At 45.6% G+C, this 57,671-nt stretch carries 53 protein-coding genes, 1 tRNA gene and 1 pseudogene (2 of these 55 only partly in view); 29 read left to right on the top strand and 26 right to left on the bottom strand.

Translation table 11 applies throughout. The features are described from left to right. From FR741_RS10930 to FR741_RS10920, 3 genes are all read left to right on the top strand, one after another. Nucleotides 1–18, top strand: the 3' end of a protein-coding gene (locus tag FR741_RS10930) for a lytic murein transglycosylase (RefSeq protein WP_167426795.1). 954 nt of this gene lie to the left of the window's left edge; 18 of the gene's 972 nt are visible here — the last part of the coding sequence; the start codon falls outside the window, past its left edge; it ends in the stop codon at nucleotides 16–18. A 91-nt stretch (nucleotides 19–109) separates the two neighbouring features. Beyond that, the gene (locus tag FR741_RS10925; RefSeq protein ID WP_005396032.1) at nucleotides 110–1,054 is read left to right on the top strand and encodes a LysR family transcriptional regulator; all 945 of its coding nucleotides are present in this window, start codon (nucleotides 110–112) and stop codon (nucleotides 1,052–1,054) included. Between the two features lie 257 nt (nucleotides 1,055–1,311). Continuing rightward, on the top strand, nucleotides 1,312–2,511 hold the full coding sequence (locus FR741_RS10920) for a NupC/NupG family nucleoside CNT transporter (RefSeq protein ID WP_031780514.1): 1,200 nt from the start codon (nucleotides 1,312–1,314) through the stop codon (nucleotides 2,509–2,511). A 67-nt stretch (nucleotides 2,512–2,578) separates the two neighbouring features. Here FR741_RS10920 and folD read toward each other — a convergent pair whose 3' ends face one another. Then, a complete protein-coding gene (gene folD, locus FR741_RS10915; protein WP_005396027.1) occupies nucleotides 2,579–3,439 on the bottom strand; it encodes a bifunctional methylenetetrahydrofolate dehydrogenase/methenyltetrahydrofolate cyclohydrolase FolD in 861 nt (286 codons plus the stop codon). A gap of 203 nt (nucleotides 3,440–3,642) precedes the next feature. Between folD and FR741_RS10910 the strand changes: the two genes are divergently transcribed. After that, nucleotides 3,643–3,719: transfer RNA gene (locus tag FR741_RS10910), tRNA-Arg, on the top strand. Between the two features lie 109 nt (nucleotides 3,720–3,828). Next, nucleotides 3,829–4,419, top strand: a complete 591-nt coding sequence (locus FR741_RS10905) for a membrane lipoprotein lipid attachment site-containing protein (protein ID WP_048626525.1) — start codon at nucleotides 3,829–3,831, stop codon at nucleotides 4,417–4,419. 45 nt (nucleotides 4,420–4,464) lie between these two features. On the opposite strand, the gene FR741_RS10900 is transcribed toward FR741_RS10905, so the two are convergent. From FR741_RS10900 to FR741_RS10820, 17 genes are read right to left on the bottom strand one after another with little or no spacing between them, the layout of a single operon-like run. Beyond that, on the bottom strand, nucleotides 4,465–5,688 hold the full coding sequence (locus FR741_RS10900) for a beta-ketoacyl-ACP synthase (RefSeq protein WP_167426794.1): 1,224 nt from the start codon (nucleotides 5,686–5,688) through the stop codon (nucleotides 4,465–4,467). Next, the gene (gene fabG / locus FR741_RS10895; RefSeq protein ID WP_167426793.1) at nucleotides 5,685–6,410 is read right to left on the bottom strand and encodes a 3-oxoacyl-ACP reductase FabG; all 726 of its coding nucleotides are present in this window, start codon (nucleotides 6,408–6,410) and stop codon (nucleotides 5,685–5,687) included. The genes FR741_RS10900 and fabG overlap by 4 nt, the downstream gene beginning before the upstream one ends. Next, nucleotides 6,407–6,871: a hotdog family protein gene (locus tag FR741_RS10890; RefSeq protein WP_047009504.1), complete on the bottom strand. Its 465-nt coding sequence runs from the start codon at nucleotides 6,869–6,871 to the stop codon at nucleotides 6,407–6,409. The genes fabG and FR741_RS10890 overlap by 4 nt, the downstream gene beginning before the upstream one ends. After that, a complete protein-coding gene (locus FR741_RS10885) occupies nucleotides 6,864–8,051 on the bottom strand; it encodes a beta-ketoacyl-[acyl-carrier-protein] synthase family protein (protein ID WP_167426792.1) in 1,188 nt (395 codons plus the stop codon). Before FR741_RS10885 ends, FR741_RS10890 begins: the two co-directional genes overlap by 8 nt. 20 nt (nucleotides 8,052–8,071) lie before the next feature. Further along, nucleotides 8,072–8,683 (bottom strand): DUF3261 domain-containing protein, encoded by a 612-nt coding sequence (locus FR741_RS10880; RefSeq protein ID WP_104974349.1) that lies wholly within the window; start codon nucleotides 8,681–8,683, stop codon nucleotides 8,072–8,074. Continuing rightward, nucleotides 8,680–11,022 (bottom strand): MMPL family transporter, encoded by a 2,343-nt coding sequence (locus tag FR741_RS10875; protein ID WP_167426791.1) that lies wholly within the window; start codon nucleotides 11,020–11,022, stop codon nucleotides 8,680–8,682. The genes FR741_RS10880 and FR741_RS10875 overlap by 4 nt, the downstream gene beginning before the upstream one ends. After that, nucleotides 10,994–11,614 carry a LolA family protein gene (locus tag FR741_RS10870; protein WP_017634795.1) on the bottom strand — a complete coding sequence of 207 codons (621 nt, stop codon included), beginning with the start codon at nucleotides 11,612–11,614 and terminating at the stop codon, nucleotides 10,994–10,996. The genes FR741_RS10875 and FR741_RS10870 overlap by 29 nt, the downstream gene beginning before the upstream one ends. After that, entirely contained in the window at nucleotides 11,614–12,060 is a 447-nt protein-coding gene (locus tag FR741_RS10865; RefSeq protein WP_005388315.1) for an acyl-CoA thioesterase, read from the bottom strand. Before FR741_RS10865 ends, FR741_RS10870 begins: the two co-directional genes overlap by 1 nt. Then, nucleotides 12,060–13,613, bottom strand: a complete 1,554-nt coding sequence (locus tag FR741_RS10860; protein ID WP_167426790.1) for an HAL/PAL/TAL family ammonia-lyase — start codon at nucleotides 13,611–13,613, stop codon at nucleotides 12,060–12,062. The genes FR741_RS10865 and FR741_RS10860 overlap by 1 nt, the downstream gene beginning before the upstream one ends. Then, nucleotides 13,597–15,303, bottom strand: coding sequence for a glycosyltransferase family 2 protein (locus tag FR741_RS10855; RefSeq protein WP_167426789.1), 1,707 nt, complete (start codon nucleotides 15,301–15,303; stop codon nucleotides 13,597–13,599). Before FR741_RS10855 ends, FR741_RS10860 begins: the two co-directional genes overlap by 17 nt. After that, nucleotides 15,296–15,664: an ApeI family dehydratase gene (locus tag FR741_RS10850; protein ID WP_167426788.1), complete on the bottom strand. Its 369-nt coding sequence runs from the start codon at nucleotides 15,662–15,664 to the stop codon at nucleotides 15,296–15,298. The genes FR741_RS10855 and FR741_RS10850 overlap by 8 nt, the downstream gene beginning before the upstream one ends. 10 nt (nucleotides 15,665–15,674) lie before the next feature. After that, complete coding sequence (locus tag FR741_RS10845) at nucleotides 15,675–17,075, bottom strand: AMP-binding protein (RefSeq protein ID WP_167426787.1); 1,401 nt, start codon at nucleotides 17,073–17,075, stop codon at nucleotides 15,675–15,677. A gap of 4 nt (nucleotides 17,076–17,079) precedes the next feature. Further along, entirely contained in the window at nucleotides 17,080–17,640 is a 561-nt protein-coding gene (locus tag FR741_RS10840) for a COG4648 family protein (protein WP_161443470.1), read from the bottom strand. Continuing rightward, nucleotides 17,640–17,897, bottom strand: a complete 258-nt coding sequence (locus FR741_RS10835; protein WP_005382279.1) for an acyl carrier protein — start codon at nucleotides 17,895–17,897, stop codon at nucleotides 17,640–17,642. Before FR741_RS10835 ends, FR741_RS10840 begins: the two co-directional genes overlap by 1 nt. A gap of 15 nt (nucleotides 17,898–17,912) precedes the next feature. Continuing rightward, nucleotides 17,913–18,173 carry a phosphopantetheine-binding protein gene (locus tag FR741_RS10830; RefSeq protein ID WP_005382278.1) on the bottom strand — a complete coding sequence of 87 codons (261 nt, stop codon included), beginning with the start codon at nucleotides 18,171–18,173 and terminating at the stop codon, nucleotides 17,913–17,915. 13 nt (nucleotides 18,174–18,186) lie between these two features. Continuing rightward, on the bottom strand, nucleotides 18,187–18,954 hold the full coding sequence (locus FR741_RS10825) for a lysophospholipid acyltransferase family protein (RefSeq protein ID WP_047009495.1): 768 nt from the start codon (nucleotides 18,952–18,954) through the stop codon (nucleotides 18,187–18,189). Then, nucleotides 18,951–19,679: a beta-ketoacyl synthase chain length factor gene (locus tag FR741_RS10820; RefSeq protein ID WP_167426786.1), complete on the bottom strand. Its 729-nt coding sequence runs from the start codon at nucleotides 19,677–19,679 to the stop codon at nucleotides 18,951–18,953. Before FR741_RS10820 ends, FR741_RS10825 begins: the two co-directional genes overlap by 4 nt. 77 nt (nucleotides 19,680–19,756) lie before the next feature. Here FR741_RS10820 and FR741_RS10815 point away from each other — a divergent pair, with 77 nt between their 5' ends. The 4 genes from FR741_RS10815 to FR741_RS10800 all read left to right on the top strand — a co-directional run bounded on the left by FR741_RS10815 (nucleotide 19,757) and on the right by FR741_RS10800 (nucleotide 23,463). Next, nucleotides 19,757–20,155 (top strand): hypothetical protein, encoded by a 399-nt coding sequence (locus FR741_RS10815; RefSeq protein ID WP_005390458.1) that lies wholly within the window; start codon nucleotides 19,757–19,759, stop codon nucleotides 20,153–20,155. 27 nt (nucleotides 20,156–20,182) lie between these two features. Beyond that, a complete protein-coding gene (locus tag FR741_RS10810) occupies nucleotides 20,183–21,250 on the top strand; it encodes a methyltransferase (protein WP_167426785.1) in 1,068 nt (355 codons plus the stop codon). A 7-nt stretch (nucleotides 21,251–21,257) separates the two neighbouring features. Next, nucleotides 21,258–22,502 carry an NAD(P)/FAD-dependent oxidoreductase gene (locus FR741_RS10805; RefSeq protein ID WP_167426784.1) on the top strand — a complete coding sequence of 415 codons (1,245 nt, stop codon included), beginning with the start codon at nucleotides 21,258–21,260 and terminating at the stop codon, nucleotides 22,500–22,502. Between the two features lie 220 nt (nucleotides 22,503–22,722). Next, the gene (locus FR741_RS10800) at nucleotides 22,723–23,463 is read left to right on the top strand and encodes a transglycosylase SLT domain-containing protein (protein ID WP_079855598.1); all 741 of its coding nucleotides are present in this window, start codon (nucleotides 22,723–22,725) and stop codon (nucleotides 23,461–23,463) included. A gap of 9 nt (nucleotides 23,464–23,472) precedes the next feature. Here FR741_RS10800 and FR741_RS10795 read toward each other — a convergent pair whose 3' ends face one another. Further along, nucleotides 23,473–24,777 carry a hemolysin family protein gene (locus FR741_RS10795; protein WP_082244850.1) on the bottom strand — a complete coding sequence of 435 codons (1,305 nt, stop codon included), beginning with the start codon at nucleotides 24,775–24,777 and terminating at the stop codon, nucleotides 23,473–23,475. A 176-nt stretch (nucleotides 24,778–24,953) separates the two neighbouring features. Between FR741_RS10795 and FR741_RS10790 the strand changes: the two genes are divergently transcribed. From FR741_RS10790 to FR741_RS10750, 9 genes are all read left to right on the top strand, one after another. Next, nucleotides 24,954–26,162 carry a DEAD/DEAH box helicase gene (locus FR741_RS10790; protein WP_046874220.1) on the top strand — a complete coding sequence of 403 codons (1,209 nt, stop codon included), beginning with the start codon at nucleotides 24,954–24,956 and terminating at the stop codon, nucleotides 26,160–26,162. 253 nt (nucleotides 26,163–26,415) lie between these two features. Beyond that, nucleotides 26,416–27,078, top strand: coding sequence for a potassium channel family protein (locus FR741_RS10785; protein WP_167426783.1), 663 nt, complete (start codon nucleotides 26,416–26,418; stop codon nucleotides 27,076–27,078). Beyond that, entirely contained in the window at nucleotides 27,075–28,442 is a 1,368-nt protein-coding gene (locus FR741_RS10780) for a TrkH family potassium uptake protein (protein ID WP_167426782.1), read from the top strand. Before FR741_RS10785 ends, FR741_RS10780 begins: the two co-directional genes overlap by 4 nt. Nucleotides 28,443–28,798: 356 nt before the next feature. Next, a complete protein-coding gene (locus FR741_RS10775; RefSeq protein WP_167426781.1) occupies nucleotides 28,799–31,783 on the top strand; it encodes a M6 family metalloprotease domain-containing protein in 2,985 nt (994 codons plus the stop codon). 174 nt (nucleotides 31,784–31,957) lie between these two features. Then, nucleotides 31,958–32,770: a hypothetical protein gene (locus tag FR741_RS10770; RefSeq protein ID WP_005390499.1), complete on the top strand. Its 813-nt coding sequence runs from the start codon at nucleotides 31,958–31,960 to the stop codon at nucleotides 32,768–32,770. 176 nt (nucleotides 32,771–32,946) lie between these two features. Continuing rightward, nucleotides 32,947–34,416 carry a protein adenylyltransferase SelO gene (locus FR741_RS10765; protein ID WP_167426780.1) on the top strand — a complete coding sequence of 490 codons (1,470 nt, stop codon included), beginning with the start codon at nucleotides 32,947–32,949 and terminating at the stop codon, nucleotides 34,414–34,416. A gap of 212 nt (nucleotides 34,417–34,628) precedes the next feature. After that, entirely contained in the window at nucleotides 34,629–35,627 is a 999-nt protein-coding gene (locus FR741_RS10760) for a TRAP transporter substrate-binding protein (protein ID WP_005390503.1), read from the top strand. A gap of 71 nt (nucleotides 35,628–35,698) precedes the next feature. Next, on the top strand, nucleotides 35,699–36,373 hold the full coding sequence (locus FR741_RS10755) for a TRAP transporter small permease (RefSeq protein ID WP_005390505.1): 675 nt from the start codon (nucleotides 35,699–35,701) through the stop codon (nucleotides 36,371–36,373). Between the two features lie 3 nt (nucleotides 36,374–36,376). After that, nucleotides 36,377–37,738, top strand: a complete 1,362-nt coding sequence (locus tag FR741_RS10750; RefSeq protein ID WP_005390510.1) for a TRAP transporter large permease — start codon at nucleotides 36,377–36,379, stop codon at nucleotides 37,736–37,738. Between the two features lie 42 nt (nucleotides 37,739–37,780). On the opposite strand, the gene FR741_RS23645 is transcribed toward FR741_RS10750, so the two are convergent. From FR741_RS23645 to FR741_RS10740, 3 genes are all read right to left on the bottom strand, one after another. Continuing rightward, nucleotides 37,781–37,963, bottom strand: a complete 183-nt coding sequence (locus tag FR741_RS23645; RefSeq protein ID WP_041853050.1) for a hypothetical protein — start codon at nucleotides 37,961–37,963, stop codon at nucleotides 37,781–37,783. A gap of 78 nt (nucleotides 37,964–38,041) precedes the next feature. After that, nucleotides 38,042–39,379, bottom strand: a complete 1,338-nt coding sequence (locus tag FR741_RS10745; protein WP_167426779.1) for a sigma-54-dependent transcriptional regulator — start codon at nucleotides 39,377–39,379, stop codon at nucleotides 38,042–38,044. 4 nt (nucleotides 39,380–39,383) lie between these two features. After that, nucleotides 39,384–41,189, bottom strand: coding sequence for a sensor histidine kinase (locus FR741_RS10740; protein ID WP_167426778.1), 1,806 nt, complete (start codon nucleotides 41,187–41,189; stop codon nucleotides 39,384–39,386). A gap of 40 nt (nucleotides 41,190–41,229) precedes the next feature. Between FR741_RS10740 and FR741_RS23640 the strand changes: the two are divergent. The 8 genes and pseudogenes from FR741_RS23640 to FR741_RS10700 all read left to right on the top strand — a co-directional run bounded on the left by FR741_RS23640 (nucleotide 41,230) and on the right by FR741_RS10700 (nucleotide 50,621). Next, nucleotides 41,230–41,442 (top strand): annotated as a pseudogene (locus tag FR741_RS23640) (hypothetical protein). Nucleotides 41,443–41,715: 273 nt separating this feature from the next. Next, nucleotides 41,716–43,023 carry a trigger factor gene (gene tig, locus FR741_RS10730; protein ID WP_167426777.1) on the top strand — a complete coding sequence of 436 codons (1,308 nt, stop codon included), beginning with the start codon at nucleotides 41,716–41,718 and terminating at the stop codon, nucleotides 43,021–43,023. A gap of 105 nt (nucleotides 43,024–43,128) precedes the next feature. Continuing rightward, nucleotides 43,129–43,755: an ATP-dependent Clp endopeptidase proteolytic subunit ClpP gene (clpP, locus tag FR741_RS10725; protein WP_005382347.1), complete on the top strand. Its 627-nt coding sequence runs from the start codon at nucleotides 43,129–43,131 to the stop codon at nucleotides 43,753–43,755. Nucleotides 43,756–43,825: 70 nt separating this feature from the next. Beyond that, a complete protein-coding gene (gene clpX / locus FR741_RS10720; protein ID WP_167426776.1) occupies nucleotides 43,826–45,106 on the top strand; it encodes an ATP-dependent protease ATP-binding subunit ClpX in 1,281 nt (426 codons plus the stop codon). A gap of 129 nt (nucleotides 45,107–45,235) precedes the next feature. Continuing rightward, nucleotides 45,236–47,587, top strand: coding sequence for an endopeptidase La (lon, locus tag FR741_RS10715; protein ID WP_005390529.1), 2,352 nt, complete (start codon nucleotides 45,236–45,238; stop codon nucleotides 47,585–47,587). Nucleotides 47,588–47,778: 191 nt separating this feature from the next. Further along, nucleotides 47,779–48,051, top strand: coding sequence for an HU family DNA-binding protein (locus FR741_RS10710; RefSeq protein WP_005382341.1), 273 nt, complete (start codon nucleotides 47,779–47,781; stop codon nucleotides 48,049–48,051). Between the two features lie 201 nt (nucleotides 48,052–48,252). Then, nucleotides 48,253–50,112 carry a peptidylprolyl isomerase gene (ppiD, locus tag FR741_RS10705; RefSeq protein WP_167426775.1) on the top strand — a complete coding sequence of 620 codons (1,860 nt, stop codon included), beginning with the start codon at nucleotides 48,253–48,255 and terminating at the stop codon, nucleotides 50,110–50,112. A gap of 224 nt (nucleotides 50,113–50,336) precedes the next feature. Further along, nucleotides 50,337–50,621, top strand: a complete 285-nt coding sequence (locus FR741_RS10700; protein WP_031780151.1) for a ComEA family DNA-binding protein — start codon at nucleotides 50,337–50,339, stop codon at nucleotides 50,619–50,621. A gap of 98 nt (nucleotides 50,622–50,719) precedes the next feature. Here FR741_RS10700 and rrtA read toward each other — a convergent pair whose 3' ends face one another. Further along, the gene (gene rrtA, locus FR741_RS10695) at nucleotides 50,720–51,271 is read right to left on the bottom strand and encodes a rhombosortase (protein WP_005390532.1); all 552 of its coding nucleotides are present in this window, start codon (nucleotides 51,269–51,271) and stop codon (nucleotides 50,720–50,722) included. Between the two features lie 3 nt (nucleotides 51,272–51,274). On the opposite strand from rrtA, the gene FR741_RS10690 reads away from it, so the two are divergent. Beyond that, nucleotides 51,275–51,889 carry a tRNA-uridine aminocarboxypropyltransferase gene (locus tag FR741_RS10690; protein ID WP_114322553.1) on the top strand — a complete coding sequence of 205 codons (615 nt, stop codon included), beginning with the start codon at nucleotides 51,275–51,277 and terminating at the stop codon, nucleotides 51,887–51,889. A gap of 6 nt (nucleotides 51,890–51,895) precedes the next feature. Here FR741_RS10690 and FR741_RS10685 read toward each other — a convergent pair whose 3' ends face one another. The 3 genes from FR741_RS10685 to FR741_RS10675 form a co-directional block, all read right to left on the bottom strand. Continuing rightward, on the bottom strand, nucleotides 51,896–53,218 hold the full coding sequence (locus FR741_RS10685) for an anti-phage deoxyguanosine triphosphatase (protein ID WP_167426774.1): 1,323 nt from the start codon (nucleotides 53,216–53,218) through the stop codon (nucleotides 51,896–51,898). Between the two features lie 15 nt (nucleotides 53,219–53,233). Next, complete coding sequence (yfbR, locus tag FR741_RS10680) at nucleotides 53,234–53,818, bottom strand: 5'-deoxynucleotidase (protein WP_025766954.1); 585 nt, start codon at nucleotides 53,816–53,818, stop codon at nucleotides 53,234–53,236. A gap of 90 nt (nucleotides 53,819–53,908) precedes the next feature. After that, nucleotides 53,909–55,123 carry a pyridoxal phosphate-dependent aminotransferase gene (locus FR741_RS10675; protein ID WP_005390543.1) on the bottom strand — a complete coding sequence of 405 codons (1,215 nt, stop codon included), beginning with the start codon at nucleotides 55,121–55,123 and terminating at the stop codon, nucleotides 53,909–53,911. Between the two features lie 217 nt (nucleotides 55,124–55,340). Here FR741_RS10675 and FR741_RS10670 point away from each other — a divergent pair, with 217 nt between their 5' ends. Together FR741_RS10670 and menD are read left to right on the top strand one after the other, a co-directional pair. Next, nucleotides 55,341–56,648 carry an isochorismate synthase gene (locus FR741_RS10670; protein WP_167426773.1) on the top strand — a complete coding sequence of 436 codons (1,308 nt, stop codon included), beginning with the start codon at nucleotides 55,341–55,343 and terminating at the stop codon, nucleotides 56,646–56,648. After that, a protein-coding gene (gene menD, locus FR741_RS10665; RefSeq protein WP_167426772.1) for a 2-succinyl-5-enolpyruvyl-6-hydroxy-3-cyclohexene-1-carboxylic-acid synthase crosses the window boundary here: on the top strand, nucleotides 56,645–57,671 show its 5' portion. 692 nt of this gene lie beyond the right edge of the window; 1,027 of the gene's 1,719 nt are visible here — the first part of the coding sequence; it begins with the start codon at nucleotides 56,645–56,647; its stop codon lies off the right edge, out of view. The genes FR741_RS10670 and menD overlap by 4 nt, the downstream gene beginning before the upstream one ends.

Raw genomic sequence — 57,671 nt, 5'->3', positions numbered from 1 at the left:
GACCGAATCAAATACTGAGCTGTTATCAAATAATCACTTGGCATCCAGTATTCAATATGAGGGCTCTTCGGAGTCCTTTGTTTTTCCTATAATCAAATCGAGGTAAAGCGTGTTATCTGAACGTGCCGCACAAATGGTGATTTTCTCCGCTCTTCTTAAACATAAAAGCTTCACAGCGGCTGCAAAGAGCTTAGGCGTGTCGGTGTCTCATGTGAGTAAGCAGTTGAGTCAGCTAGAAGCGTCTCTTGGTATCAAGCTTGTTCAACGCACTACGCGAAGCTTTACGCCGACTGAGGCAGGGAAAACCTTTTTTCATCACTGTGAGCAAGTGGTACAAGCGGTGAGCAGCGCCACATTAGAGATGGAGACCCAGCGGGATGAAGTGGCAGGTTTGGTACGTCTTGGATTGTCGCAATCATTTGGTACCTTACACATTATCCCAGCGATTCAAGAGTTACGCGAACTTTATCCTCAACTTCAAGTGGAAGTACATCTGTTTGACTATAAGGTCGATATGTTAGCCGAAGGGCTCGATTTATGGGTAACCAACAACGAGCATTTACCTGAAGGCTACATTGCGCAGCGTTTGACGGATTGCCAGTTTGTTGTAGCGGCATCACCAGATTACTTATTGAAACATGATACGCCAACAGAGCCGGATGATTTGTCTTCTCATAACTGCCTTATATACAGAAGCTGGGAGCGCGACTATACGGGGTGGGCGTTTACCAAAGATCAGCAAGAATTGAACGTAAAAGTCTCGGGTAACTATTCAGTGGATCTGGCTGAAGCCGTTCGGGATGCAGCCATTGCAGGTTGGGGCATTGCCTACCTTGCCACTTACTTACTGGGTGATGAGTTTAGAACGGGTAAGTTAATACAGTTGTTACCGGACTGGAAAGCAAGCCAGTCGATGCCGTTTTATGCGGTGTATCCAAGCCGCCAACATATGCCCAAAAAAATATCCGCAGTGATTAACTTCATCAAACAGAAGATCGGTAACCCGTGTCATTGGGATCAACGTCTAGCGCCTTACATATCTATTCCTAAGTAACAGGATCAATGACGTTATTGAACGGCACATAAGGTGATTCACTTCACAAAAATTTTTCCAGAACTAGAAACATCTTTTCCATATAGAAATAATAAAAATAAGCAAACGTTTATATTTATATAATTCAATGCCTTATAATTAAGGTCAATTATTGGGCGCTTAAACTTTTCACACTGTTAACATCCTCAACTTGCAGCATTTTGAGTCCGCTATACAATCCGGTGCCTTCCATATCCCCCTTCTGTCGGATTCATTTTATGAACTCAATTATTGGTATCGTAGCCATACTATTCGTAGCATGGCTACTTTCTACAAATAGAAAAAATATAAAGCTGAGAACAGTGTCGTTTGCGTTTGCTTTGCAGGTACTGTTTGCGTTGTTGGTTTTATATGTACCAGCAGGACGAGATGCGCTGAATTCAGTGAGCAGCGTAGTGTCGAATTTGATCAACTATGGTCAAGAGGGCATTGCGTTTTTATTCGGTAATTTGGCGACAGGGGGCTTCACCTTTGCGATCAATGTTCTGGGTATCATCGTTTTCTTTTCCTCTCTTATCTCAGGTCTTTATCACATTGGTGTGATGCCAAAAATCATCAACTTTATCGGTGGCGGTATTCAAAAGCTGCTGGGTATCGGTCGTGCGGAGTCTTTGTCTGCAACGGCGAATATTTTTGTTGGCACCATTGAAGCGCCATTAATGGTAAAGCCATACCTAAAGCACATGACCGACTCGCAGTTCTTTGCGGTGATGACAGGTGGTTTGGCTTCTGTTGCTGGTGGAACGTTGGTCGGTTACGCGTCACTGGGCGTTGACCTTAACTACCTGATCGCTGCTGCATTTATGTCGGCACCTGCGGGCTTGCTGATGGCAAAAATTTTAATGCCAGAAGATACGGATAAAGCAGCAGATATCGACATTAGCCAAGTTGAAATTCCACGTGCAACCAACGTAGTAGAAGCATTAGCCGATGGTGCAATGGCGGGTGTACGCATTGCTGTATCGGTAGGTGGTACGCTATTGGCTTTCATCAGTGTCATTGCAATGTTAAACGGCATGCTAGGTTGGATTGGTGATCTTGTTGGGACGCCACTAAGCTTCGAGCTGATCCTAGGTTATGTATTCGCACCTGTCGCTTGGTTATTAGGTGTACCATGGCAAGAAGCAACCACAGCAGGCTCGCTGATTGGTAATAAGATTGTGGTGAATGAGTTCGTCGCTTTCATCCAGCTTGCAGAAGTGAAATCTCAACTTAGTGAACACTCACAAGCAATCGTGACGTTTGCTTTGTGTGGCTTTGCAAACATCTCAAGCATGGCGATGCTGATTGGTGGGTTGGGCTCATTGGTACCTGAAAAGCGTGCATTTGTTTCTAAACATGGTTTCCGTGCGATTATCGCTGGTGTCATGGCGAACTTAATGAGCGCTTCGATTGCGGGCGTGATTTTAAGCCTGTAATTGAAAGAGATACCTAAAATTAGCAAAAAGGCCCCTTGCGGAGCCTTTTTCGTATCTGAAGTTTACGTTATTTGTCTGTGTGGAACTGCTCGCAAGCGAGCATCGTGTTCTCAATTAAGCTTGCGACGGTCATTGGGCCAACACCACCAGGGACAGGAGTAATAAAGCTCGCACTTTCACGTGCTTTATCGTATTCCACGTCGCCAACTAGCTTGCCTGAATCAAGACGGTTAATGCCGACATCGATAACCACTGCACCTTTCTTAATCCACTCTCCAGGGATGAAGTTTGGCTTACCAACCGCAACTACGACAACGTCAGCTTGACGCACATGACTCTCTAGGTCTTTGGTAAAACGGTGACATGTTGTCGTTGTACAGCCCGCAAGCAGCAGCTCAAGTGTCATAGGACGGCCAACAATGTTTGATGCACCAACCACAACAGCATGTTTGCCACGAAGCTCTATGTTGTAACGGTCTAGTAGGGTAATGATGCCCTTTGGCGTGCAAGAGCGAAGCTTTGGAATACGTTGTGCAAGACGACCAACGTTGTAAGGGTGGAAGCCATCCACGTCTTTCTCTGGGTGAATGCGCTCTAAAACATGTGTTGTGTCGATGCCCGCAGGAAGGGGTAATTGCACTAGAATGCCGTCAATTTCATCATCGTTGTTTAATTCATCAATCAGCGCTAGTAACTCTTCTTCTGAGCTAGACGCAGGAAGGTCAAAAGACTTAGAAACAAACCCAACTTCTTCACATGCGCGGCGTTTGCTACCGACATAAACCTGAGAAGCAGGATCTTCACCAACTAGAACCACTGCTAAACCAGGAGCACGTAGCCCAGCTTCAACACGTGCTTTAACACGTGCAGCCACTTCGGAGCGAACAGTTTGGGAAATGAGAGTTCCGTCTATATTTTGAGCAGTCATGACTTTCCTTATAAATTAAGAAGGCAAATTATCTGCGGCGCATTGTCGCAGAATTTCTTATTAACATCCATACGCAAACGTTTGCTTTGTGGTGTTTTTGAACATTAAGCGTTTTGATGGACTTTTTTTAGGCATTCAGATCAGAATGTTATGAAAACCCGTTGATTTACCCGTTTGAACTCGTATAATCCTGTCCCTGTAGCGCGCCCTTAGCTCAGCTGGATAGAGCACGTCCCTTCTAAGGATGTGGTCATTGGTTCGAATCCAATAGGGCGTGCCATTTATTCAAAAGCCCCGATAACTCTTTGAGTTGTCGGGGCTTTGTCGATCTTGTCTCAAATGTATTAACTTAGCTCTGTTACATGAGCTTTATTTTGATGCTTAAACTCATGAAAAAAATAATTTTTACTGCATTGATTGTTACTCTTTTAAGTGGGTGTGTCACACGCAAAGTTCGTGTTTTACCCCAAGCTATAAATATTACCCCAATTACTGATATTGCAATTAAAAACCTTAATTGCAGAATGGTTGACTCTTACACGATCGAGGATGTTCATCCAAACAATGTAGATCGTATACTTAAGAATCAAACTTACGCATCTGGTGGAAACCGGTACCATATCGCAACTGTTCTAGATACTAGCCGTGGACGCCCATCTAGTGTTGTTGCGGAGCTTTATGACTGCCAGGTTGCCAAAATCAGTTTAGAAGCTGAGAAAGTTAAATTACTACCTGGTGCAAATGAAGTTCAACCCATCTCGTTTGCAGAAGTCGAAAACAATGAGTGCAAAGTGATTGGAAACAAAGTTGTATCAGAAAGCCAGAAAGGCTCTCTTTTTGATGAGTTGTCTAACCAAGTCTACATGGCGGGTGGTAATCGATATCATGTGACTAATATTATTGAGTCTGAAGGACAAACTCCAACATCTGTTTCTGCTGATATCTATCGTTGCAAGCACCGTTCAGTTGCCTTCAACTAACAAAAAAGCGCTGGTTAACCAGCGCTTTTGCATTTATTAAGGGCATTACATCTTTTTAAAGATGATGGAGGTGTTGATGCCGCCAAAGGCGAAGTTGTTACTCATCAAATATTTCACGTCCAGCTCTCGGCCTTGTCCGGCGATGTAGTCTAAATCACCACATTGCTCGTCGAGGTTTTTTAGGTTGAGCGTTGGGTTGAACCAGCCTGTGTGCATCATTTCTAAACCTAGCCACGCTTCAATCGCGCCACAGGCGCCTAGTGTGTGGCCAAAGTAGCTCTTGAGTGAACTTATTGGCACTTTGCCCAGAGCATTCGCTGTTGCGTTGCTTTCCGCAATATCGCCGCGGTCGGTGGCAGTGCCGTGAGCAGATACATAGTCGATCTTCTCAGCTGGAATGCCCGCGTTTTGCAAAGCCATTTCCATACAGATTTGCATGGTTTCCATCTGTGGTTGAGTGACGTGTGCGGCATCACAGTTGCTGGCAAAACCGATGATTTCTGCATAGATTTTCGCGCCACGAGCGACGGCGTGTTCGTACTCTTCCAGAACCAGCGTTCCCGCACCTTCACCAATCACCAAACCATCGCGATCGGAGTCATAAGGTCTTGGTGTGCTTTTCGGGTCTTCATTTTTCAGACTGGTGGCAAAAAGGGTATCGAAGACAGCGGATTCCGTTGGGCACAGTTCTTCAGCGCCACCAGCAACCATGACCGTTTGGTAGCCGTGTTTGATCGCTTCGTAGGCATAGCCGATTGCTTGGCTGCCAGAGGTACATGCACTGCTGGTTGGGATCACTCGGCCTTTCAAACCGAAAAATAGACCAACGTTCACTGCCGTAGTGTGCGGCATCATCTGCACGTAAGTCGTTGCGGTGATCGCTTTAGTGGTTTTCTCATTCAGCATGACACCAAATGCGCCGATTGCGTCGGTACTGCCTGTTGATGAGCCGTATGCGATACCCGTTTGACCGTTGGTTAGCACGTCGTTACCAATCAAGCCTGCTTGGCTTAGTGCGTTTTCTGTTGCGACGGTCGCTAATTTGGAAACTCGCCCCATGCCACGTACTTGTTTGCGCTTGTAGTGCTTTGGCAGATCAAAATCTAAAATGGGTGCCGCGAGCTTGGTGTTCAAGCCATCATACTGTTCGTAAGAAGGCATGTATTGCGTCGCGTTCTGGCAGTCACGCAGTTTTGGTTCGACAGATTGCCAATCGTTACCAAACGCAGTCACACCCGACATTCCGGTTACAACAACTCGACGGCTCATACTAGGCCTCCGTTTACCGAAATGACTTGGCGAGTTACATAGCCTGCGATGTCAGACATAAGGTAACTGACTAAACCAGCAACTTCTTCTGGCTCTCCCATGCGGCGCAAAGGAATTTGCGGCATCGCGTGTTCTTTTACGTGTTCGTCTACCATGCCTGTGTCGATAAGTCCCGGTGCAACGCAGTTAACGGTGATTTTGCGTTTTGCCAGTTCAAGTGCGAGTGATTTTGTCGCACCAATTACGCCCGCTTTTGCTGCGCTGTAGTTGGTTTGACCACGGTTACCCATCAGGCCAGATACTGATGCAAGGGTAACAATTCGACCGCCTTTGCGCTTTTGCACCATAGGCATAACACAAGGGTGAAGAACGTTGTAGAAGCTATCTAGGTTGGTATGGATCACGCCATCCCATTCTTCTTCGGTCATCGCAGGGAAAGCGGTATCTTTTGTGATGCCAGCGTTGTTCACGACGCCATAGTAAGCGCCGTGTGCGGCGATATCGGCCTCTAGTTTCTCTCGGCAATCTGCGCGGTCACTGATGTCGAATTGGATAAGACGACCGCTACCACCATGCTGTTCGATGGTGTTTAGGGTGTCTTGCGCGCCTTGTTGATCGCCCATGTAATGGACAATGACTTGGAAACCATCTTTGGCTAATTGAACGGCAATGGCTTTACCGATGCCTTTGCTGGCACCTGTAACGAGGACTTGTCGGGTCATTGTTGACTCCTGATTTTCATTTCTTGTAATTTTTCTTCTGATGGAACGTAAACGTTCAATTGGCAAGTCGCTACAACAGTTCCTTGTAGCTCAATACGGGCTGAAAAAACCGCCATACCGTTATCTTCCATAACTTTTTCAGCATACACATCGAGCACCTGTCCGCGAGAAAACGCATCGCATTCAGACGTGTATCGACGGCTACCAAGCAAAAAGCCAATCGGTGGCGCTTGTTCTTTCATTAATGCGTGGTAACCAGACCACGCCGCGACAGATTGCGCCATAAACTCAATGCCAACGTAAGCTGGCACAGTTTGAGAGGCTGAGTCGAAGAACGGGTTGTGTTCTACGATATCAACCTGGCAGTGAATCGTATCTTGTTGAACATCCAAAGCACGATCAACCAAGATCATTGGTTTGTCGTGTGGCAAAAGTTGTTCGATGGGAGGAAGTTTAGTCATGAGCGTAACCAAAAATAAGACTAATATTATTGCCACCAAAAGCAAAAGAGTTGCTGAGAATCGCTTTGTTACCCAGTTTGGTTGGCGTCTCAACTAACGATATATGGATATCGTCTGCCTTGGTTTCGCAGTGTTGTATTGGCAAATCAAGGTTGTACTTGAGAATATGCCAAGCGATCGCGGCTTCCGTTGCACTTGCTGCGCCTAATGTGTGTCCGGTGAGTGGCTTTGTCGAGCTTACGGGAACGGAGTCTCCAAAGCAGCGATGAATGGCTTTGCTTTCCATCGCATCGTTTAACGGCGTTGCTGTGCCATGCGCGTTGATGTAACCAATGTCTTGCGCTGTAAGTCCTGCATTGGCCAACGCTTTTTTCATCGCTTCTTCTGCGCCTAACCCTTCTGGGTGTGGTGCGGAAATGTGGTGCGCGTCTGAGCTATCGCCAGCTCCGAGAAGAGCAACGGGCGCAGGTGTTTTGCTTAGCAACATTAATGCTGCGGCTTCGCCGATATTGATGCCGTTGCGATGTTGGTCAAACGGCTTACAAAGGGTATCGGATAGAGCTTCTAAACCGTTAAAGCCGTTTAGCGTTAGGCGACAAATGGTATCCACACCACCTACAATGACCGCATCAACAATGCCAGAGCGAATCAGGCGTTGCGCGGTTAAAAAGACGCGACCACTAGAAGAGCAAGCGGTGGAAACTGAGTAATGTGGGCCGCTCAAATCAAAGTAGGCGGCAATAAAATCGCTGCAGTTGCCAAGTTCTTGTTTGGTGTAATGGTAGTCGGCGGGAAACTCACCATTTGCCAGCTTTTCGCCAAATGCGATTTCGCCATCTGAAATGCCAGACGTGCTGGTGCCGATCACGACTGCGATACGGTCACGACCATATTTAGCCATGGCTTCACGCACGTCGCTTTCGATTTGCTGCAAAGCCGAAAGTGCGAGGCGGTTGTTTCTCGTATCAAACTGGCTGAGTGCGGTCGGTAATTGCGGTAACGTCTGTGCAATTCGACCGATTACGGTTTGGCGGCCTGAATTTAAAATATCTTGGTCAACCACCATGTTGGATGGTTTCGCTCCTGATAAACACTGGTGGATGATGGCGTCATCTTGTCCCATGGCAGAGTGAAAGCCACAGGCCTGAATATACAAAGGTTGAGAAGAGCGAATAGGCATATTGTTATTCTAAATTGTTCTTAATTAATCTGATGTTGCAGTGTTTGAATAGAAATTGAAAACTGATGTTTGAGGTGATGAAAATCAATCTTACCCTCTAACTTGTTAGAAGAGCCGTATTGAATCTCAATGATCTTTTCACCGTCGCTATCAAAGATGACGCGAGAATTATTTTTATCAATAATTCGCCACCTTACCTCATTTAACGATCCTTCCCAAGCGGAACTCGGCCAGAGCGTGATCATCAGGTTAAATAATACCTGTTCTGGCTGCGGTAGCGAACCTTGTAAACCGTTGAGCACTTCGGTTTGAATTTGTTCTCCATCGTAAGACAGTGAGAGTACTCTCGTCCCCCAGGATGAGAAGCCTGCCAGCACCACTTCGTTGTTGGTCACTTGCAGTTGTACCGGAAGTTGCTCAGATGTGGGTTTGCCATCTATTGCCCAAGAAGCCGTAATCAACTGACTGGCCGTCAACTGATAACCCAAGCTGGCGGGAGTGGGCAAGCTAACTTGGGTGTGCTCGGCAATATCGACCTGAGGCGTCGATTGGTGAGGTACCAAGCTACATGCACTTAAAAACAGACTCAGTGCGATTAACGTCGCGCAGCGAAAAGCATGGTTAAAAATCATGACGTCGTTTCCTCTGTTTTAATCGCAATCGGAGAGAGCAGCCAAGCGACAAAAATACCACTTAACACCGTAATGCCGAAACTGTGAATCGCGTGAGTTTGGCTTAGTGACAGCAACCCAAATGACAGCACAGTGGTTATTGCCGAAAGGGTGATCGCCAATAGTGTGCTCACGCTGCGGGCTTTCTCGGCAAAGAACAGAGTGTAATCGATTCCGATCCCAAGAATGAGCACCAAGCCAAGCAAGTTGAACAGGTTTAACGTTGTTCCCATCGCGACAGCAGTTGCCAGACCACACGCGCAAGCAATCAATGATGGCAGTAAAACTCGCCAACTGTGTTGCAGACCGTACCGCTTGATTAATACCAGAAAGATCACAGCACTGGCGGCTACCAATAGCTCCATGATTTTGATTCGGTATTCACCAAATAGGGCGGATATTTCTTCAGCTTTGTTTAGGTAAACAACATCAGACTGTGATTTGGCAAATGCCTTAACAACAGCGGAGTCTTGCAATTGGTTTAACACCACAACCGTTGCCGATTTTCCTTTAATTTTACCCAAATGAAGAAAACGTACAGGCGCTGATACCGGGTTTTGCAAGTACTGTTCAACCGTAACAGGGATAAAGTCGGCGTCCATTTTCGGCTTTTTATTTAAGCGCAGTCCGGATGCAAGTGGGCTGGATTGTGTCGCGTAAAGATCGCGTATCAATTGATAGTCTTGTTGCTGACGCTCCACTGAGCTCAAGTAGCGACTCAGACTCTGGTAGCTTTCGATGGTGCTGTCCGCTTTCCACGCTTCTAATGTTGGCGTCAAAGACTCCAGCTTTTTCATTAGGTTTTCGTCATCGTCGGCGGTAACGACCAACATTTGCTGCGAAGATTGCATGCCACTGAGCGTCGTAATCAAGGTTTCTTGCTGCTTGAGATCGTTCGGCATCGTTTGCAGCAGACGAATGTCGTCATCGTAGTTCAATTGCAGCAAGAAAAAGCCACTCGCAACCACACATAACATCGGTAATCCGACTTTAATTCGAGGTTGATTCCAAAGCGTTAACCATTTCGCCAACAGTGATTGTCCTGGTAAGTTCGAAATTGATCGCGATGGGTTACGAGCCAGTATCGGATACCAAGCCACCACGGTGATGTAAGCGGCAATCAGACCAATGGATGAAAACAGCGCAAGCTGCTGCAAACCAGGAAACGGTGCCACCAACATGCCCAAATAGCCGATCAAACTGGTGATTAAGCCCAGTGTGATAGCTATGAAAATATGCTTTAACCCTTGCTCGCTATCCCATTCATTTCCCGCCGCAAGGCGCTCGGTTAGGTAGTGGAATGCGTAGTCGATAGACACACCGATTAAACTTGCGCCAAACACTAAGCTGAACAGATGGACTTTTCCAAAAATCCACGTCGTAACGGACAACGCAACGAGCAAACCAATGGTGATGGAAAGCAGTGCCAGAGACAGTGGCATCACACTACGAAAGACCAACACGAACAATGCAATGATACCGAGCAGAGAGAACACACCGATGGTACTGATCTCCGATTTGGCACTTTGCGTACCAAAGTCGGCGTAAAATAGAACGCCTGTATGTGAGACTTCAGCGCCATATTTCTGCGCGACGCTTTGTTCTAGCGCTTGAATATCAGGGACGGCAAGCTGCCCAGTTAGGCTATAAGGCGAGTCTTTTAGCTCGGCAGTAATAAGCAAGTATTGAGCACCGTCTTTTTCGACGGACAGATAGCCGTTATCCAACCGGAAAGAGGACGATTGCTGGATAACTTGGCTTAGATAATCCCGAAATAGCAAGAAAGGGTCATTTTGTAACTCTTGCCCAGTCACCCCAGAAAACGGGTTGTACAGCGACTGAATCACATGCTGCACTTGCTGTTCTGGATTTTGGCTTAAACGCTCTCGTTGTTCAGGTGTCAGCAATTGGAAGCGGTGCTTAAAGTAGTAACTTGCCCAAGCTTGCTGTTCTTGAGGTGAGATCTTTCCCACCACATCGCGAAAATGATTACTCTGACGCAACCCCTTATCAAATTCAGCGGCCGCTGCAAAAAGGGCATTTTTGTCCGGTGCTGTGATCACGAAAATGACTTTGTCACTCATACTTGCCGAGACCGACTCAAAGGCTTGCTCAGCCACCGGGTTTTGTTGGTTCTTCGGCAGCAGTTTTAAAATGTTGGTCTCAATCGGAGACTCTGCACTCCAAACCCATTGTTTGAGTAGCAACGCGCCCGCTAAAACAACGAGATTGAGCCAAACCAGAGCAAAGGAGTGAGTGCTGAGACTGAGTTTAGAAACGGAATTGAGCGTCTTCGGCATCCGTGAGTTCCTGAGGTAGAGAGGTCTGGTTCGTAAACGTGATTTCGGTCTTATCGCCACGCAGCTCTTGTAGGGTTAGGCGATCAATGTGCGTTTTACCGGAAAGAGTGATGGATTGAAACACCGCATTTAATGGCGACTGTTTTGGCACTAAAACGAGCTGCCATTGATTGTTCTCAACTGAAAAATCGAGTGTGAATTGTTCTTGCAGTGCAGAAGTATCCCCGTGGAACACGGATAAAAACACATGGCTAAAGTAGAACGCCATTGGGTTTTCTTCTGCAGAGATCGTTTTCGGAGCTTGGTCGGCAAAAGTCTGACGAAGTTTGTTTTCCGTCAATACCAAATTGACTGCGAAAGGTTCAGTTTGTTGCCACAACAAGCCATGTGTTTTGCTCAGTGTGAACTGACCTTTAGAGGTTAAAGGTTGACTAAACATTTCCAGATGACGCTGCTGCGTAAAATCTCCGCGTACGATTTCATGCTGAGACAACTGCTGTTGAAGCGATGCCAAATCCGTTACGTTTGCTGTCGGTGTGGCCAGTGCTGGAACAGAAAATATCAACAAAAAAGAGAGTAACCACTTTTGCATTAGTTCAGGCTCCCATGGTTGTGCCATTGCTCTACTTTATCTAAAAAGACTGCTGGAGAAACAAAGCACATCTCTTGCTTTTCAATGGATACGGCGACTTGCGTTGTATGCGCTTTGCACATACGTTGATTCGTTTCGGCGTCGTAAATCACGTAATCCACACGCAAGCGGTTTTCCCACTCCGTGAGTTGCGCGGTAATGCGAATGGTGTGATTAAACGGAATCGCCTTCACGTATTTAACGCGTGTGTCGATGATCGGCCACATATACCCAGAGTCTTGCATATCGCGATAGCTGTATTGGATCTTCTCCATCAGCACACGACGCGCTTCTTCAAAATATCGAAAGAAGTTGCCGTGATAAATCACGCCCATCGGGTCAGCATCTTGAAAAGAGGTGACCATAGTCACCTCCGCTTCTAATGGGTAGAGAACCTGCTCTTGCATTATACCTCCACGTAGAGTGGCCAATGACGTTGCTGAATGCGTTCAATGAAATGACGCAAATCTTGTTCTAACGGGCGATCTTCAATCACAAATTCAAACTCGCTCAGTACGGCGTCACGAATTACTCGCAAACTCTGACTCATGTGGTGTTCGTCCAATTCGTTATGACGGCGACGAATCTCAACCGCTTGAACGCTTGCTAGGAGTGAAGCCGCAGCAACTTGCTCTGTTAACTCAAGTACGCGTAGGCAATCACGAGCCGCAATGGTGCCCATGCTCACTTTGTCTTGGTTGTGACATTCGGTTGAGCGAGAAAAAACGCTCGCTGGCATGGTGTTTTTCAACGCTTCTGCCGTCCAAGCTGAGATACCAATCTGAACCGCTTTAAAGCCGTGGTTGATCGGTTTACGCTCGCCTTCTGCACCAGTTAAGTTAAACGGCAGGCCGTTATTGAACTTGTAATCCATCAGTTGCGCCATCTGACGGTCCAGCAAATCAGCTAAGTTGGCAATGTTCACTTTCAACGTATCCATCGCCATTGCGATATGACCACCGTAGAAGTGACCGCCGTGCAGAACGCGCTCGTTGTCGCCATCGATAATTGGATTGTCGTTGGCACTATTTAGTTCATTCTCGATCAATTGACGTAGCCAAGGCAGTGAGTCTTGCACCATGCCAATTACGTGTGGCGCGCAACGCAGCGAGTAGCGATCTTGCAGTCGGTCGCTATTGCGTGGCGGACGTTCAGCATTAAGATCATCACGCAGCCAAGCCGCAACTTGCTGTTGACCAGGGTGAGGTTTTACCGCAAACAGCGCTTCATCAAAGTGGAAGTCATTACCTTGCATACCCACAGAGACCATCGCGGTAATCTTGGTGCATAGCTGAGCTAGGTATTCTGCGCGTTTGTAGGCAAGACAGGCGAGGGCAGTCATCACGGATGTACCGTTCATTAACGCCAAACCTTCTTTTGGTTTTAGGCGAATTGGCTCAATGTCCAGCTCTGCAAATACTTCTTGTGTTGGTCGCACATCGCCTTTGTAAAGCACTTCACGCTCGCCAATTAAGGTCGCCGCTAGGTAAGACAGAGGCGTTAAATCGCCGCTTGCGCCCACCGAGCCTTCTTGTGGAATACGCGGCGCAATATCGTGATTGATAAGCGTAACGATTTGGTTCAACAGATCGTGAGACACGCCAGATACGCCTTGCGACAATGAACATAAACGGGTTGCCAGCACCGCGCGAGCTTGCTTATGAGAAAGGATTTGACCTAAGCCACAGCCATGGAAGCGCGTAAGGTGCAACGGAAGTTCATCCACAAGAGCGGGTGGAATCGCCACAGTACATGAATCGCCGTAACCCGTAGTCACGCCGTAAATAACGCCTTCTTCTTTCAGTAATCGTTCCAGAAACGCCACGCCACGATCAATTTTCGCGGTAAATTCTGGCGAGGTGTTCATGTTTGCCTTTGCACCTTGAGCAATGGCAACGACATCTTCGATGGTTAAAGATTGGGCACCAAAAGTGATGTTGTGATTATTGTTGTTTGTCATGTGGCTGATTACTTAAAGTCCAGAAGTTAAAAAAGTTGTACCACTGTAACGGCGCTTGCAGTGTGTGGTGTTCTAATCTGTGTGCGTACTGTTGAACAACGTGTTCTAGTGCCTGCTGACGCTCCTTGCGCGGTAGCGTGATTTGGTCACTAAAGTATTCAAAGTACACATTAAAATGCGGAGTGTTTGCTTCATCGTCGCGTAGGCCGAAGAGTAGATAAACCGGCGCTTTTAATACCGAGGCCAGCATGAATGGGCCTTGCGGAAATGGCGCTGGTTTACCAAGAAAATCTGCCCAAACGACACGATTTTCTTTGCTGGTAGAAGTGCGATCGCCAACGATCACCACCCATTCGCCTTGCTCGATTTTTTGTTGAAGCAGAATCGCGGTGTCTGGTCCCATTGAGCTGACTTGAATCAAATTCAGTTCCGAGTTTGGGTTTACCGCCTTCATTACCGCATTAAATTGTTCAGCGTGTTGGGTAAATACCAAGGCATTGATTTTGACATGAGAGTGTCGACGACCAAGCGCGCGGCAGAGTTCGATATTGCCAAGGTGCGAGCCTAAAATGAGCACGCCTTGTTTTTTCTGCGCCATCTCTTCGAAATGATGTTGGCCGTGAATGGTTAGGTTATCGACGTTAAAGTCACCTTGCCATGCTGCCAGTTTGTCGAGCATGGTTTGCCCAAAAGAAAGCAGATGATGATAGCTGTCCAACTGTTTTGGCAGTGCGATGTTCTGCTGCTCTGCGTAGTACTGCAAGTTTTGCAGGTAAATCTCAGACGCTTCGCGGGCAGATTTACCCGTGAAGTGGTAGTAGCGCATGACTAACTTCAAAATCAGGTCGAACGCTTTTCTGCCGAACAAGCGGTAAACCGCGAGTAAGGTTTTGATGCCTAAAATCGTGCCTTGTTCTTTTCGTTTCGACCAGTGGGCATTGCTGTCGTCTGTATGACGGCGCTTTCTGGCGAGTAGCGAAGGAATGCGTGGCAACATGCCAAAAAATAGGCGAGTGTGCATCCAGCTTATCTTGACGTTATCCCACAATGCGTCGAAGTGGGAAATGCCACCTTCAGGGTAGATCACGCGCGTTGGAACAAAAGCAATATCGACGCCTTCCCAGTACATTCGCACCAGAATTTCGATATCAAAATCCATGCGTTTGCCGATGTTGTACTTGTTCAACACGGCGACCGTTTTCGCCACTGGGTAGGCGCGAAAACCGCACATGCTGTCTTTGATAGACAGTGACAAGGTTTCTATCCACACCCAAACGTGCGTAGCGTAGCGACCATACAAACGGGATTTAGGTACGCTCTCGTCGTATATCGGTTGGCCCGAAATCAGGTTATCTGGTTTTGTTTTGCTGGCGCTGAGCAACTTCGGCAATGCTTCTAGGTCGTGTTGACCGTCTGCGTCGATTTGAATGGTGTGCGTAAAACCAAGCTGGTGAGCTTGATGTAGGCCAGCCATCACCGCGCCACCTTTGCCTTGGTTTTCACTCAAACTAATCAGTTTTATCAGCCCTTGCTCACTCAACGCTGAAAGCGCTTGTTTGGTGTCTTCATTGCTGCCGTCGTCCACGACCAGCACTGGCAAAGCGAAAGAGGATAACGACGCCACCACGTCTGCAATTGTGCTGCCGTGGTTGTAGCAAGGAATTAAAAAGCAGGGACGGTAATCACTCACGTGACTCACCCAGTTTCATTTTGCCTGAAGAGTGAGTCACCAAGGTTTCACCGCTTTTCGATGTGTACTTAAAGGTCAATTTCTCACGCTCATTGTCCCAAGAGAGTGAGAGGCAAACGTCGGCGTTTGGCAGAATCGGCTCTTGAAATTTGATGACTTCCATTCCTTTAAATACCTTGGGAGTATTCAAATGTTGAACGGCGTAGAACAGCGCCCAATCAATTTGAGTGACGCCGGGTAAAAGAGGGAAGTGACTGAAATGACCTTGGAAATCTAAGATGTCAGCATTCACACGCAGCGATAGCTCCGCGGTGTGGTCGCTCACTTCAATATTCTGAATAGTTGGTTTTCTTTTTTCCATGTTACTAGCTTTATTGGAATAGTTTTTCAATTTCAGCAACTTGGCGTTTGCCTTGGCTGTTCAATGGAATTTCGTCGACCACTCTGAATTTTCTCGGGATAGCGATCGGCTCTAGCCAATTGCGCAGAGCCTTGCGAAGCTCAAGCCAAAACTTGCCTTTACCGAGTTCATTAAGCACATCACCGCCTTTATCGTTAAGTACGATGATCGAGACTAACGTGAGGCGACCAGATTCTTCCATTGGGATAACCACGCTTTCTTGAACCCACGGCAGTTGCTCTAAACGTTTTTCCACTTCGACAAGGGAAATACGCTTTTCTTCGACTTTGACGATTCGGTCAGTGCGTCCACGCAATTCAAAAGAAATACTATCATGGAAATAGCATTCATCCGCAGTTTGGTACCAAGTGTTTTCATCAATGTGTGGCGAGCGGAGCTTTAAACAATTTTCATGGTTAAGCTTTGCTTCAACACCTGGGAATAACGTCCAAGGAGTGCTGGCTACGTGCTGCTGACGGTAAGCGATGCCGCCGGTTTCTGTGCTGCCAAAAACTTCAGTAGGAAGTGACCCAAACAACAGCTGGCTGTGTTGTGCGGCTTGGTTTGGCAGGGGGCCACCAGAAGAAAATACGCACCGAATCGCAACCGGATTGTGCTCTTCACTGAGTCGTTTTAGTAACGCAGGGCTGCTTACTAGCGTGGTGTCAGCATCGGCGTGATGGACAATTTGCTCAGGGAATTCGAGGTTGCGTGCTGAAAATGGACGTGCAGAGCACAAAGGCCACAATACGCGGAACAGCAAGCCGTAAATGTGTTGATGGGAAACGGTGCTTTCAACGCGTGTGTTGGCAACCGTGTCGCCCCATAGGTTTTCTAGAATAGACACTTCGATATCGAGCTGTTTCAGCGTTTTTGCAATGGCTTTTGGTTTGCCGCTTGAACCAGAAGTGAATAGCGTCACTGGTATTTGTGCCAGATTCAATTCACGCCAAACATAAGGTTGGTCTACCTGTTGCTCGTGAATCAAGGTGATGTCTACCAATGATTGAGCTTTTACTAGGAGTGAACTCACCTGTTCTGGAACAGAGACATCGGCATCGTGCAGCAATAAATCGTAGTGCTCACTGAGTTCTTTGAGTGCTTCTGGTTGGTAATTACCAGGCAATACAATGGATTTTCCTGCGTGGCAACAAGCAAAAAAGCCAACGGCAAACAGGTAGCTGTTGCCAAAACACAACGCAATGTTTTGCATTGGCTGGGTTTCTAACTTCTGAGCAAGTGTTGCGACGTGCTGCTGGAAATCACCCCAAGTGATAACTGTGTCGCGATCGTAAGAGACAGGGGATTGCTCAGACCTTTCTGCGACGAACAAGGTCGCTAGGGAGGTAAAGCTCGAATACGTTGTATTCATACGATTAGTGTTCCTTTCGAACAAATTGACGCACGATCCATTCTCCAGCGAACAAGCCACCAGCAAGTAAGTAGCTGATGAGGCCGTTATAAAGCGTCCATATTTTTACTGGTAGGAAACAGGTATAGAGTGCAACGGCAGCGTTAAGCGTAAAAAAAACGCACCAAACCATCGTGACTTTGCGTGTGTAAGCCACGCCACTAGCCGGAAGGTCAGGCTCTTGCAAGCGAGCAAGCCTTTCAATGATTGATTGCGGCTGTTTTAAGCTCAGTCCAAAGACACACAGCATACATACATTGACAACCACAGGGTAAAACTGAAGCCACCCGTGTTGTTTAAACACCATGCCAAGTGTAATTAGAACAATGCCAACAGCGCCCGTAGCGAGCGCCAAGAATTTAAACTCTTTTAGTGGGGTCTTATTTGCGATGAAAACACGCAAAAGTAACGCAGCAATTAACAAGCCCCCGACTAAGTTCAAGCCAAATTTATCTATACCGAAATAGACGGCGAAGGGGTAGGCAAACAGTACAATTGCAGACAGACCAGTCAGCAATTGGCGCATTAACTTTCCTTCAATAACTCAGTGACGGCGTTAACCACATCGTCAACGGTTCTTACAGCACTAAACTCTGCTGGCTTGATTTTTTTGCCAGTGACATTCTGTAGGTGTACGACCAAATCAACGGCGTCAATGCTATCAAGGTCGAGATCTTGGTATAAGTGCGCATCTGACTGAATGTCGGCTGCGTCAATTTCGAACAGCTCAACAAGCGCATCTTTAACTTGTTCAAATACTTGATCTTTATTTACATCAGTCATGAATATACCTACAACTTATTCATTAGTTTGAGAAGAAACGTATTTCGCTAGGTTTGCTACAGAAGCAAAGTGTTCGCGCGTGTTTGAGTCGTCGGCATCAATAACGATGTTGTATTGTTTTTTAATTGCGAGTCCAAGCTCAAGTGCATCGATAGAATCTAAGCCAAGTCCATCACCAAAAAGTGGTGCATCCGTTTCAATATCATCTACGGTTAAATCTTCAAGGTTTAAAGCATCAATAATAAGTTGCTTAATGTCGTTGTGTAACTGTTCCACTGGGACCTGCTTATTAATAAAAGTTTTCTGGAAAAATGTTTTCAGCTAGGTGCTGTTGTAAGCGTCGCGCCGCTATTGTCGGCGACGTAGTTTGCTTTATAAAAGGGTCAATCTCAACTTTATCCTTAACTTCAACCCTGAAAAAAGGCTTTGTTGCCGGTACTTGATACCATTTTTTCTCTTTTGTGAGGAAACTTGGCGTTACCGTAATATGGACAACCCTTAAATCTCGTTCTGTTCTTACCGCAATTTGTGCTGCGCCGCGTTGTAATTTTGGTTCTACACCTGGTGTTGTTCTTGTCCCTTCAGGAAATATAAGCAACACGTTGCCTTTGTTAAATCGTTCATCACAAAGTGCTAATAAATCATCCGGCGCTTCATTGGGAATATATCCGGCTGCTTTTACGATGTGCTTCATAAAAGGATTCGACCATATCGCCGATTTTACTAAACAGTCGCAGCGATTTAATTGTGAAGCAATGAGAACGTAATCGATTAAACTAGGATGGTTGGCAACAATTAAACAATTACGATCTTGTTGAAGAATATCGGCACCAATAATTTCGTAATCGATTGCTCCACTTAACTTCATCAATTTACAAAAGGTGTTGAATGAATATCGAATGGCACCTTGAACTTTATATTCACGTTCGGTTTGATCCGAAACGAAAATACGAATGGTCGGAATAACAATGAAGCTCAGTGTTAAACCACCTAACCCAAATACTGAAAAACAAAAGCCGGTTGCTAGCACACGCCAATACTGATTTAAGCGACTCATTGCTTGTGCCATTCCCAAATTTGTTTCGGAGCGTGAATAGTCCACTGATTTTCATCTAACAAGTAGTGTTGCAAAAACGCTAGGCCTTGTGGCAACGGGTGGTTTGAGCATTTTGCACTGATGCCGCTTTGCACCGTGAAGCCATCTCCATGAGAAAGTATCAAACCGAGTCCAAACCCTTGGTATTGTTGGTTTTCATATTCTAAATAAGAGTCAGGCATAGGCTCATCAAAGTCAACAAGCAGCACTTTTTTATCAGGATTGTCGGACAAAAACAGCCATGCTTCTAATATTGCACTTTGGAATGTGTTTTCTGCCGCAGCGATCGAAGTTAGGGGGATGGGCTGTTTGGTTGCAATAGTGGCAAGCCCTGCGGCGGTATTATGCACGGACTGAGAAAAAGCCATCGGAGACGCTTCTTCTCCGTTAATAATATCTTTAACTAACGCAACACTGCGATGCAATTCGCCATGACGACTCGAAAATACGAGGTAATCAACCTGATGTTGATTAAGTAATTCGATTGCCGTTTGCACTGCCAGTTTGCTAAGTGGACTCATTCTTCTGCGCATCATCGCAGGAATATCCGCAACATTGATTTTGCCATCTTCTGGCCATTTTATCTCTGTTGCCCATTGTTTCCATTCATTGGATTCGGATAAACCGAATGAATTCGCAGTCCACGCATCAATATTGAACGAAATGTTGATCTTCGAGTTTGGCATATTGGGTTAAATTGTTTATTTTACAGCTCGATACAAATTGGGTTTTACCCAAAGTCATAATAAAAAAGGAAATTATCATGTCGCGTTTTAAGCTGTATGTCTCGTTATTATTAACTTTGCTTCTTGTCGGTTGTGGACGAGTACAACCTGTAATGAATGTGGAGGATACTCCAGTTGCTTATGATCTTCAAAATAAACAAGTAAAAATGGCCATTGTGCAATCGGCAACCAACCGAGGTTGGACGATTGAAGAAGTAAGCCCAGGCGTTCTTATTGCAAAAATTCACGTTCGTAAACACTTTGCAGAAGTAAAAATTCCATATAACAACAAATATTACTCAATTATTTATCTCAACTCAGTAAATCTAAAAGCCAGTGATGGCAAAATCCATCGCAATTACAATCGTTGGATAAACAACTTGAATGTTGATATTCAACGAGCTATTGCATTGTTAGGCTCTCAGTCTAAACAATAAAAATATTAATTGCAGTTAGGTTTTTCCGTGTTAAATCAAAATAATGACCCTTTTAATGCTTTTGAAGCAAAAACAGAAGCTCAGAAGTTATCTTTTGCACCAATCGTGTTCCAGACCGCCAGAACGCTCCGAGATTTAGGTATTTTAGCCGCGCTAGACAGCGCCGGTTCACCAGGCATGAGTGCCACGGACATTGCCGAGAAAACGGGCGTGTCAGAATATGGTGTCAAAGTATTGTTGGATATGGCGATTAGCGCACATATTGTTTTATGGGAAAGACCTAACTATTCGCTTGCGAACCTTGGTTTTTACCTTCTTCACGATGGTATGACGAACGCAAACATGGATTTTACGGCTGATGTCTGTTACGCCGCGATGATGCATCTGACGGAAGCGATTCAAGAAGGTAAGCCTTCAGGTTTGAAAGAGTTGGGCAATTGGGAGACGATTTATCAAGGTCTGTCGACGCTGCCAGACCAAGCCAAACAGAGTTGGTTTAAGTTCGATCACTTCTATTCCGATCGCTCGTTTCCATTACTGCTTAAAGAAGTGTTTGCAAGCAAGCCAAAGCACCTCGTGGATATTGGCGGAAATACCGGGAAATGGGCTATTCAGTGCTGTAAGCATGATCCTGATGTTGAAGTTACCATTGTCGATTTGCCGCAGCAATTAGAAGTGGCGATGTCAAATGTCTCAGAAAACCAGTTCGCCGAGCGTGTACGTCCATACCCTGCCAACATGCTTGATAAAGCACAAACATTGCCTGATCATGCTGACGTATGGTGGATGAGCCAGTTCTTGGATTGCTTTTCCCCAATTGAGATCCTAAATATCCTTAAAAAAGTCAAAGCCCAGTTAATGAAGGGAGATACTATTTACGTATTGGAGCTATTTTGGGATGCCCAAAAATACGCGGGCGCTTCCTATAGTCTTAATGCAACCTCTCTCTACTTTACCTGTTTAGCCAACGGCAATAGTCGTTTTTATCGCAGTGATGATTTCTTAGAAATTGTTGAAGCGGCAGGTTTATCTGTCGTCGAAAGAACCGACAACATTGGCCTTGGTCACACCTTATTAAAACTACAAGCAAACTAAATTCAGAATGAAAACAGAGCTCAAGCAAGTTGTCGTCGTAGGAGCGGGCCCATCTGGCTCCACCGTTTCTGCGTTATTAAAATCGCGTGGCATAGATGTCGTTGTCATAGAAAAAGCCACCTTTCCACGTTTCTCTATCGGAGAAAGCCTGCTTCCTGCATGTATGGAAGTTGTCGAGCAAGCCGGAATGACCAATGCGGTAAAGCAGTTTGGCTTCCAACATAAAGATGGCGCTGCATTTCGTCGCAATGGTGTTTACACCCAGTTCGATTTTACGGACAAATATACCCCAGGGCCGGGTACGACGTTTCAGGTGCAACGTGCCAGCTTTGATAAAGTGCTCGCCGATAGTGCCGCAGAGCAGGGCGTCGATATTCGTTATCAACATGAGCTAGTTAGCTTGGCGTTTGAAGGCAAAAAATCGCGCATAGAAGTTGTTGGGCCGAATAAACAGACCTATCAAATCGAAGCTGATTTTGTTTTGGATGCGAGTGGTTTTGGCCGTGTTTTGCCACGCTTGTTGGATCTTGAAGAGCCTTCTTGTCTTCCTCCAAGAAAAGCGATATTTACTCACATTGAAGATCGTATCTCTCCACAAGAGCCAGAGTACGATCGTAATAAAATTCTGATTTCCGTACATCCTGAAAATCATGATGTATGGTACTGGCTAATTCCATTCTCGAATGGTACATGTTCGTTTGGTGTGGTGGGTGAGCCTGAGTTTTTTGAGCGATACCCAGAGGATAAGCTTGCAGCTTTGCAGCAGTTGGCGAATGAAGAGCCGGGGTTGGCTTCTTTGTTGCGAAACGCGAAGTACCCAAATCCAGCAGGAGAGTTGGGTGGCTATTCAGCGAACGTCAAACGCTTAGCGACAGAAAACTACGCACTGCTTGGTAATGCCGGCGAGTTTCTTGATCCTGTGTTTTCATCGGGTGTCACCATAGCCATGAAGTCGGCGGAATTTGCGGCCGATTGCGTGGTTCGTCAATTAAATGGTGAAGTGGTTGATTGGCAAGAAGAGTATTCGGAACGCTTGATGGTGGGGGTGAACACATTCCGCACTTATGTAGAGGGGTGGTACAGCGGCACATTGCAAGATGTGATCTTCTATCAAAACCCGAATCCACGTATTAAGCAGATGATTAGCGCGATTTTGGCTGGATACGCTTGGGATACAAACAACCCTTACGTAAAACAAAGCGAACAACGTTTGTCGACGCTCGCTGAGCTGGTTCGAGAAGCGGAACTGTAAGAGTATAAATTCTCTTAGCTGAGGATGCGTAAACCTAGGTCTTACCGAGAAATTGGTAAGACCTTTTTTATTATCGACAATACTTTTTTATTTGTACTTCGAGCTTACTGGAGACATCTTGACCACTTGTTTCGAGGTGTATCGAATTTGAGAAAATTTATAGTGATTATGATCACATACATACTCATTGTTGCTGATATTTATATTAAACGTGTAGGAAATGGATTACATTTTGGGAGTGTTCCCTAAATCCGGCTTCGTTGTGAAAACGGTTTATAAGCAACTGTATAAATTAGTAAAGTTCCAAAAACTGCACCAAAAAAAAGATAAGTTTCTTGCCAAATCAATTCGCTTGGTGAGTTCGAACCATCGACTGCGCCAAACACTTCCTTTACTTTCTCGAATTGTCAAAGAACACGACGCGTCAACAGTCTCTTCGGTTGTTGATCCCGAGAACGCGGTGGCGTGGGGAGGCAAAGTTTCTCCAGAGTTCAAATGCAAAGTCATTCGTATTAGTGAAGAGCTGGAGATCAACCCTAATCATCTGATGGCCTGCATGGCATTTGAAACCGCTGAAACCTTCAGTCCAAGCATCAAAAATGGTTCAGGAAGTGGGGCGACAGGGTTAATTCAATTTATGCCCTCTACCGCTGAGTCATTAGGAGTGAGTACGAAAACTCTTGCGAGGATGAGCGCGGTCGAGCAACTTGACTATGTAAAAGCCTATTACTGGCCATATCGCCATAAAATCAATAGCTTGGAAGATGCGTATATGGCAATTCTCTATCCTGCTGCGATTGGCAAACCGTCTTCTTTCGTTTTGTTCAAGCAAGGCTCGATTGCATACCGACAAAATGCGGGTATCGATCGTCACAATACAGGAAAAATCACGCTTAATGATGTTTCCTATAAAGTACGGAAAAAACTAGAGAAAGGTTTACAGCCCAATTTGATGGGATAGGGCCGTGCTTTATTCCACTTCGCTATTGTTGGTTGGTGTATCGATGTCTTTGGTGACTCTGACTTGCATAATGCGATGTTTTTTAACGAGGAGTATGTCAAATCGCCAACCTTGGTAGTGAATGTGCTCCCCAACATTTGGGACTCGACCATAAAGCCATGTCAAAAGCCCATTTAATGTTTGAAAGCCTTCTCGCTCTTCGCCTTCTATGCTGCTCAGTTCGAGTTTATTCTTGAGCTCATTGAGCGGGATCAACGCGTCCATCAACCAGCTGCCATCTTTTTGTTGCTTGGCCCACACTTGCTGTGGTGCCATGCCCAGTTCTCCAGCAATCGACTTTAACAAGTCGTATAGGGTTACTAGGCCTTGTACATCACCATACTCATCGACAATAAAGACCATTTCCGCACTGGTTTGTTGCATGTAGTTAAGGAGAGGTAACCCTTTCATGGACTCGGGTACAAAACGCGGACGCTTGAGCTGTTTAGCCAGTTTACTGATAGACAATTCGTCATATTCATCGAGCAGGACTTTGGATGAAATGGTGCCAATAATATTGTCCAAACTACCCTTACAGACTGGCCATACGGAGTGTTGGGTTTGGCGAAGGTCAGTAAGGATGACATCAATAGGCTGGTTGGCATCCAGGTAATGGATATCGCACCGTGGTGTCATTAGCGATAATGCTAAACGATCGTTAAGGTGGAGTAAGTTGCGAATCATCAATTGCTCTTGTGGCTCAATCGCACCGGACTCAGAGCCTTCGCTAACAATAGCAAAAATATCCTCCTCGGTAACAATCTCACCGTTGCTGTCGTTTTGGCGCAATAATCGGAGAAAAGTATCGGTTGAAAACGTCAATAAGAAGACAAAAGGAGTGGTGAGCTTGGCGAGCCAGTGGATCGGATAAGCTACGATAATAGCGATGGTTTCTGCGTTGTTTTGCGCAAAGCGCTTGGGAACGAGTTCTCCCACCACAATCGCGAAGTAGGTGATCATGAGCACGACGCTCGTCGTTGAAAGTACCGTTGCTATCTCTCTTTCTAGCCCTTGGGTTACTAACCAATTTTCGAATGGTACTGAAAGCGTTGCTTCACCAAAAATACCACTTAATAGCCCGATGACTGTAATGCCTATTTGGATCGTGGAAAGAAACTGAGTCGGATTGTTTTTAAGTTCGAGCGCTAAAGCGGCAGAGGCGTTGTGTTCTGCAATTAATTTTAGCCTTCCGCTTTTGGCTGCGACTAGAGCGATCTCTGACATAGCAAACGCGCCATTGAGTGCGATTAATCCAACCAGCAGTAATACGTCCATAACGTTTCCCAGTAATGTACACGTTAGCAGCATAACTAGATTCACGCGCAAGAAATGTGATGTTGCGAGTAAATCATGCAGCGCTCTATTATCGGGCTCTACGCGCATGAATCCTTCTGTTACTTCACTGGGATTCTGATACACTACGCGCCCATTTCCTCTGTTGAGACGTTTCTATGCCATTTTCTAAGCTTGGTTTAAGCGCATCGATTACTGATGCAGTAAAAGCGCTAGGTTATGAAAAACCGACCTCTATCCAACAAAAAGCCATTCCAATCGTACTGCGTGGTAGCAACTTAATTGCTGCAGCACAAACGGGGACAGGTAAAACGGCCAGTTTTGTTCTACCAATCTTAGAAAAGCTTAGTCAAGGCGAAACGCAACGTAAAAAACGTGCTCGCGCTATTATTCTTACGCCCACACGCGAACTTGCGCTTCAGGTTCATCAAAGCATTGAAGCTTATGGTAAAAACTTACCGCTGCGCTCAATGGCGATGTTTGGTGGTGTGGATTATGCGCCACAAAAACAAGCCTTGATCGAGGGTGTCGATATTGTGGTAAGTACGCCGGGACGTTTGATTGACCTGTACGGTCAACGCGCTATTCACTTTGATGAAGTGGAAATGCTAGTGCTTGATGAAGCGGACAAAATGTTGGACATGGGATTCATCGATGCGATCGATAAGATCGTTGATTGCATGCCAGAACATGTTCAAAGCCTGCTGTTCTCGGCAACGCTATCTAACCCTGTTCGTGATTTGGCGAAAAACGCGATTATTGATCCTGAAGAGATCACGATTGCAAAGCACAGTGCATCTAAGTCGAACATCAAGCAGTGGATAACCACCGTCGATAAGGACATGAAGTCGTCGCTGTTAAGTCACATGCTCAAAGAAAACGACTGGTCGCAAGTACTGGTATTTATTGAAACCAAACACGGTGCTGCCAAGCTTGTTAGCCAACTTGAAAAGCGCGGCATTGTGGCTGAAGCGTTTCACAGTGGCCGTAATCAGCGCGTTCGCCAAGAATTAATAGAAAAGTTCAAAGCCGGTGAAATCCAGTACCTAGTCGCAACTGGTGTTGCAGCGCGCGGTATTGATATCGATAACTTGCCCGTTGTTATTAACTACGACTTACCGTATCCAGCGGATGAATATGTACACCGTATTGGTCGTACTGGTCGTGCTGGCGCACAAGGTGAAGCGATCTCATTAGTCTCAAAAGATGACTTTAAAAACCTTTGTATGATCGAGAGCCGTTTAGGGCACTTGCTAGAGCGAGTGGAAATTGACGGCTTTGCACCAAGAAAGCCAGTGCCGATTTCTATTTTAAATTACGTACCTAAGAACAAGCGTAAACCGCACGATAAGCGCGAATCAAAATAGCCTGTTTTATCTCTACGATCCAAAAGCCGCATTGTTGCGGCTTTTTGCGTTTTAGGGAGATTCACTCATGGGTTGACAGTGTTGGCTTTTATGCCGTAATGAGGAAAAAAGTTAATTTATGTCATACGCTTAACACTCAAAGTGAGTCAGCTTTCGTAAAGCTTTTGTCAATTCTCTGTCCTCAGGTTTGCACAAGGTTAGGAATGGGCGCAGACTTTTTTGCTTGCTAGTGAATGCATAAGATGAGGCATAAATGAAAACAGGTGATAAGCAATTCGCCGTTATTGGTCTTGGCCGATTTGGTTTGGTAGTGTGTAAAGAGCTACAAGATTCAGGAGCTCAAGTTTTAGCGGTTGATATCAACGAAGACAGAGTTAAAGAAGCAGCCAGTTTTGTTAGTCAGGCAATTGTGGCTAATTGTACTCACGAAGAGACGGTTGCTGAGCTTAAGCTTGATGATTACGACATGGTGATGATTGCTATCGGAGCGGACGTTAACGCTAGTATTCTCGCCACACTGATCGCCAAAGAAGCGGGAGTGAAGTCAGTATGGGTTAAAGCCAACGATCGATTTCAAGCGCGTGTCCTGCAAAAGATTGGTGCGGACCACATTATCATGCCTGAACGTGACATGGGGATACGTGTCGCGCGTAAAATGCTCGATAAACGGGTTCTTGAGTTCCACCCTTTAGGTAGTGGCTTGGCCATGACGGAGTTTGTGATTGGATCTCGTTGGATGGGTAAGACATTAAGTGACCTCGCACTGTGCAAAGTCGACGGTGTGCAAGTACTCGGGTTTAAACGGGGCCCAGAAATTACCAAGGCGCCAGACCTTAATACCAAGCTGGAAATTGGCGATCTCATTATTGTGGTTGGCCCGCAAGATGCGCTGGCAAATAAATTAAAATCACTATGACGCAGTTTCATCAAAAAGGCGTTTTTTACGCGCCAGATGGTAAACGAGAAAAAGCCAAGGGTAACGAGCCGCGGATTATATTGCTGAGTTTTCTCGGTGTGTTGCTGCCTTCTGCCGTGCTGTTAACCTTGCCAGTTTTTTCTGTTACAGGCCTTTCGATAACGGACGCTTTGTTTACCGCAACATCCGCCATAAGTGTGACAGGGCTTGGTGTTGTCGATACCGGGCAGCACTTTACGTTAGCCGGGAAGATCTTGCTGATGCTTTTAATGCAAATCGGTGGGTTGGGGCAGATGACGTTGTCGGCGGTTTTACTCTATATGTTTGGTGTGCGTTTAAGCTTACGCCAGCAGGCGTTAGCGAAAGAAGCACTAGGGCAAGACCGACAGGTCAATTTAAACCGACTGGTGAAGCGGATTGTGATTTTTGCGCTTGTCGCGGAATCTATTGGGTTTATTTTCCTTTCCGTTCGTTGGGTTCCTGAAGTGGGCTGGCAAACTGGCATGCTTTACGCGTTATTTCATGCGATTTCTGCGTTTAACAACGCAGGGTTTGCTCTGTTTTCAGACAGTATGATGAGCTTTGTGAATGACCCGCTGGTCATCTTTACCCTGGCCGGGTTATTCATTTTTGGTGGGCTTGGTTTTACTGTTGTCGGAGACATCTGGCTGAACTGGCGTAAAGGTTTCCACTTTTTGCATCTTCATACCAAAATCATGCTTATCGCGACTCCGATATTGCTCTTTGTTGGGACGGTGATGTTTTGGTTACTCGAGCGGAGTAATCCAAATACAATGGAATCGTTACCTTTGGCGGGTCAATGGTTGGCGGCATTCTTCCAATCCGCTAGTGCTCGAACGGCCGGATTCAACAGTGTCGACTTGGCGCAGTTTACCCAGCCAGCTTTATTGATCATGATTGTTTTGATGTTGATTGGTGCTGGGTCCACCTCAACGGGGGGCGGTATTAAGGTTTCCACATTTGCCGTTGCGTTCATGGCTACGTGGACCTTTTTGCGCCAAAAGAAACACGTGGTTATGTTTAAACGAACCGTAAACTGGCAAACCGTGACTAAGTCACTCGCCATTATCGTTGTGAGCGGCGCCATTCTGACAAGCGCGATGTTTTTATTGATGCTCACAGAGAAGGCAAGCTTTGATAAGGTCATGTTTGAAACCATTTCCGCATTTGCGACGGTAGGACTTACCGCTGGTTTGACGGCAGAGCTTTCTGAACCTGGCAAGTACATTATGATCGTGGTAATGATCATTGGTCGTATCGGGCCACTCACGCTTGCCTACATGTTGGCCCGCCCTGAACCTACCTTAATCAAATACCCAGAAGACGCCGTTCTTACAGGGTAAAGTAGTGTTTATCTGCATCCCACCGACCATAACGAGCACTGATTAATAGCAGTGCTCGTACATTTATAAAATATGTGGGACGTTGCCCAATTTTATCTACAAAGTCGCAGAAGTTTATTTCTTCTTCCTTTTGTTTCGATACTATTCATTCACTCAATTTATACCCTCGGAAGCCACACTTACAAAAGTATTTGGGCATCCGACGCTTTTGTAACGTGATGCTAAATAATATTGTGTTATCTGAGCGAATTGATACCAGCCTTAGTCGTTAGCCACTCAACCTCATTCTATGTTTATGGGTGATTGTGTACTGGCCGTGCTTGGTATTAAACGAATCGAAAAGATGGAGCCGTACTTTGAAATTCAACACACTCGCCTTGACTATGCTAACTGCGCTTCTTGCAGGTAAGAGCATGGCAACTACTCCGCCATCACCAGTTTGGCATACTATTGCGTTGAGCGATGGTACCTCTAGTGAGGCAATCTTACGCGGCACTGCCGATTTCCACTGGTTTGAAGATAAACAAGGTAATGCCTTGGTTCATGAATATGGCATTTGGTTTTTTGCACAGATTCAGCGCGAGTCAGACATCCCAACGTTACGCTCGACGGGTGTTGCTAAAACTCAATCGAGTGATGCGCCTGAATCGGCGAAGTTTCGCCCGGATCTACAAGTTAAGCCGCAGTTATCTTCTCTAAAAACCATTGAACCGATGGCGCGCCAAAATCTATTGCGTTCGGCGCAAGGTTATCAGGCGATGAGTAGCTCATCGGTGAAGCAGCAACCACTGTTGGTTGTGCAAGTCTCCTTTGATGACCAAGCAATGGTGCATGACTTCGAACAACGTGTGTTTAATACCGATGGCCAAAGCGTTGTCGATTATTTTGATAAAAACTCTCAAGGGAAATTCAAAGTTGTCCCTGCGATTGAGAGTTATGGTACCGCGAATGATGGTGTGATCAATTTGACCGTGGCGCAAAGCCACCCCAATTGCCACTCTAGCTCAACTGACAAGACTTGCACTGCCAAGTTGAATGCGGTCTTCACCGAAGCGTATCAAAAACTGGATCCATACTTTAACCTTTCGGCTTACGACAGCAATCAAAATGGAACCGTTGAACCTTCAGAGTTGTCGGTGATGTTTATCTTTGCTGGTGGCGACCGTTCAACCGGATTCCTTGATCGCCCTTCTATTTGGCCGCATAAATTCTCTCACGATGATGTGACCCTAGATGGCAAAAAAATTGCCGATTATTGTGTGTTTGCTGACTACCAAGTTGATCATCAAGCGACGTTAGGCGTGATTGTACATGAGCTTGGCCACTTAATGCTTGGCTTGCCGGATTTGTACGCAAGGAACAGTGATGCCTCGATCGGTTCTTGGGGCGTGATGGGCGGTGGTTCATGGGCACAGAAACCGGGAGACTCATACGCAGGAGACACGCCAGTGAACATGAGTGCGTGGAGCAAACACGCCGCTGGTTTCGTAGTACCAACGATCACTCATGAAAGCCCGATGCCTATTTCCGTGAACAACGACGATGTCAAACTGGTGTATCTCGACCCATACTTGAAAGAGTTTGGCCCACGCGTTTATTTGGAAAACCGTACCTTTAGCGGTTACGACCGAGCATTGGCGGCAGAAGGCATACTAGCGACGTCGGTTAATGTCCAGAATCGCTTTAACGATGTTGGCGCGATGCAGGTTCAAATCATGCAGGCCGATGGTCTGAATGAGTTAGAACATGATGGAAGCAGTGATGCCGGCGATTTGTATCCTAATGGTGGCAATGTCATTTCAGATACATCGACCCCGGGTCTGAGAGCGATCGCCGGGTTTGATACTGGGGTTCGTATTTCCAACATTGCCAGCAATACCAACGGCGGCAGTTTTTCTCTTGAGCATATAAACGAGCCAAATAAATCGGCATGGTTGAACTCTCTTCACCAAGGTTATGTGTACGCAAGTGGCAGTAACACCCTGGCGGTATCATTGGATTTGAATGCTGAGACAAAGCTTGATGGTCTTCAACTTTACGCGCAAAGCAATAGCGCTCAAAGTGACATGACTTATCGAGTATGGCGATTCCCATTCTCAGGTAACGTGGGCTACCGATTAATATTGGATCAGAACAATGCTGAACTTTTACAGCAAGGTAGCTTCCAAAAGCCATCCCGAATTTTATTCCCTCAACCGAGCCAATTAAGTGCGGGTCAGCACCTGTTAGTAGTGGAATTAGAAGGCGGTGAATTTGAATCGAACTTTGACTTTGGCCGCTTACTAAAAACTGAAAAATCATCCCTGCCTGTAATGTGGACTGGTAATTACAACGAGATAGGTACGTTTGGTTTAGAGCAAGCCGGGTTCTCTTATGTTCCGTTTGCAGCGCTCTTGAATGTGGAGGCGAACAACATTGTTGAAGCGAAAGCTGATTCACTGCAAACCGATAAGAACACGCCAATCGATCTGAACCTGATGGACAATGATTTCATGGCCATAGGGTATCAGTTCAATGTGGACATTGTGCAGAAGCCTGAGCATGGCACTATTTCTGGCAACCAATACCAACCTGACGCTAACTTTGTTGGTTTGGACAGCTTCCAATATCGTTTGCTGTCTACGGATGGCGTGTATTCGTCTTCGGTTGTGAGCGTGCAGGTCGAAGTACTTGGTAGTAATGAAGCACCAAAAGCGCTCATCGATGTGGATAGCCAGGAGATTACTGCTGGACAGAAAGTAACGTTGTCGGCGGCAAACAGCACAGATGCGGATGGCGATGTGTTGAACTACCGATGGGAGCAATTGGCTGGTACTTCAGTTTCTATCGGAAATTCGACCAGTGCTACGGCAAGCTTTACAGTGCCTCAAGGTATAAAAGCGGGTGAGGTTCTGACATTCCGTCTAACCGTTACTGATCCAAGTAATGAAACCTCCAGTGCTACCGTCAATTTAACCATGCAAAACGCAGCGCCAGTCACGTTAGCAGATACGGCGACCGTTGCCGTTGGTGAAAGCATTGTGATTGATGCTGCTGGCAATGATTCGGATGTGAATGGCGATAAACTGGTTGTAGAAAGCGTACAGAACCTAACGGGCGTGGGAAGTGCGAGTGTAGAAAATGGCAAAATTCGTTTTCAAGCTCCGGATAGTGCGGTTGATAACATCAAGCTGCAATATACGGTTTCAGATGGCAACGGTGCTACCGCAATAGGTGAAGTGACCGTGACGGTTGTCGCTTCTTTGAAAACAACGACATTCAAGAACTCTGAAGGTAGTGGCAGTGTTTCTTATTGGGCTCTGATGTTACTTGTTGCATTGGGCTGGCGACGCCGCGTCTAAAACGATATCGAATTACGGTATAAGCCACTCACATTGAGTGGCTTATTTTTTGTGCCTGTTTTACTTCCTAGTGTCTCTCATTATCTTATGAGATGTGTTTCTCATTATTTTTAAAGCGATTTTTCTATTCAGCGGTTACCCTATGGGCAGATTTTTATAAATTAAGGATGTTGTATGTCAACCGAGGACTTTTCTGTTTCGGCAATATGCCGAGAAGCAGCAGTGATGGTCAGAAGGAACCTACTCGCAATTGTCATTGCCTGTATTCCATTGATCATCGTGCACTCAATTTTTGTGTTTATGTATCCTGAAATGACGGGGCAAGATCAAGCGAACGCTCAAGAAGGAAACATCGCGGGATTTTATTTCGTCACAATCATTTTATACCCACTTGTTGCCGCGATGGCGGCTGTACGTGTACACCGAATTTATTTGGTTGGCGATTACATGCACTCAGCGTTGGATGTATTTCGCTTGTCAGCCAGAGAATTCCGTTTCATTGGCTGGTGGATATTATTTGGGTTGATGATGATGCTCGTCATTGGTATCCCAATCTTTGTGTTGTCGTTTCTCTATATTGCAGAAAGTGGTGAACCTGATTTTGTCGCCATGGCGTTTATCACAACGGTTGCAAGCATTCCGGGCTATTGGGTGATGGCGCGCTGGTCATTTGTATTGCCTGCGACCGCAATGGATCATCAGCCGCGCAGCTTGCGTCGTTCGTGGAACCAAAGCAGACCATACAACAAACAAGTATTCATTTTGATGGGCTTAATTCCATTGGGCGCGGGATTGCTCAGTCAGCTTATCTTTAGTCACTTTACTAACCTCTTCATGCTGAGTCTTGTGGGTGTTGCTTATGGTATTTTCGGTGCGTACCAGTTGGCTTTGTTATCGTTGAGCTATAAAACGGTCGTGGACATTGAACGCGCTCGTTTTGATACACCATCAGAGCCACCAAAAACGGGTGAAGAGTTTTCCGCTTAATCATTTGATCGCTTTTACATGCCACTTCCGTTTGTGAGGTGGTATGCAGCGGGTTAATACCTTCCTACCGCCTTCGCGTTATTCACGCAAAATACCCATGCCCATTTCATGGCTGAATGACAGTGACGTTCACACGTATACTGACAGCAGTACTTCTTTTTATTAAGGAACCCCAAATGTCCATTTGGCAACGGGTCAGTTTCACCCATCGCTTCAGTCAATTACCGTCAGCTTTCTATACTTTGGTCGAGCCACAACCCTTGGATAACACTCGTTGGGTCGCTTGGAATGGTGAGTTTGCGCAGCAGTTTGGTTTACCAGCAGAGCAAAGCGATGAGCTATTGGCGGTTTTTTCTGGGCAAAGCGAATTCGAACCGTTTCGCCCTCTGGCGATGAAATACGCAGGACATCAGTTTGGCGTTTACAACCCAGATTTGGGCGATGGACGTGGATTGCTGTTGGCGGAAATTGAGCATCAAGATGGCACTTGGTTTGATCTTCACCTTAAAGGCGCGGGGCTAACCCCCTACTCGCGAATGGGGGACGGCAGGGCGGTGTTGCGCTCAACCATTCGTGAGTATCTATGTAGTGAAGCCATGGCAGGGCTTGGGATCCCGACGACTCGTGCTCTTGGCATGATGGTCGGTGACACGCCGGTTTATCGCGAGAAAACAGAATTCGGCGCAATGTTGATTCGTATGGCGGAGACCCACGTGCGTTTTGGCCATTTCGAGCATTTTTTCTATACCAATCAATTGGCAGAGCAAAAGTTGCTGGCGGACAAAGTGATCGAGTGGCATTTTGCTGATTGTGCATCGGCAGAGAAGCCATACGCTGCAATGTTTGGTGAAATTGTTCAGAAAACAGCGGACATGATTGCTTATTGGCAAGCGTATGGGTTTGCTCATGGGGTAATGAACACCGATAACATGTCGATCCTTGGTCAAACGTTTGATTACGGCCCGTTTGGTTTTCTTGATGATTATGAGCCGGGATATATTTGTAATCATTCCGACTACCAAGGCCGTTATGCATTTGACCAACAGCCAAGAATTGCGCTTTGGAACCTATCAGCACTCGCGCATGCGCTATCGCCACTCGTTGAGCGAGAAGATTTAGAAGCATCGTTGAGTCAATTTGAAGTCCGGTTGAGTCAGCAGTTCAGCCGCCTAATGCGTGAGAAGTTGGGTTTAAAAACCAAGATCGCGGAAGATGGACGTTTATTTGAAGCAATGTTTGAGCTCCTTCACCAAAATAACACGGATTACACTCGCTTCTTTAGAACGCTTTCAAATCTTGATACTGATTCTTCTCAAGCCGTAATCGACTTGTTTCTTGACCGAGAAGCTGCGCGAGCTTGGCTTGATCTGTACTTAGCTCGATGTGAACTAGAGGTTGATGAACTAGGGGATCTGATTTCAGCCGAACAACGTTGCGAACAGATGCGTCAAGCCAATCCCAAATACATCTTGCGTAACTACTTGGCTCAGTTGGCGATTGATAAAGCGGAAGAAGGGGACTTTAGCGAATTACACCGATTGGCCGAACTGTTAAAGCGCCCATTTGATGAGCAGCCCGAGTTTGATGATTACGCGAAATTGCCACCAGAATGGGGGAAGAAAATGGAGATAAGCTGTTCTTCATAAATGGGTCATTTCCCACCCATTTGAATCTTTTTCTTGGGTGGAATTCACTCGTTATACTCAGTGTTCATGTTAATGGGCTTTGTTAATTTGTTGAAATACATATGAATTTTAACATGGTCCATTAATTGCTCTTTGTTGAACATCCGTACCCATCGCCTAATACCTAGTTATTCATGGACGGGATGGGATGTGATTCAACAAGGAGAATAATAATGTTTAAGCCTCTAACTCTACTATCTGTCTCTGCGCTTGCTGTAACGAGCTTTAACGCTGCCGCGAATTGTGACCCAGGTGAAACGGTCATCAAGTTCAGCCATGTAACGAACGCGGACAAACACCCAAAAGGTATTGCGGCTTCGTTACTTGAAAAACGCGTTAACGAAGAGATGAACGGTAAAGTCTGTATGCAGGTGTTTCCGAACTCAACGCTTTACGATGATGATAAGGTGTTGGAAGCACTACTAAATGGTGATGTTCAACTCGCTGCACCTTCTCTTTCTAAGTTTGAGAAATTCACCAAAAAGTACCGCCTTTTCGATCTGCCTTTCTTATTCGACGATGTCGACGCTGTTGACCGCTTCCAAAACTCTGAAGCCGGTGAAAAGCTGAAAAACTCAATGAAACGACGTGGCCTACAAGGTATTGCGTTTTGGCATAATGGCATGAAGCAAATGTCAGCCAACAAGCCGCTCATTTCTCCAGCCGATGCTGAAGGGCTTAAGTTCCGTGTTCAAGCTTCTGACGTTCTCGTTGCTCAGTTTGAACAGCTAGGCGCAAACCCGCAAAAAATGTCATTCAAAGAAGTGTACGGTGGCCTGCAAACTAAGGTTATTGATGGTCAAGAAAATACTTGGTCAAACATCTACGGCAAAAAGTTCTTCGAAGTTCAAGATGGCATTACGGAAACGAACCACGGGATTCTGGATTACCTAGTGGTGACGTCAAACGACTTCTGGAAAAACTTACCAGACGATCAGCGCGAGCAGCTAAACACAATCATCCAAGAGGTGACAGCGCAGCGTAATGCTGAGTCGACCAAAGTGAACCTTGCGAACAAAAACAACATCATCGAAGCTGGTGGTGTGGTTCGCACGTTAACGCCAGAGCAGCGCCAAGAATGGGTCACTGCACTTCAGCCAGTATGGAAGAAGTTTGAAAAAGACATTGGTTCTGACCTAATTGAAGCCGCTTTGGCTTCTAACCAAAAATAATAAACGCCTAGCACGCTTAGCCCTCTCTATTAGAGGGGGCTCTTTTCCCCTACAGACGACGTGATGTAATTATGGAACAGACTTTTTTTGCCAAGGCTGGACGAATCACCGATGCCATTGAAGAGACTTTGATTGCTTTCTTCCTAGGTGCCATGACCTTGTTAACCTTTGCCAATGTCATCTTTCGTTATGTCTTTAACGACAATATTCTTTGGGCGCTTGAGCTCACCGTCTTTATGTTCGCATGGATGGTGTTGGTCGGCGCTTCTTACGGTGTGAAAAAACACTTTCATATTGGTGTTGATGTGATCATCAACATAGTGCCAGAGGGCAAACGAAAAGCCTTGGCGTTATTTGCTGCAATATGCTGTTTAGCCTTCTCTATTTTGCTTTTAATTGGCTCTTGGAACTACTGGTATCCGTTCGCCACAGACCGAGCGTGGTATGAAACGGATGATATTCCAATGCCGGAAATGCTTCAGTTTATGGCGGATTGGTTAAACGAGGGAGAGCGTTACGAAAAGCTGCCACGTTTTATTCCTTATTTCGCTTTGCCGCTTGGTATGGCGTTGCTAACGCTGAGATTTGCTCAGGCAACATGGCAAATTGCTACCGGAAAGCTCGACCGACTGATTGCAGGACATGAAGCGGAAGAAGAGCTAGAGGCGCTTCAAGAAGAGATGAGTGATGCCGGTGATCTTATGGCTCCAAAGGCCTCAGACAATTCTAAGAGCAAGGAGCAATAAGCCATGGATATCTTATTTCTATTTTTGATGGTGATTGGTTTCATGCTCGTCGGCGTGCCAATCGCAGTTTCTCTGGGTCTTTCCAGTATTCTTTTCCTTTTGATTCATTCGGATGCGTCTTTGGCGTCTGTTGCTCAAACGTTGTTTAATGCATTTGCTGGACACTACACTCTATTAGCAATTCCATTCTTCATTTTAGCTTCAAGCTTTATGTCGACAGGTGGTGTAGCGAAACGGATCATTCGTTTCGCGATTGCGATTGTAGGCTGGTTCCGTGGTGGTTTAGCGATGGCTTCGGTTGTCGCGTGTATGATGTTTGCCGCGCTGTCAGGTTCATCTCCAGCAACGGTTGTTGCCATAGGTAGCATCGTTATCGCAGGTATGATCAAAAACGGCTACTCAAAAGAGTTTGCGGCCGGCGTAATTTGTAACGCAGGTACGCTAGGGATTTTGATTCCGCCGTCTATTGTTATGGTGGTTTACGCTGCCGCGACCGATGTATCAGTTGGGCGTATGTTCCTCGGTGGTGTGATTCCCGGTTTGCTAGCGGGTGTCATGCTGATGATAGCGATCTATATTGCTGCCCGTATTAAGAACCTGCCAAAACAACCATTTGTCGGTTGGAAAGAGACGTTTGATGCAGCTAAGGATGCAAGCTGGGGCTTGTTGCTGGTGGTGATCATTCTCGGTGGTATTTATGGCGGTATTTTCACCCCAACAGAAGCCGCTGCAGTTGCAGCTGTGTACTCGTTCTTTATTGCCAACTTTGTATACAAAGACATGGGGCCATTTGCTGATAAGCAAAATACTAAGCCTGCATTAGTCAAAATTTTTCACACCTTCGTTCATAAAGACACCAAACACACGCTGTATGAAGCGGGTAAACTCACCATCATGCTGCTTTTCATTATTGCCAATGCGTTAATTTTGAAGCACGTTCTCACGGAAGAGCGCATCCCGCAAATGATCACAGAGTCAATGATGTCAGCTGGTTTAGGACCAATCACCTTCTTGATTGTGGTGAACGTATTGCTGTTGATTGGTGGTCAATTTATGGAGCCATCAGGCTTATTGATCATTGTTGCACCACTGGTGTTCCCAATTGCGATAGCACTGGGGATCGACCCCATTCACTTAGGTATTATGATGGTGGTGAATATGGAGATAGGTATGATAACACCACCTGTTGGGCTTAACTTGTTTGTTACTGCAGGTGTCGCCAAAATGTCGATGATGAATGTAGTAAAAGCCGCACTGCCATGGGTGGCGGTGATGTTCCTATTCCTCATTATTGTAACGTACGTGCCATGGGTATCGACTTGGTTACCAACCACCTTGATGGGGCCAGAAATCATCACTAAATAATGGCACCAGATATTTGAAGAAAAACAAAAGAGGTGTGATGATTCACACCTCTTCGTCTATGGGTTTGTAGCTAGGCCTACGAGGGTCTGGGTGGACTCGCCGTTCGTAGCTTCGCCACTTCTTTTTATTCTTGCGCCGCTCCTCGCCTGAACGTCTCTCTTCTTGATATTGCCCGTCTACCATCACGGTATCTGTAATGATCGGTATTCTCACTTTCTCGTTCATATCCGTAACAACCATGATGAATCAATTATTAAAAATTATGATTCAAGTTGGATATAATACCAATCCTTGAGAATCGTTTTATTTATAGAGCTCTTTATCTATTTGATAGCGTTGCATTTTGTCATACAGAGTTTTTCGAGGCACATTCAATTGCGCCATTGTCTGTTTAATGCTGCCGTTATTTTCCAGTAATGCGCCTTCAATGGCTGCTCTCTCGAACTCTGCTACTTGTTCTGCAAGACTTGAAGAAGGCTTGGCAACTGGAGCCGATTCTCCTAACTGAATTAATTTACCCAATAGCACGAAACGCTCTGCTGCATTTCTTAGCTCGCGAACATTGCCTGGCCAGTCATGGTTCATCAGTTGGGCGAGGTCGTGGGATGACAAGCTAGGAGAGCTTTTACCGTAACGTGAAGCCGCTACCAATAGGAAATGATGGAAGAGGGCAGGGATGTCTTCTTTCCGTTCACGCAGTGGCGGGAGATCTAAGGTAACCACATTCAGTCGATAGTAAAGATCTTGGCGAAAGGTTCCCTCTTCAGCAGCGCGTTTCAAATCGACTTTGGTTGCGGCAATTACTCGAATATCTAAGGGCAAGAGTTCATTCGAGCCGACACGCTCAATCACACGCTCTTGCAGTACTCTCAGTAAACGGATTTGGGCTTGGATTGGCATTGACTCGATTTCATCCAAGAAAAGTGTACCGCCTTGAGCAAATTCAAATTTACCGATACGGCGGCTTTCTGCGCCAGTAAATGCGCCTTTTTCATGCCCGTAGAGTTCGCTCTCAATCAAATTCTCTGGTACTGCACCACAATTTACTGCGACAAAGTTTTGGTTCCGTCGAGAGCTTTGTTCATGCAAAGAACGGGCGATTAACTCTTTACCTGTACCAGTCTCGCCAAACAATAAGATATCTGCATCAGTATCGGCGATGTGAGCAATGGTTTCGCGTAACATTTGAATGCTAGACGTTTCTCCGATAACACGAGGTCCGAGCGTTTTACTTGCCTTGAGAGACAGGCGTAACTTCTCGTTTTCAACCGTTAATTGGCGCTTCTCAATGGCGCGCTTGACGGTTTCAACTAGGTGCTCAGGTGGGAATGGCTTTTCGATAAAATCATACGCTCCTTGGTGTAACGCATTAACCGCCATTGAGATATCGCCATGACCAGTAATCATAATCACGGGAAGATGGGTGTCTTTGCGCACAAGGGTATTCAGTAAATCCATCCCTGAAATACCGGGTAAGCAAATATCGGTAATCACCACACCTGGTTCGGCCCCCTGCTTAATGGCGAGTAAGGCAGATTCAGCGTCTGGAAAGAATGTGGCATCGATATCTGCCAATTCAAACGTTTGTTCTATTGCCAGTCTAAGATCGGCTTCATCATCAATAAAAAACACCTGACACATGATCTCATCCTTTTGATTGTTCTGTGTTGTTAGGAGCGATAGGTAAACACAATGAAAATCGAGCTCCGCCTTGTTCTCGATTTTGGGCACATAATCTTCCGTTCATACTGGCTAAGATTTGTTGCGAGATGGAGAGCCCTAAACCTAACCCATTTTGTTTGGTAGTTAGGAAAGGCTCACATAAGTCCGAAAGTGAGAAACCTCCAAGCCCTGGACCATTGTCATCTACATGAATCCAAACCAAACCGGCATGTTCGTCTTGCTCTACGGATAACTGTACTTGTTTGTCTTGTTGCTCTTTGAGAGCCTCTATCGCATTGGTCAGCAAATTAACCAACACTTGTTCAAGTTGAATGATATTGATCTGAACTTCAACATCGTGCTCTGGTACCTGCGTTTCTAGTGTGACACGTGCAGATTTAAGTGCGGGTTTCATCAGCTCTTTGACTGAGGCAATTACTGGAAACAAACGAGATTGAGCCAGCTCGTTTCCACTGGTTTTTTTAGCGAAAGAACGAAGCTGCTGACTGATGTTTGCCATACGATCAGTGAGGGCTGAGATGCGAGTTAGATTATCTTCCACTCGCTCATATTTTTCTTTTTGGAGGAACAGCTTGCCGTTTTCAGCAAAGCTGCGAATGGCCGCAAGTGGATTATTCAGTTCATGACTGATACTGGCTGACATTTGCCCTAATACTGCTAGTTTCGCAGCTTGAACGAGTTCGTCTTGCGTTAGGCGAAGTGTTTGTTCGGTTTCTATTCTCTGGGCGATTTCTGCTTGCAATTCTGCGGTGCGAGCCATGACTTGATATTCAAGTTTTTGATTGGCCTCTTGCTGAATTCTCTCAAGTTGTAAGTGGCGTTGTTGACGGTGATAGATGAGCTGGCCAATTAAAAACAATACGGTGAATGCAAGAGTAAGTACAGAAATGTAACCCATTGTGAGCCAGACGATAGACTGCTTGGGAGACAATACACGGATGGTCAGCTTGAGCTCTGGTAGGGGCAACGAAGAGACCACCAAGGTCCCTTTGTTATATGGGTAACCTTGTTTAAGCTCAGAGTGCGTTTCCTCCACATTGCCCACCAATCCTAGAGTTTCAATTGGCTCATCAAGATATTGTCGGCTTGCCCAAACTTGTTTTCTTTCATTCTCAGTCAGTGGTTGTAAGCTTTTGAGTAGCCAATCACTTCGGCTGCTCATGAAAACAATCCCGTGCGGATCGCTCGCGACGAACACACTATTTGGCTGCTGCCAGTTGTCTTCTATCTTACTCAAGTCCATCTTAACCACGACCACACCAAGGACGCCGCCCGCATATATGATCGGATAAGAATAGTAGTAGCCACGCTTACCCGAAGTCGAACCCAGCGCGTAGTATTGGCTTCGTTCCCCAACGATTGCTTGTTTGAAGTAAGGGCGGAACGCAAAATTTCGTCCAATAAAAGATCGCTCTTTACGCCAGTTGCTGGCCGCGACCGTCGTACCCCATTGATCGATTAAATAGGTATCTGCCGCTTCAATCACGTCATTAACGGATTCTAAATACCGATTGGTGAGTTCCAGTTGGGCACTGTTATTTGGATGCAGTAACGCTTGATGGAGAGGGTCATCTTTGGCCAGAAGGTTAGGGATATGAGCGTATTTATCGAGTTTGTTTTTAATATGACTAGAAAATTGCTCAAGTTGGGACTGGTGTTTATCAAGCAATGATTGATAACTAGTCTGCCAAACCCAATGACCACCTATGATTGCGCAAAGGAAATAGAAGGCAAAAAAAGTCAGCAGAATCCGGTTTTTTTGCGACATCCTTACACTCCTTAAACCTTTCCTTTGGTCACGTAAGAAAATGTTAATAGTTTGTAGGGAGGATTAGGGATTTAGTTTTCAACTCTGTGGAGTAAAACAAGAGCAAGATCTCTTTTTAGGCTTTTCGATAAAAAAACCGGTCGATTCTCTTGAAAAAGTCGCTATTGTCCCCATTCTAGATATGCTGACGATACTTAGACGGTGTTTGAATCGCATTTTTGAAGAAAAAATGGGTCAGCATTCGAGAATTTAGCGCAGACAATGTCCACATAGTGGCTATTGGCTCGACAGGGTTGCGACAGATCGCTAGAATGTCGCGTCTAAAAATTCTGTCCTGAGGCTAATAGGAGATACCTTTGGTAATTTTATCGAAGATATCACTGATTAGTCCGGTACTGACAAACAGTATCGATACTCGATTTAAATTAGGTGTTCGGACAGAACACTACACAAGGATGAAGCGTAAGCTCCGCTGAGTTTCGCTCATACGCTCGGAAAACCGAGCCACTTTAGAGGTTTATATATAATGCAAGTTACTGTTGAAACGCTAGAGGGCCTAGAGCGCCGTCTAAACATTACTGTTCCAGCTGCAAACATCGAAGACGCTGTAACAGCTGAACTACGCAACATCGCTAAAAACCGTCGTTTTGATGGTTTCCGTAAGGGTAAAGTGCCTCTAAAAATGGTTGCTAAGATGTACGGCAAAGCAGTACGTCAAGACGTTCTTGGTGAAGTTATGCAACGCCACTTCATCGAAGCTATCGTTAAAGAGAAAATCAACCCAGCTGGCGCTCCAACTTTCGCTCCTGTAGAAAACAAAGAAGGTTCAGACCTAGTTTTCACTGCAACTTTTGAAGTTTACCCAGAAGTTGAGCTTAAAGGCCTAGAAAACATCACTGTTGAAAAACCGCTAACTGAAGTTAAAGACGCAGACGTAGAAGAGATGATCGATACTCTACGTAAGCAACAAGCTACTTGGGTTGAAGTTGAAGAAGCAGCAGAAGATGGCAAACGCGTAAGCATTGACTTCGTTGGTTCTATCGACGGTGAAGAATTCGAAGGCGGTAAAGCTGAGAACTTCCCACTAGAAATGGGCGCTGGTCGCATGATTCCTGGTTTCGAAGACGGTATCGCAGGTAAAACTGCTGGTATGGAATTCGACATCGACGTGACTTTCCCAGAAGATTACCACGCTGAAAACCTAAAAGGTAAAGCAGCTAAGTTCGCAATCAAAGTGAACAAAGTTGAAGCTCGTGAACTACCAGAACTAAACGACGAGTTCGTTGCTAAGTTCGGTGTTGTTGAAGGCGGTATTGAAGCACTTAAAGCTGAAGTTCGTAAAAACATGGAACGCGAGCTTAAGCAAGCTGTTAAGAACCGCATCAAAGAGCAAGCGATTGACGGTCTAGTTGAGCAAAACGACATCAACGTACCATCAGCGCTTATCGAGCAAGAAATCCAAGTTCTACGTCAACAAGCTGCACAACGCTTCGGTGGTAACCCAGAAGCTGCTGCTCAGCTTCCACGTGAGCTGTTCGAAGAGCAAGCTAAACGTCGCGTAGTAGTTGGTCTTCTACTAGGTGAAGTAATCAAGTCTGAAGAGCTAAAAGCGGACGACGAGAAAGTTAAAGCTCTAATTGAAGAAATGGCTACTGCATACGAAGATCCATCAGAAGTTATTGCTTACTACGAGCAAAACGAAGAAATGATGAACAACATGCGCAATGTAGCTCTAGAAGAGCAAGCAATCGACGCGATCATCGCTAAAGCACAGGTTTCTGAGAAAGAAGTAGGCTTCAACGAGCTACTTAACCAACAACAACCTGCTGCTTAATAAGCAATATCTTGCGTAGAAGGTTGACTTAACGTTAACTATTCTGCTAACAATGGTCCGTATGATAGTCATCATCCGGGCCATTTATTTTAGGGACATAAGAATATGAGCTACCAAGAAAAAAATGCAATGTCGCCAATTATGGACGCGCTAGTACCAATGGTGGTTGAACAAACTTCCCGAGGCGAACGCTCTTACGACATCTACTCACGTCTGCTGAAAGAGCGCGTGATTTTTTTAACGGGTCAAGTGGAAGACCACATGGCAAACCTTGTCGTGGCTCAGCTACTTTTCCTAGAATCTGAAAATCCAGATAAAGATATTTTCCTATACATCAACTCGCCAGGCGGCAGCGTAACAGCTGGTATGTCTATCTACGATACCATGCAGTTTATTAAGCCAAATGTTAGCACTGTATGTATGGGTCAAGCATGTTCAATGGGTGCCTTCCTGTTAGCGGGTGGTGCGCCAGGTAAGCGTTACGTACTGCCTAACTCTCGTGTAATGATCCACCAACCATTGGGTGGTTTCCAGGGTCAAGCTTCTGATATCCAAATCCATGCTCAGGAAATCCTGACCATTAAGCAGAAGCTAAACAAGTTGTTAGCAGAACATACTGGCCAACCTCTTGAAGTCATTGAGCGCGATACTGATCGTGATAACTTCATGTCATCAGAGCAGGCTGTGGAATACGGTATCGTGGATGCAGTGTTAAGCCACCGCGGCGAGTAATTAGCCAGCGCATTTTGGCAAAAATTGATATACACTCATTCATGAAGAGTAAAGGCTAAGAGGTTAGCGAATGACAGATAAAAGCAAAGAAAGTGGCAGCGGTAAATTGCTGTACTGTTCTTTCTGCGGCAAAAGTCAGCACGAAGTTCGCAAGCTAATCGCAGGTCCGTCAGTGTACATTTGCGACGAGTGTGTCGACTTATGTAACGATATTATTCGCGAAGAAATCAAGGATGTTCTCCCTAAGAAAGAATCTGAAGCGTTACCAACGCCAAAACAGATCCGTGAACACCTTGATGACTATGTGATCGGGCAAGATTACGCGAAAAAAGTGCTCGCAGTTGCGGTATATAACCACTACAAGCGTTTACGCAATGGTGATACAACGAGTGAAGGTGTAGAGCTTGGTAAAAGTAACATCCTTCTAATTGGCCCAACAGGTAGCGGTAAAACACTACTTGCTGAGACATTAGCTCGATTCTTGGATGTGCCATTTACAATGGCAGACGCAACCACACTAACCGAGGCTGGTTATGTGGGTGAAGACGTTGAAAACATCATCCAAAAGCTTCTGCAAAAATGTGATTACGATGTAGCTAAAGCTGAACGCGGCATCGTTTACATTGATGAAATTGATAAAATTTCACGCAAAGCTGAAAACCCATCTATTACGCGTGACGTATCTGGTGAAGGTGTTCAGCAGGCGCTACTAAAACTTATCGAAGGTACGGTTGCATCGGTTCCACCTCAAGGTGGTCGTAAGCACCCTCAGCAAGAATTCCTACAAGTGGACACGTCGAAGATCCTGTTCATCTGTGGTGGTGCATTTGCTGGTCTAGATAAGGTGATTGAGCAGCGTGTTGCAACAGGTACAGGTATTGGCTTCGGTGCTGAAGTTCGTTCTAAAAGCGAATCGAAGACCGTGGGTGAGTTATTTACTCAGGTTGAGCCTGAGGATCTAGTGAAGTACGGACTCATTCCAGAATTCATTGGTCGTCTTCCTGTGACAACAACCCTGACTGAGCTTGATGAAGAAGCGTTGATTCAGATCCTATGTGAACCGAAGAACGCATTAACCAAGCAATACGCAGCATTGTTTGAGCTTGAAAACGCCGAACTTGAGTTCCGAGAAGATGCGCTGCGCGCTATCGCTAAGAAAGCAATGGAGCGTAAGACAGGTGCTCGTGGCTTACGCTCGATCCTTGAAGGCGTATTACTGGAAACCATGTACGAACTGCCATCTGCGACAGACGTAAGTAAGGTCGTGATTGATGAGTCCGTCATCAATGGTGAGTCAGAGCCATTGCTTATTTATAGCAACTCAGACAATCAGGCCGCTGGAGCAGAATAAATTCAGCCGTAATGAAAAAGGAGGTAAGTAATTACCTCCTTTTTTTATTTCTCTTATTGAATCCAAACAATTAGCCCCCATATAAATCGATAAGTAATACGTAAACGTGAAAGCGGAAGAGAGAATTATATGAACTTGGAACGTTCCGAGCGTATCGAGATCCCGGTACTACCTCTACGTGACGTAGTGGTCTACCCGCACATGGTTATTCCATTGTTTGTTGGTCGTGAGAAATCGATTAGCTGTTTAGAAACGGCGATGGAAACCAACAAACAAGTTCTTCTTGTGGCACAAAAGCAAGCTGATACTGATGAGCCTACGGTTGACGACCTATTTGAAGTAGGTACGGTAGCCACCATTCTCCAGCTACTGAAGCTTCCGGATGGCACAGTAAAAGTACTGGTTGAAGGCCAGCAACGTGCGAAAATCAATCACTTTAAAGAGAGTGACTTCTTCCTAGCGGAAGCGGAATTTGTTGTTACGCCAGAATTGGATGAGCGTGAGCAAGAAGTGATTGTTCGCAGTGCGATTAATCAGTTTGAAGGCTTTATTAAGCTAAACAAGAAGATTCCACCAGAAGTTCTCACCTCACTCAACGGTATCGACGAAGCGGCTCGCTTAGCGGATACTATTGCAGCTCATATGCCGTTGAAGCTGGTGGATAAGCAGCAAGTACTTGAAATTGTTGATGTCACTGAGCGTCTGGAATTCCTAATGGGCCAGATGGAATCAGAGATCGATTTGCTGCAAGTTGAAAAACGCATTCGTGGTCGCGTTAAAAAGCAAATGGAAAAATCTCAGCGTGAGTACTATCTGAATGAGCAAATGAAAGCGATTCAGAAAGAACTTGGTGAGATGGAAGACGCACCAGACGAGTTCGAAACGCTGCAGAAGAAGATTGACGAATCAAAAATGCCTCAAGAGGCACGTGAAAAGACTGAGCAAGAGCTGCAAAAGCTTAAGATGATGTCTCCGATGTCTGCCGAAGCAACAGTGGTTCGTAGCTACATCGATTGGATGGTCAGCGTGCCTTGGGCTAAACGCTCAAAAGTTAAGAAAAATTTAGCGAAAGCAGAAGAGATTCTTAATGAAGACCACTACGGTCTAGAGCGCGTAAAAGAGCGTATTCTTGAATACTTGGCGGTTCAAAACCGAATCAATAAGTTAAAAGGTCCAATCCTTTGTCTTGTTGGTCCTCCAGGTGTGGGTAAAACGTCTCTTGGTCGTTCAATTGCTTCTGCTACAGGTCGTAAGTACGTTCGTATGGCGCTGGGTGGTGTACGTGATGAAGCAGAAATCCGCGGTCACCGTCGTACTTACATTGGCTCATTGCCAGGTAAATTAATCCAGAAGATGTCGAAAGTTGGCGTGAAGAACCCATTGTTCTTATTGGACGAAATCGACAAAATGTCTTCAGATATGCGTGGCGATCCGGCATCAGCGCTACTAGAAGTACTTGATCCTGAACAGAATAACTCGTTCAACGATCACTACTTAGAAGTGGATTACGACCTTTCTGACGTTATGTTCGTTGCAACCTCGAACTCGATGAACATTCCAGGTCCATTGTTAGACCGTATGGAAGTTATTCGTTTATCTGGTTACACCGAAGACGAGAAGCTGAACATTGCAAAACGTCACCTTGTTGATAAGCAAGTGAAGCGCAATGGTCTAAAACCGGATGAAATCATCATTGAAGACTCTGCGATTATTGGCATCATCCGTTACTACACTCGTGAAGCGGGTGTTCGTAACTTAGAGCGTGAGATTTCTAAGATCTGCCGTAAAGCCGTGAAGAACATCTTGCTGGATAAAGACATCAAGTCAGTAACGGTAACGATGGACAACCTAAAAGAGTACTTGGGTGTTCAACGTTTCGATTACGGTAAAGCGGATGAAAGTAACCGAATTGGTCAAGTGACAGGTCTAGCTTGGACAGAAGTGGGTGGCGACCTGCTAACGATTGAAACTCAATCTATGCCAGGTAAAGGTAAACTGACGCAAACGGGCTCTCTTGGTGACGTGATGCAAGAGTCTATCCAAGCCGCAATGACAGTAGTTCGCTCTCGCGCAGAAAAACTGGGTATCAATACCGACTTCTACGAGAAGAAAGATATTCACGTGCACGTACCGGAAGGCGCGACGCCAAAAGATGGCCCAAGTGCGGGTACTGCAATGTGTACTGCCTTGGTTTCTGCTCTGACAGGTAACCCTGTGAAAGCAGAGGTAGCGATGACGGGTGAAATCACACTGCGTGGTGAAGTCCTACCTATCGGTGGCCTAAAAGAGAAGTTACTTGCGGCACACCGTGGCGGCATTAAGACTGTGCTAATTCCAAAAGACAACGAGCGTGATTTGGAAGAGATTCCTGATAATGTTATCGCTGATCTGGAAGTCATCCCTGTACAGTGGATTGATGAAGTACTGAAAGTCGCACTAGAGCGAGACCCGACGGGCGTTGAGTTTGAGTCTCAAAAATAGTGATGTGCAGCAAAAATAAGTAAAAGTTTACGCTGATAAGTCTAAAAAGGCTTGTCAGCGTTTTTTTTGGGCGCTAAGTTAGTTTCGATAGCTGCCAGCCCTTGACGAATAAGGGATGGAGCATATTTTCTTAACAATGGAACGAAAGTCATCACAAAAATAATCACAGATGACACAAAGGGGAAATTACAGTGAATAAAACTCAGTTAGTAGAACAAATCGCAGAAAATGCAGACATTTCTAAAGCGTCAGCGGGTCGTGCTCTAGATGCATTCATCGAAGCAGTAAGCGGCACTCTTCAGTCTGGTGATCAAGTTGCTCTAGTTGGCTTTGGTACATTCAGCGTTCGTACTCGTGCTGCACGTACTGGTCGTAACCCAAAAACTGGTGAAGAAATCCAAATCGCAGAAGCAAAAGTACCAGCTTTTAAAGCTGGTAAAGCACTGAAAGACGCTTGTAACTAATCACAGCGTTAATTCTGTAACCGGCCATTTGCTTAACTTTTGCTCAAACAATAAGTTTCGAACAAAAATTTACAAACTTCGAGCCGAACTTTCTTAAATTATGCGCATCATACTGATGCGCATTTCTTTTTCTGATATTATTGCGCCATTATTTCTATTAGATAGAAGCAGTAGGCTTCAATTGTGGAGAGCAGTTAAATTATGATGGATCGACTACGCGAAGGCGTGAATAGCATCGCGGTCAAAATTATCCTTGGGCTTATCATCCTGTCTTTCGTATTTGCAGGTGTGGGTAGCTACATCGTTAGTGGTAACAACAACTCTGCAGCGAAAGTCGGTAACACTGAGATTCCTCGTGGTGAGTTCGAGATGGCATACCAAAATGAGCGTAACCGTATGCAAGCTCAGTTGGGTGACTACTTCTCTCAAATGCTGGCTGACCCTGCATATGTTGAATCTTTCCGCAAATCCGTTTTAGATCGAATGATCAATGACGTGTTGCTTGACCAACAAGCAGAAGCTTTAGGTCTGCGAATCAGCGACACCCAAGTTCGTAGCATGATTCTAGACATGCCTCAATTCCAATCTAATGGTCAGTTCGATCAAGAGATCTATCAAGCTTCTCTGCGTCGTGCAGGCTTTTCGCCAGACTCTTTTGCTGAGTACATGCGTCGTGAATTGGTTCGTGAACAACTGCTGAATGCACTACAAAACAGTGAATTTATTCTGCCAGGTGAAGTACAGGCAGAAGGTAAGCTGTTCACTCAAACTCGTGATATTCGCACGATTAAAATCGACTTAGCAGAGTTTGCGAAAAACATTGAATTGACTGACGAAGAAATTCAACAGTACTACAAAGCAAACCCTGACAACTTTACTCGCCCAGAGCAGGTTAAAGTCGCTTATATCGAACTGTCTGCTGAAGCGCTAAAGGAACAAGTTAATGTTTCTGATGCTGAGGTGAAAAAGTACTACGAAGAGCACTTAAACAAATACTCTTCAGAAGAGCAGCGTCGTGTCGCTCATATTCTTGTAGAAGGGGACGATGAAGCAAAAGCGCAGGCTATCTTAGATGAGCTAAATGCGGGAGCAGATTTTGCGACGCTTGCTCAAGAGAAATCTGACGATTTTGGCAGTGCTGAAAACGGCGGTGACTTAGGTTGGATTGAGCGTGATGTGATGGACCCTGCTTTTGAAGAAGCGGCATTCGCGTTGAAGAATCCAGGCGATACGTCAGGTCTAGTAAAGTCGGACTTTGGTTACCATATTATCAAGCTTGAAGAGCTAAAAGACTCTGTGGCGAAGCCATTTGAAGAAGTAGCCGCTGAAATCAAACAAGAAATGGTTGACCAACAAGCGGTTGATCAATTCTACGAGCTACAAAGTGAGCTTGAGCGCGTAGCGTTTGAATACCCAGACTCATTGTATGACGCTTCTCAAGCCGTTAACCAAGAAGTGAAGACAACGGACTTTATTTCTCAAGTTGACGCACCTGAAGTGCTTCGTAACCCTGCGGTAATGCAAGCTATCCTTAGCCCTGAAGTAAAAGAAGATGGCTTAAACTCTGAAGCTATCGAAGTTGCACCTGAACATATTATTGTGGTTCGTGTTGAAGATGCACGTGATGAGACGGTTCTTCCACTAGAAGAAGTGAAAGATCAGGTTATTGCAGAGCTTTCTCGCGTTAAGGGTGAGCAAGATGCGATGGAACTTGGTACACAGGTTGTTGCTGCATTGAAAGAAGGTAAGACAGATGTGCTTGCTGAAAACAACCTTGAATTTGGTGAACAAGAGACAGTAGATCGCCGTTCTCCGTTGGCAACAACGGTATTCGCGATGGCAAAACCAGTCGATGGTAAGCCAGTATATGGTCAGTCTAAAGATCTTGAAGGTAACATTGTTATCATCGAGCTTGATGCTGTAAATGCTGAGCTAGATAGTGAGTTAGAAGAGCAAGTTGCGATGCAAATGCAGCGTGCATCTTCTCAGCAAGACCTATCATCTGTGCTAGCAGTACTGCGCGCAAACACTGACATTGAGTACTTTATTGTGAGCAACTAAGCACAATTAGTGTAATTTGCATGTTAACTAAAACGGACCGCATAAGCGGTCCGTTTTATTTTTGTCTTTATTAACTTCAATCATCAATAAGCATTACTTAAATTAGTGCGCGTTTAAGTGATACCAGTCATTGCGAATATCGGGTCATCTAGGTTTGTTAACTGATAGTGACTTGCTCCCGATGACTAGTTTTAGCCTACTATTTTGGAGATTGTATGTTCAATATGAAATGGATTTTGACATTGTGCTTATTTGTTTTTGCGCCTTTTAGCATGGCTGCGGATTCAGCCACTGACAAATATGAAGGAATTGAAATTACCGTAAATATCAACACGGCCTCTGCTGAAGAAATAGCGACCATGTTGAAAGGTATTGGTGAGAAGAAAGCGCAGAGTATCGTGGACTACCGCGAGGAGCATGGCCCTTTTAAAACGGCAGCAGATTTGAAGAGCGTAAAAGGCATTGGTGAAGCGACAGTTAAGAAAAACGAAGACCGCATTTTACTGTAGCTTGATGTATTTCAGATATTGAGTCTGAATTCAGAACAATATCTGTTTCCCTATTACTGCTTTCCCGAACCAACCCCTCTTTCGTGGTTCGGGATTTTTTAACCGAATAAACGACGGCGAAAGCCTTTTTCCATTAGAGCCATTGTTAACCCACCGAGTGCGCCAAATAAATGAGCATCAATAGCAACGTTTGCGCCGATAAGCGCAGCAGTGCTGCTTGATGGACCATAGATCTGCTCCCATGCTACTTTGGCAATAAGCCCGCCGACCAACAACAAGCTGCTTCTTCTGCTTTCAAAGACTTCTCTGAGTGCCCAGAATCCAAATAGTCCGTGTAGTACGCCAGATAATCCCACGTACACCGACATGTTGGTAAACAAATTCATTGCGCCAACAAATGCGCACAAGAGTGAGAAAACGATAAGGAAGTTGCGAGTGCTTGGACGAAAAATAAAAGTAATGATCCACAATCCTGCCAGGTTCATCCCTAAGTGCGCAAAGTTGGTATGTGTGAGATTTCCTGTTACGATTCGCCACCATTCGCCATGGCGTATATTGTAGCTGTGCCACTCGGTTAGGCTTGCCATTGGTTCGAATTGAAGTATCAAACAGATCACGCTGATAATACTCAGCAAGGTATAAAGGTTCACTCTATGTCTCGTTATTGTTCTCGTTGTGGAAAATCGCAAAAAGCGTGTATTTGCCAATGGATTGTACCGTTGGCAAGCGAGGTAGAACTTATCATTCTTCAGCACACGAGTGAAGAACATCGTCCGCTTGGTACGGCACGGATTCTCAATTTGAGTTTAGATAACTGTATTTGTCTGATAGGAGAGGACTTTTCTGGTGATAATGTCTTAAATCACTTGTTGGCGGATGAATCATATCAACATTTTGTTCTTTACCCATCGGAACAGTCACGATGCATCTCTGAAATCAATCAAGCGAGTCGTAGTGTATCTAAGAAAATACGTTTGATTTTGCTCGATGGGACGTGGAAAAAAGCGTACAAAATGTGGCAGCTTTCTAGCAATTTACATCCACTCCCAACCGTGCAATTACCGAAGCAATTGCAAGGGCATTACACCATTCGTAAAGCGCCCTCTGAGAATAGCTTATCGACAGTCGAGGCAGGTTATCATTCGCTTCGTTTGCTTGAACCCGAGAGAGACTTTACACCGCTTATGCATGCCTTTGAAAAGATGATCGAATTCCAAATCGCCCAGATGCCGCCGGGCGTATTTGAAAAGAATTACTTGAAAGGTTGAGTGTTACTAAAGAACGATGGAAGAGAAAAGTTGACGGTGCAGCTTTTGCGCGTGACCATCGGTCATAGCAGAAATGTAATCGGCGATGACTCTCATCTTATTGCTTTCGCTTTTCGCTTGGCACCACAGTTCTCTTGTATGAACAGGCAGCAAGCGCTCTGGGTCCGCTGTTAAGGCTTCAAAAATGTCCATAATAATTTGCTGACCCTTATACTCAACGATCTGGACCTGAGGGACTTGGATAACGAAGGTGCTGACAAAGTGCTTGAGCACGTCAAGTGCTCGTGCCATTTGTGGCTCTAAACACGCATTCCAAGACAGTAATGGATTATTGAAAGGCTCATCCATCGCCTTGATTGAAATGCTGGTCAGGAGGGCGTTAACCATACCACCGATGGCATCTTTCCGTTCATGATGCTTACCACTAAATAGCATCTGTCCGATGGAATCGATATGTGCTTCAAACCACGGGTCGCCACAGTCCGCTAATTGACTTGCTGCGCCTTCTTGCCATTGCTGACGTGTCACCATACCAAGTACGATTGCATCTTCTAAATCATGAACGCCGTAGGCGATATCGTCCGCTAGCTCCATGATTGAGCAATCGAGTGATTTAAAGCGCGTTTTACTGTGCTCAAACTCCGATTCTGGTTTTGAGCGCATTAGGCTAAGCAATGCCTTGTCGTTGTCAGAAAGCGGTGCAATTACCCAATCAAATAAGTCTTTGTCACAATCATAAATGCCTTTAGCTGGGCTCCAATCTTTGGCTTTTAGTTTACGTTGATGCTCAGCTGGTTGAGGCAACTTGACGGAGCGTGTTTGACTAATGAGGGCAGGGTACTTAATCAAACCAAGCAGTGTGCGGCGTGATAAATTCATTCCGAAATGCTCGGTATAAGGCTCTAACTTAGTGACGATACGAAAGGTTTGGGCGTTCCCCTCGAAGCCGCCATGTTCGCGCATTACGTAGTTTAGAGCGACTTCTCCCCCATGACCGTATGGAGGATGCCCGATATCGTGCGCCAAACATAATGAATCAATTAAGCTGTCTGATGGTAATAGATCACGGAACTCTGGTTGTTTTTTCTTTAACTGGGCGACGATACCGGTCCCGAGTTGCGACGCTTCTAAGGAGTGTGTTAACCGGCTGCGGTGAAAGTCTTCCAAGCTATTGCCGTGTACTTGGGTTTTTGCTTGTAAGCGTCGAAATGCAGCCGAGTGAAGAATGCGCGCTCGGTCTCGTTGGTACGGGCTCCGATGGTCGTCACGACGTATTTTATGCTCATCATCATGGCGCTCTTGCCATTGCGGGTGTAATTCAAACGACACGATTATCTCCGTAAGCTAACTGATTTCATCTAACGATAATTCGAAACTTGGGGCAAAGGTATTGAGAAAGTAATCCATTTCAGGCGTTCTGCGTTCTTGCAAAGTGACGTCTAAGCGTTTTTTTGCCAGAGCGAACTCATGGTTACCGGCGCTTAGTTCTTCGAGACATTTTAAATAGGCACAGATGGAATCGGCTTGCTTAACGATTTTTGCGTCCTCTTCGTGAGCAGAGTGAGAAAGAAGATAGGGGGCAAAATCATCTTGGAACTCTTCCGGTAACATTGATAGTAATTTTTGTTCCGCTGCCGATTCTATCTTCTTATATTCTTTGGCAATTTCAGGATTGTAATACTTCACTGGGGTTGGAAGGTCACCCGTTAATACTTCGCTGGAGTCATGGTACATGGCAAGAATCGCGATGCGTTCTGGGTTAAGGTTGCCGCCGAACTTTTTGTTTTTAATGAGGGCAAGGGCATGAGCGACAAAAGCAACTTGTAAGCTATGCTCTGAAACGTTTTCTGGTGAGACGGACCGCATTAAAGGCCAGCGTTGGATCAGCTTCATTCGAGCCAGGTGGGCGAAAAAATGGCTTTCTTTCATGGCTTTCTCCGTTTCTGGTGTAAAAAAGGAACTCACTAGGAGTTCCTCTAAGCATATGAGAGATCAGCACTAATTACTACCAGTGATTCATTACTGGCTGTAGGTTGATAGGAATCGCTCAAAACGTCCAATGGCGATTTCTAGATCTTCAACGTGCGGCAGTGTCACGATGCGGAAGTGGTCTGGTTTTGGCCAGTTAAAACCGGAACCTTGCACCAGTAAGACCTTCTCTTGTTTTAAGAAATCTAAAACCATCTGCTGATCGTTCTTGATGTTGTACATTTTCGTGTCGATTTTCGGGAAGAGGTACATCGCTCCCTTGGGTTTGACACAAGAAACACCAGGAATCTGATTGATCAGTTCATACGCTCTATTGCGCTGCTCTAATAAGCGTCCGCCAGGTAAAATCAGTTCATTGATACTCTGGTATCCACCTAGTGCAGTTTGAATCGCATGTTGCATTGGTACGTTTGCACATAAACGCATCGATGAAAGCAACTCCAATCCATTCACGTACCCTTGAGCTAGATGTTTAGGCCCCGTTAGGAACATCCAGCCACCACGGAAACCGCAAACACGGTAGGCTTTTGAAAGGCCATTGAATGTCATGACTAGCACGTCTTCAGTGAGTGTTGCGACTGAGGTATGTGTTGCACCGTCGTACAACACTTTGTCGTAGATCTCATCTGCGAAAATGATCAGTTTGTGCTGGCGCGCGATTTCAATCACTTCAAGTAGGAAGTCACGGCTGTATACCGCACCTGTCGGGTTGTTCGGGTTGATCAGAACAATGCCACGTGTCTTCGGTGTGATTTTCTTTTTGATGTCTTCAAGGTCAGGGTACCAGTCTGCACCTTCATCACATAGGTAATGAACCGGCTTACCGCCTGATAGTGCAACTGAAGCTGTCCACAACGGGTAATCAGGTGCTGGGATCAGCATTTCGTCGCCATTGTTTAATAGCGCTTGCATGGCCATCACGATCAGCTCAGACACGCCGTTACCCACATACACATCTTCGACATCTAGAGAGCGGATACCTTTACGTTGATAGTGTTGGACCACGGCTTTACGAGCAGAGTAAATGCCTTTGGAATCACAATAGCCTTGAGAAGTCGGCAGATTACGAATCACGTCGACTAAAATCTCATCAGGGGCGTCAAAACCAAATGGGGCAGGGTTACCAATGTTTAGCTTTAGGATTTTATGCCCTTCTTCCTCCATGCGCTTAGCATGTTTGAGTACAGGACCCCTAATGTCGTAGCAGACATTATCGAGTTTTGACGACATCCCGATATTTTGCATTGTATAATTCCTAAAAATTCGTTAATTTCTTTATTAAAATACAATAATTTGTTTTTTATTAGAATATATATCTGTAAATTATCTGTTTGCTGGTTAAGTTTTGCTCGTTTGCTATCACAGGATTTTGCAAAAGATCGCATACGACCTTGATTTGCTTTGGGTCTAAACTTAGAGTAGCCGTCAGTTACCATTTATCCTCACATACTACGAGGTTGATTTGTCACAGTTCCATCAAGCCGTAAAGAGAATTATCGAGCGAGTTCAGCAAGCGGAAGGCAATCAAACACGTCTGGTCGAGCCCCTGAGCGAGAAACCTAATTTCTCATTTATTGATTGGCTTGATGCACAACCACTTTTCCCTAAATTCTACTGGCAGTCCCGCGATACTCGTGAAGAGGTCGTTGCACTAGGGCAATTACACGCTTTTGTTGAGCCAGGCCCTGCTTATACCATTCTAGGTGAAGGGCAACGAGTTTGGGGCGGACGCTCTTTTGACGGCCAGCATGAGAAGAATCGTCGCTGTATGCCTTCTTTCTTCTTTTTGCCTCAAATTGAGTTAATTCGTTTTGACCAACAATGGTCTCTCGCAGTTAATATTTCAGAAGACAAAGCGCGAACCCTAGCAGGACTGCATAAACTGGTTTGTGAGGTCGCGACCTTAGCTCCGATTTCTTCTCACATCCGCTCTATTGTTCATACGCCAAGTCAGCCTCAATGGAATGAGTTAGTTCATAAAGTTCTGACTGGTATAAAGAATGATGATTTTAAGAAAGTGGTATTGGCGCGTCGCTCTACCGTGCAGCTTGATAACACATTAAGTGCTGCACAATTGCTGAAAGCGAGTTACTTAAATAACCATCATAGTTTCCATTTCATGCTGAGCTTAGACAGCAAACACAGCTTTATGGGCTCTACGCCAGAACGTTTGTATTCTCGCGTAGGGCACGAACTTCATACCGAAGCGTTAGCAGGCACGATTGGTCGAGGGGACAACGCCACTCACGATATGGAGTTGGCGAATTGGTTATCCCAAGATGAAAAGAACCTCAATGAAAACCAATATGTAGTTGATGATATTATTGATCGCCTATCACCACATTCCGAAGTGGTTGAAGTAGAGGCCGAGGCAAGTTTGGTTAGGCTACGAAAAGTGCAACACCTCAAGCGAAATATTCACGCGAGCCTAAAGACGGGCATAAACGGTGTTCAGTTGTTATCGGCGCTTCAGCCGACGGCGGCGGTTGCTGGCTTACCTCGACAAGAATCCATGCAGTTTATTCTTGATAATGAGCCCTTTGCACGCGGCTGGTACGCGGGGTCAATGGGTTACATAAGCCATGAACGAGCAGAGTTTTGTGTCGCGATCAGAAGCGCGCTTGTGCTCGGTGACCAAGTACAATTGTTTGCGGGCGCAGGTATTGTGCCAGGCTCTGTGGCAGAGCATGAGTGGGCGGAACTTGATAAGAAAATGTCGACGTTACTTACGCTGATTTCTGATCACCCTCCGTTGGGAGTTGCATCATGAATCATGACCAAGCGGTGCTCAATCGAATTTGGTCAGAAACCATATTGATTGAGCTTCAGCGATTTGGCGTTAAGCATGTTTGCATCGCTCCTGGCTCTCGTTCTACTCCTTTAACTTTAGAGGCGGCAGAACAGTCCAATTTTTCTATTCATACTCACTTTGATGAGCGTGGTCTCGGCTTTATGGCTCTTGGCTTAGCGAAAGCTACTCAAGAGCCAGTGGCAATCATCGTTACCTCTGGTACGGCAGTGGCGAATTTATTACCAGCCGTTGCGGAGGCTAGGCTTACTGGTGAAAAGCTGGTGCTGCTCACTGCAGATCGTCCGATGGAGCTCGTTGGCTGTGGCGCAAACCAAGCGATTAACCAGTTGGGTATTTTTTCACATCATGTCTCGGCCAGCTTGAATTTACCAAGCCCAACTTTAACAACATCGCTTAATTGGTTGCTGACGTCTGTTGACGAAGTGATGTTTACTCAGCAACTGCAAGGCAGTGCTGTTCATATTAACTGTGCATTTCCAGAGCCTTTGTATTCCAATGGTGCAAAAGCGGATTATCAAACCTACTTAGACTCGGTAGCCGGATGGCGAAAAGGAAGTGGTAGTTATACCCAGCGTTTTAGCCACTTATCACAGGCGCAAATCCCGTCTTGTGCGGATAAAAAAGGCTTGGTTGTGATTGGCAGCTTACCGCTTGAACAAGCGAAGTCGGCGCAGGCATTTGCACAAAAGATGGGATGGCCGGTACTTGCAGACCCGCAAAGTGGTCTCAGTTCGGATTGGGCGCATTATGATGTATGGCTTCAACTTCCCGAGTTCGTAAACGAGCTTGAGTCTTGTGAACTTATTATCCAATTTGGTAGCCGAATCATCTCCAAACGTTTGAACCAGTGGATTGATAAACAAGTTTCGCAAAATCAACAAAATAAAGACGTTCAATACTGGTATATCTCGCCGCGTATGGACCGTAATAACCAAAATCATCTGGCGCAAATGCACTGGGTTGAGCTTCCTCAAACTTGGG

Origin of the sequence: Vibrio diabolicus (genome assembly GCF_011801455.1) — a bacterium.
GTDB lineage: Bacteria > Pseudomonadota > Gammaproteobacteria > Enterobacterales > Vibrionaceae > Vibrio > Vibrio diabolicus.
This window is presented reverse-complemented; position numbering and strand designations above follow the sequence as displayed.

Excerpts from the sequence above, each read along its gene's own strand:
- FR741_RS10890 (WP_047009504.1), bottom strand. The coding sequence starts at position 6,871 with ATGACTAAACTTCCTCCCATCGAACAACTTTTGCCACACGACAAACCA.
- FR741_RS10870 (WP_017634795.1), bottom strand. The coding sequence starts at position 11,614 with ATGCAAAAGTGGTTACTCTCTTTTTTGTTGATATTTTCTGTTCCAGCA.
- FR741_RS10790 (WP_046874220.1), top strand. The coding sequence starts at position 24,954 with ATGCCATTTTCTAAGCTTGGTTTAAGCGCATCGATTACTGATGCAGTA.
- ppiD (WP_167426775.1), top strand. The coding sequence starts at position 48,253 with ATGATGGATCGACTACGCGAAGGCGTGAATAGCATCGCGGTCAAAATT.
- FR741_RS10675 (WP_005390543.1), bottom strand. The coding sequence starts at position 55,123 with ATGCAAAATATCGGGATGTCGTCAAAACTCGATAATGTCTGCTACGAC.
- FR741_RS10785 (WP_167426783.1), top strand. The coding sequence starts at position 26,416 with ATGAAAACAGGTGATAAGCAATTCGCCGTTATTGGTCTTGGCCGATTT.
- FR741_RS10690 (WP_114322553.1), top strand. The coding sequence starts at position 51,275 with ATGTCTCGTTATTGTTCTCGTTGTGGAAAATCGCAAAAAGCGTGTATT.
- FR741_RS10845 (WP_167426787.1), bottom strand. The coding sequence starts at position 17,075 with ATGAATACAACGTATTCGAGCTTTACCTCCCTAGCGACCTTGTTCGTC.
- FR741_RS10850 (WP_167426788.1), bottom strand. The coding sequence starts at position 15,664 with ATGGAAAAAAGAAAACCAACTATTCAGAATATTGAAGTGAGCGACCAC.
- FR741_RS10820 (WP_167426786.1), bottom strand. The coding sequence starts at position 19,679 with ATGCCAAACTCGAAGATCAACATTTCGTTCAATATTGATGCGTGGACT.
- FR741_RS10750 (WP_005390510.1), top strand. The coding sequence starts at position 36,377 with ATGGATATCTTATTTCTATTTTTGATGGTGATTGGTTTCATGCTCGTC.
- clpX (WP_167426776.1), top strand. The coding sequence starts at position 43,826 with ATGACAGATAAAAGCAAAGAAAGTGGCAGCGGTAAATTGCTGTACTGT.
- tig (WP_167426777.1), top strand. The coding sequence starts at position 41,716 with ATGCAAGTTACTGTTGAAACGCTAGAGGGCCTAGAGCGCCGTCTAAAC.
- FR741_RS10835 (WP_005382279.1), bottom strand. The coding sequence starts at position 17,897 with ATGACTGATGTAAATAAAGATCAAGTATTTGAACAAGTTAAAGATGCG.
- FR741_RS10780 (WP_167426782.1), top strand. The coding sequence starts at position 27,075 with ATGACGCAGTTTCATCAAAAAGGCGTTTTTTACGCGCCAGATGGTAAA.
- FR741_RS10865 (WP_005388315.1), bottom strand. The coding sequence starts at position 12,060 with ATGCAAGAGCAGGTTCTCTACCCATTAGAAGCGGAGGTGACTATGGTC.
- FR741_RS10885 (WP_167426792.1), bottom strand. The coding sequence starts at position 8,051 with ATGCCTATTCGCTCTTCTCAACCTTTGTATATTCAGGCCTGTGGCTTT.
- fabG (WP_167426793.1), bottom strand. The coding sequence starts at position 6,410 with ATGACCCGACAAGTCCTCGTTACAGGTGCCAGCAAAGGCATCGGTAAA.
- FR741_RS10760 (WP_005390503.1), top strand. The coding sequence starts at position 34,629 with ATGTTTAAGCCTCTAACTCTACTATCTGTCTCTGCGCTTGCTGTAACG.
- FR741_RS10905 (WP_048626525.1), top strand. The coding sequence starts at position 3,829 with ATGAAAAAAATAATTTTTACTGCATTGATTGTTACTCTTTTAAGTGGG.
- folD (WP_005396027.1), bottom strand. The coding sequence starts at position 3,439 with ATGACTGCTCAAAATATAGACGGAACTCTCATTTCCCAAACTGTTCGC.
- FR741_RS10840 (WP_161443470.1), bottom strand. The coding sequence starts at position 17,640 with ATGCGCCAATTGCTGACTGGTCTGTCTGCAATTGTACTGTTTGCCTAC.
- FR741_RS10825 (WP_047009495.1), bottom strand. The coding sequence starts at position 18,954 with ATGAGTCGCTTAAATCAGTATTGGCGTGTGCTAGCAACCGGCTTTTGT.
- FR741_RS10745 (WP_167426779.1), bottom strand. The coding sequence starts at position 39,379 with ATGTGTCAGGTGTTTTTTATTGATGATGAAGCCGATCTTAGACTGGCA.
- FR741_RS10815 (WP_005390458.1), top strand. The coding sequence starts at position 19,757 with ATGTCGCGTTTTAAGCTGTATGTCTCGTTATTATTAACTTTGCTTCTT.
- FR741_RS10800 (WP_079855598.1), top strand. The coding sequence starts at position 22,723 with ATGGATTACATTTTGGGAGTGTTCCCTAAATCCGGCTTCGTTGTGAAA.
- FR741_RS23645 (WP_041853050.1), bottom strand. The coding sequence starts at position 37,963 with ATGAACGAGAAAGTGAGAATACCGATCATTACAGATACCGTGATGGTA.
- FR741_RS10900 (WP_167426794.1), bottom strand. The coding sequence starts at position 5,688 with ATGAGCCGTCGAGTTGTTGTAACCGGAATGTCGGGTGTGACTGCGTTT.
- lon (WP_005390529.1), top strand. The coding sequence starts at position 45,236 with ATGAACTTGGAACGTTCCGAGCGTATCGAGATCCCGGTACTACCTCTA.
- FR741_RS10875 (WP_167426791.1), bottom strand. The coding sequence starts at position 11,022 with ATGCCGAAGACGCTCAATTCCGTTTCTAAACTCAGTCTCAGCACTCAC.
- FR741_RS10765 (WP_167426780.1), top strand. The coding sequence starts at position 32,947 with ATGTCCATTTGGCAACGGGTCAGTTTCACCCATCGCTTCAGTCAATTA.
- FR741_RS10700 (WP_031780151.1), top strand. The coding sequence starts at position 50,337 with ATGAAATGGATTTTGACATTGTGCTTATTTGTTTTTGCGCCTTTTAGC.
- FR741_RS10880 (WP_104974349.1), bottom strand. The coding sequence starts at position 8,683 with ATGATTTTTAACCATGCTTTTCGCTGCGCGACGTTAATCGCACTGAGT.
- FR741_RS10860 (WP_167426790.1), bottom strand. The coding sequence starts at position 13,613 with ATGACAAACAACAATAATCACAACATCACTTTTGGTGCCCAATCTTTA.
- clpP (WP_005382347.1), top strand. The coding sequence starts at position 43,129 with ATGAGCTACCAAGAAAAAAATGCAATGTCGCCAATTATGGACGCGCTA.
- FR741_RS10805 (WP_167426784.1), top strand. The coding sequence starts at position 21,258 with ATGAAAACAGAGCTCAAGCAAGTTGTCGTCGTAGGAGCGGGCCCATCT.
- FR741_RS10755 (WP_005390505.1), top strand. The coding sequence starts at position 35,699 with ATGGAACAGACTTTTTTTGCCAAGGCTGGACGAATCACCGATGCCATT.
- yfbR (WP_025766954.1), bottom strand. The coding sequence starts at position 53,818 with ATGAAAGAAAGCCATTTTTTCGCCCACCTGGCTCGAATGAAGCTGATC.
- FR741_RS10770 (WP_005390499.1), top strand. The coding sequence starts at position 31,958 with ATGTCAACCGAGGACTTTTCTGTTTCGGCAATATGCCGAGAAGCAGCA.
- FR741_RS10740 (WP_167426778.1), bottom strand. The coding sequence starts at position 41,189 with ATGTCGCAAAAAAACCGGATTCTGCTGACTTTTTTTGCCTTCTATTTC.
- FR741_RS10795 (WP_082244850.1), bottom strand. The coding sequence starts at position 24,777 with ATGGACGTATTACTGCTGGTTGGATTAATCGCACTCAATGGCGCGTTT.
- FR741_RS10920 (WP_031780514.1), top strand. The coding sequence starts at position 1,312 with ATGAACTCAATTATTGGTATCGTAGCCATACTATTCGTAGCATGGCTA.